Below are 50,810 nucleotides of genomic sequence, written 5' to 3'. Positions count from 1 at the left end.
AGGCACCGCCATGCCGTGCAGACCACCCGGGTCGCCCGGTACACGGGAAGGGATGCGACACCTGGAGTGCTCGGCGGCGGTGCACAAGTACCTGAGCGGGGCGCTGACACGGGACCGCGGCACGGAGGCCGGCTACTCCCGGCAGGGGCGGGCACCGGTACCGCCTGCCCGACCGGTGGCACCGGCCCCCACCGCTCGCCCTGACGGGCCAGCAGTCGCTGCACCCGGCGGCCGGCCACCCGGCACCAGCACGACCGCCAGGAACAGCAGCAGGCCCCGCCCGGCCCGGCCCCGGCCCCGGCCCCGGGCCCGGCAACGTCCCGGCAGCACACGGACACGGCCCGCCGGCCACCACCACCCCGCACGGCGCCGGACACGGCCCAGCACCAGGGGGCGACGGCCACCCTCACGACGGGCGAGCGGCCGGGACGCGCACCGCACCCCCGCGCCCCAATCCCCCGGTGAACCCGCCCCGCGAAATCACGGCCCGCCGAAACTGACCCGACCGGCGGCAATTACGACTGAATCGACAAGGAAAACCAAGACAGAAACCGGCGGCAATTCCGGCGGGCCGTCAATTCACAGGAACACCCCGGAGAAGACCCCGGCCCCGGACCGCCAGGCGAACCCCGGCCAGCCGGGCGGCCGACCACCAGCAGTAACCGAAACCCGAGCGCCCCGCAGTGACCCGGACAGCCGGACCGGGGCCCCGCGCCCAGGCCATGATTGGTCCACCAGAACGCGATTCAAGCGCTCGAAACAGTGTGAGGTCACAGAACCGAACCCGGGAACCCGGAACTCGACACCAGGGACAGCCGCCCAAGCAGCCCGCCATAGGACGGCCGCCGATCCGATCTACCTGCCAACGGCCAGCGTGTGCAGGGCGCAACGGCGCGCCAGGGCGCTCAGAGCGTCCGCGCGCAGGGCCATGAACAGGCGTTCCTGCGGCCCGGCGCCCTCCAGGCGCCGGTGATGCCCGGCGGCGAGCAGCGGTGCCCTGAGGCGTCCGGGAACGGGAAAGGTTTCGTACGCGCCGCCGGACCGGATACCGCCCGGGACGTCGCGGAGCGCCGGCGGAAGGGACAGGGTGGCGCCATCGTGTGCGAGGTCCTGCAGACGGATGCCGCGCAGGCGGGACACCTCGGTCCCGGTGATCCACTGCGCGGCCAACGCACCGGCGTAGACGGGGTGGACGCCATGGCGGCGGATCGTGTCCACCATCGCGCCCGACGGCGGGCCGGCGAGGGGAGCGCCGCCGCCACTCTGCGGTGGCGCGGGCACCCCGCCCATGGCACAACATGTCCGGGACGGGACCCCGCGCCCTGGGGAGGGCCGGCGCTCCAGCGGATGGCGGAACACCTCTCGGGCGGCGTCGAGGGTGTCGACGACGCGGTGGTCGAGGCTGTTCAGCAGGAGCTGCAGGTCGTCCCCCAAGGCAGGGGTGTGCCAGACGAGGGTGAGGGCGGCGCCGGTGGAGGTGTGCAGGTCCAGCAGGTAGTTCAGGTCGACGCGCAGGTGCGAGCGCAGCACGATCACGTGGCGGACGGCCTCGGTCCACATCCAGGCCCGTACCGCATGCTCCGCCTGCACCTCCCGTGTCAGGCCCTGCGCCCGCAGGCCGGCCACAGACCGGCCGAGGGCGGTGAGGTGGTCGTGCAGGAGGACGGCGGTGCGGGCCGTTCCCACGGTGGGGTGGACGGTGACGGTTCCGGCCCGGGGCCGGTGGGCGGCCAGCGCGGCGGCGGTGAAGCGGGCGTCGTCACCGCGGTCGAGGACCACCGTCACCGGCGGCAGGACGCGCCGCTGCGAAGCCGCCAGGACGGTTGCGGGGTCCAGCAGCAGGTCGACGGCCAGGTACCGCGCTGTCGACGCCACCTTCCCGGCAGGTGGCCGCCGGCACTGCGGACAGCCGGCATCGGCCGCGCCCGCCGACGTGCCGGCACCTGTCGGGTTCCCCGGGCGGGGCGCGCCGTCCGGAGACGGCTGGTGGTGGTTCACAGCCGGCTGAACGCCCAGCCGAGCACCTCGCGGTCCACCCGCTCGCGGCCGGTGCGTTCCAGGCCCAGGCGCACGTGCGCGGTCAGCTGGGCCCAGGCGCGGAAGTTGCCGTGGGCGGCGTGCTGGTCGGCGAAGGCGATGTCCCCCGGGGCGGCGCCGGCCCACACCGGGTGGAACAGCGGGACGACCGCGCCGACCTCCTCGGGTGCGAGGCGGGTGAAGTGCTGCCAGATGAAGATGCGCGAGGAGAGCATCGGTTCGCGGCGCAGCACCTGGTGGCAGCCTTCGCCGCCGACGAAGACGATGGCGAGCTGGGTGTAGGGGTCGTCCCAGAGGTAGCGGAAGTACTCGAAGGCCTCGCCGCTGAGCCACTGGGCCTCGTCGACGACGAGGGTGCGGGGTTGGAGGGCGAGGGCTTCGCGCAGCAGGGCGTCGAACTCGCTGGGGCCGCGGGGCGGGGTGCCGGGCAGGTCGAGGGCGGCGAAGAGCTCGTGGCGCACGGCGCGGGGGGTGGGGCGTACGCGGAAGGTGATGCGGCGGACGTCCTCGGCGGGGTCGAGGTCGCGCAGGCAGGTGTTGACGGCCAGTGTCTTGCCGAAGCCGGCGCCGCCGTGGACGCACATCATCGCGCGGGCGTTGATCGTGTCGGCGAGGTTGTCGCGGGCGGCGAGCAGGGCGCGGGTGGTGACGACCTGGGCGCCGGGCAGGCGCAGGTACTGGTCGCTGTCCTGGGGCGGGAGGAGTCCGGTCACGGGGTCGGCTTTCGGGTCGCTTCGGTGGCGGGTCGGGTGGTGCTGAGCAGGCCGGGCGGGGTCCTCCAGTGCCCGGGCGGGGCGGTGGGCGCGATGAGGTCGGGCCGGGCGAGGGCAGCCAGGTCGGTGTGGGCGGAGGCGGCCAGTTCGCGGCCGGCCTCGGCGGCGGTGAGGGCGCCCAGCGTTCGCGGGGCCTCGGGCCGGGTGGCGGCGGCGTAGCGCTCGTGGCGCTGGGCTCGGGCCTGTTCGAGGTCGCGTCCGAGGCGGCGGGTGCGGGCTGTGCGGGCGCGACGGACCGCGGCGATCTGCTCGGGGGAGGCCTCGTCGGCGAGATGGGCGGTGGCCAGGTGGCGGCCGGTGGCAGGGTCGAAGAGTTCGATCTCGTGCCGGTGGTGGGGCATGTGGCGCACCCGCACCCGGGTGCCGGTGCGGCCGGTCATCCACGGGGCGACGTAGTAGCGGTTCTTGAACCTCACGCCGCCGGTGGTCACCAGCCGGGGCTCGGCGCGGTCGTCCTCGAGGGTGAACGTCCACAGGTCCCCGGGCGGGATGTCCCTCACGGGCGCGGCATCGTCCTGCCACGCCTGCAGCGGAGTCCTGCCCTTGAGCGGGGCCGGGCGGTGCCCGGTGTTCCACCACACCACCCAGGCGATCAGGCCGGTGGTGAACTCCTCGAAGGACAGCAGGCCGTGGCGGTCCGCGGGGCGGGGACGGCGGCCCGGCCGGGGCTGGTGCACGTAACCGGGCAGTGCGGCCAGGTGCATCCGCTCCACCGAGCGGTTCAGCCCCTCCACCGTGCCCTTCAGGTGCGGGGTGTAGGCGGGCAGGTCCTCGACCTCGACCTCCAGCAGCTCGAAGGCGGCCATCACCGTGCGGGACAGGAAGTCACGGCCCCGGTCCATGCGGACGGTTGCGGGCAGGCCGCCGACGGGGCCGTAAGGGCCGGTGCGCAGCACGGCGGAACGCAGCGCGGCCAGGACGGATTCACGGGAAGGGTGACCAGGTGTCACGGCCAGGCCGGCAATCGCGTTGGTCGCGCAGTCGACGTACCAGGTGATCCACGGCCGGCGGGCCTGGCCGTCGACGTCCACCAGCACGGGGACCTGTTTGTGGTCGGTCTCCCACACGGCGTTGCGGTGCCCGCGCGGACGGGTGAGGAACACGTCGTGCTTGCGGGCCGCCCGCTCCCCCGCCGCCAGACCCGCCCGCTCCCCCGCGCTCAGGTCCCGCCGGATCGCCCGGTGCAGGGTGGGCAACGACGGCGGCCGGCCAGGCGGATCCCGGCGGGCGGCCAGGACAGCCAGCTCACGGTGCACCGCCGCGACATTGCCCTTCCACAGGACCAGCAGACGGCGGACCTCCGGCGTAACGGTGAAGCGGGTACTGGTCCCGGCGCGGGAACCGGGGTCACGGGCCGCGGCCGGGTCGCGTTCGGCCGCGGCGAGCCAGCGCCACACCGTCCGCTCGGTCACCGCCAGGTGCTGCGCGGCAAGCCGAACCTGCCGGACCGTCAGAGCGCCCTCCTGCCGCAGAGCCAGCAGACGGCGCACCGCCGGTCCCCGCAGCGCTGCCAGGGACGCCGCGGGAAGAGCGGCACCGGCCGCCCCGCCGGTACCAGCAGCACCACCGGCGGCTTCAAAACCGCCGGAGGCGCCCCCGCCGGGTGCGGGCTCGGGATTCGGGTGGTCGCTCACGCTCTCCTGCCTTCCTCGAAGCCGGGGTGAGGGGCTGCCCGGCCTTGTCTCATGTGGTGCGGCGGCTGTGCTGCCGGCCTCCCGGGGGTCCGGGTCCGGCAGGCCGGCGGGGCCGTCACAACGGGCCGCTGAGGCGGGCACAGACCCGCTCCAGCAGGCGACGGTCGACCACGGGGCGGGCCCGGCCGTAGACCTCCGCCGCCAGATACGAGGCCACCTTCGCCCAGGCCCGGAAACCGCCGAGCCCGACCAGCCCCCCCCCCCCCCCCGGAGCCACCTGCCCCCACAGCGGGTGCAACGGCCTCCATCACCCGCCCCGGCCCGGGACAGACGCGCCACCAACCCCCACGACAACACCCCCGACACCGGCGCCGGCACCCCGCGCAACGCCCGCCCGCCCCCGCACCAGCAAAGAGCAGCGCAACGTCCCTGCCCAGGTGCTCCCACAGCTGCCGCAGCAACTCCAGCGCAGCTACGGGCAGGCGCTGCGCCTCGTCCAGGACCAGGACCCCGGGGCCTGCGCAGCGCCTCGAGCAGCGTCAGGTCCGCCGCGCCGGTCGAGTGCGGCAGCCGCCTCAACTCCAGCACCCGGCGCAACTCCGGCACCGACGGGTTCACCCCGACATGGACCCGCCGTACCCTGACCGGCTCCGGCAACTGGGACAGCGCACACCGCAGCGCCACCGTCTTGCCAAGCCCCGCGTCCCCATACAGGCACGCCACCGCACCCACCGCCGCGACGTGCGCGACGCGCTGCACCACCGACGCGACCACGGGTGTGACGACGACCTGCGCGCCGGGCACCAGGACCGGCACCGCGGCCAGGCGGGTCTGCTCCCGCAGGAACACCTGCCTGCCGAACCCCGCGCCACTGACCGTCGCCAGGCCCAGCTCGGCGAGCGGGTCGGTGCGCGGCGGCTCGGCAAGACCCGGCTCCCGCGCGATGACCAGCACCCGACCCGCCAGGCGGTCACGGCGCACCACCCGGTGCAACGTCCCCAACGGCGGCACACCCTCCTCACCGCAGGCCAGCATCCAGCGGTGCAGCTCAGCGACGTTCCCACCCGCCGCGGCCAACAGCGCCCACGCCCGGCCCGACATTGCGCAGCCCCGGCGGGCGGATCTACCGCCCACCTCGCCCGTCGCGCTCACCTCCCCCAGCCAACGCCACACCGCCCGCACCGACACACCCACCATGCCAGCCACCACCCGCACATGCCGCGACATCAGCTCACCAACCGCCTGCCACCCCCGCAGACGCCGCACCACCAACCCTCGCGGCAACCCCCGCCCCACACCCCCACCGTTGTCGCCCATGAACCAGATCCAAGCGGCACCGCCCCGCAGAAGGCATCAGATCTCTCGAACCCAAGACAGCGGCAACCACGGTGAGATACAACCCCCACGACAGCACCCCACCCCCGGAACTCTCACCCCCACGACAGCCAAACCCGCCACCCCCAACTACCCACCCGGCCAGCCCAAACCCGGCCCTCAGACCAGCACCGCCATCAACCTCTCACCAGTACTGACACCAACCCAAGAAATCGCAGACCGCCCGGCCCACCAGCGATCGAGTGCACAACGTCACTGATTGCATACTTAGCGTCATGATGGTCTGGTGTGCTCGAACCCGGCACACCCCTCGACCTTGATGAAGGGCACCCCATGGCAACCGCTCGTTTCGCGTTCCAGACGCCGCCCGGCCGGGGCAAGGAGTTCATCTTCGAACTGACCAATGACACCCTCATCGCCCACGCCCGCAAAGTCCTGAGCGGCGAGGAGACCATCAAGACCCACGTCCAGGGCAGGATCGTGAAGAAGAAGGCGTCCTACAACCCGGACTTCAGCTTCCACCTCGACCCGGCCACCATCAGCTTCTTCGACAACGCGAGCGAGTTCTGCGACTCCAACGCGGAGTACGCCGAGGACCACTTCGACGAGATCGCCGGACCGTTCCTTCCCGGCGGTCACTGGTGCCCGTGGGCATCAGGGCTGACCCGCGAGATCAAAGCCTGACCCAAGGACGACGAAGCCCCCGGCTGCCGCAAACAGGAGCACCGGGGCTTCGTCGTACCCCAAGAGCCAGAAATCTGCGACCCTCGCACCAGTCAAACCCACCCGGCAAACGGTCAGGAACACCTGCCAGAGGGCAGGCGGTGTCCTCTGGCAGGTGACCCTGGCCGATTGACAGAAGATCTTGACCACCCATCTGCTCGGCCCTGCCGGTTCGGTGAGCCAACCGAACAGCTACGGCACGTAGGCGATCGCCAGTGCTCTGACCGCAGCGGGATGCCAAGCTCGACCGGATCGAGCACGTCCTGGACTGCTTCCCCGACCGCACGTTCGCGTTCGACGAGCCGGGTGAGCGGGTGAGCGGGTGAGCGAGCGGCCGGAGGGCTAGTGGCGCTCCAGCCATTCCAGGATCGCCCGGTTCGTTTCCTCCGGCTTCTCCTGCTGGATCCAGTGGCCGCAGTCCAGACTGACCACATCCACACCGGGCACGAACTCCGCCAGGTTCTCGGACCTGCGGACCGCGTCCCGGTCACCGTAGATCATGAGTGCGGGCTGCCGGACGATCGGGTCCACGTCCGCCAGCAAGCGCCAGTTGCGGTCGAGGTTCCGGTACCAGTTCACACTGCCCGTGAACCCTGTCGACTCGAAGGCGGAGACGAAGACGGCTAGTTCGCTGTCGCTCATCACCGGCTCGCCGAGCGGCTTCTCCGCCCTGGCGAGATCGATCAGCGCCATACCCGGCCGGGGCTGCGCGGGGGGCGCGTTCTTCCGGTAGATGTTGCGAAGGAACTGGAAGGTGTTCTCGTCGAACACGGCGTCCGCGACGCCCGGCTGCCGGTTGAAGTGGACGAAGTAGAAGTCGCCGCCGAGCACCTCGTCCATGGCCTCGATCCAGGGCTTCTCCCCGCGTTCCTGGTAGGGCAGGCTCAGGTTGACCAGCGTGTTCACCCGGTTCGGATGCAGCAGGGCCAGCCCCCAGACGACCATGGCACCCCAGTCGTGACCGACGAAGGTGGCGTCCTCGTACCCGTAGTGATCGAGAAGTGCGACGAGATCGCCCGTGAGGTGGGCGAGGTCGTAGTCCGTCACTTCGGCCGGACGGGAGGAGTTTCCGTACCCCCGCTGGTTCGGGACGATGACGTGGTAGCCCGCCGCGACGAGGGCGGGCACCTGGTGGCGCCAGGAGAAGGCGTGCTCCGGCCAGCCGTGGCAGAGCACGACGGGCCTTCCGGCGTTCTGTCGGCCTGCTTCGAAGACTTCGAGTTCCACGCCGTTGACCGGGACAAGGGTGGGCTCGGGGAAATCAGCTGGATCGAACATGGGATTTCTTCCTCATCTATTCGGGATTCGGGATTCGGGATTCAGACATCGGGCATCGGGCTGGTCAGGCGGCGAAGTTCCCGGCAACGGCGACGGCAACGGTGCAGCCCCGCCAGGCCGGGGGCCGGCACGGTCGCGGGTGGTTCGGCTCGCCGGTGCGGCCGTGTCGCCATCCTGCCCACCGAACCCGGTCACCCCATGACCGGTTTTGTGTGGAAGTGTTGCCGGCGTGCGAACCGACCGGCTGGTGGCCGTCCTCCTCCTGCTGCAACGGCGCGAGCGCGTGACGGCGGCGGAGGTCGCCCGCGAGTTGGAGGTCTCCGAGCGCACCGCCCGCCGCGACCTCGACGCCCTGGCCATGGCCGGGGTGCCCGTGTACTCCGTGCAGGGCCGGGGCGGCGGCTGGCGCCTCGTGGGCGGTGCCCGCACCGACCTGTCCGGGCTGACCGCGGGTGAGGCCCGCGCGCTGTTCCTGGTCGCCGGCCCGGCCTCGGCTGCGACGCCGACCGTGAAGGCGGCGCTGCGCAAGCTCGTCCACGCCCTGCCGGAGCCCTTCCGGGTCCAGGCCGAGGCGGCGGCGTCGTCGCTGGTCCTGGACCCGCAGCACTGGGGGACGAGCCGGATCGAGCACCGGCCGCCCCGCTTCCTCGACGAACTCCAGGACGCGGTGATCCGCGGCGTCCAGGTGCGACTCGGCTACGTCGACGGCAAGGGCGCCGGAACCGAGAGAACCGTCCACCCGCTGGGCATCGTCGCCAAAGGGCCGTCGTGGTACCTCCTCGCCGGTACCGAAGCCGGCCGGCGGACCTTCCGGATCGACCGCGTGTCCTGCGTCGAACCGACCGGCGATCCCGTGGAGCGGCCCGAGGACTTCGACCTCGCCGGGAGCTGGCGTGAGATCGCCGACCAGGTCGACCGCAGGCGCATGCCCCTGGAGATCCAGGCGGTGTGCACGCCCCACGGGATCGGCCTGCTCCGGATGGCCCTGGGCCCCCGGCTGGAGGTGGGAGGCCCCACCGCCGACGGCCGCATCGAGGTCGCGGTCCGCGGTTACGACGAGTACACGCTGGCCGGTGAACTCTCCGGGCTGGTCGAATGGTTGGAGGTGACCGGCCCTCCGGGTGTACGGGACCACCTGGCCTCGATCGGCAACGCGCTCGTCGAACGGTACAGCTGAGCGGTACGACCGAGGTGCCGCGGGCGGTCGACGCCCTGGAAGCCGCGTGGAAGCGCGATGACCGCGCGCCGGCCGCCCCGGAGGACAGCGGCGTCGGTGAACTGCCGTTGGCGCAGCCGATCGCCGAATTCGGCGCGACCGTCCTGGAGACGATGACGCTGACCTCGACCGGAGAACCGGACGAAGAGGACGAGGACCTGGTGCCGGCGTCCGTATCCGCCAACATGCGAGCCGAACCAACCCACCCCCGGCAGCGCAGACGACGGCCGGCGACGATGAACGATGAACGGTGAGCAGCCCGCCCGGGCCGTGACCGAACACCAGGCGGCCCTGTCCGGGGTGCTCCACGTCCCGCCCGACCGGGACCGGGCCCCCCGGCCCGGCGCAGACGCCAAGGCACCCACGCCCGAGCCACGCCCACCCCGCGACCGGCCGGACACGGACCCCGCACAGGTCCCGGCCAACAGCCCGGGGCCGGCCGGACCCGGCCAGCCTCCCCGACGGCGAAGGCAGGGGCGGTGGAACAAGAGCGCTCCAGCCGGCTCCGGAACGCACCAGACACCCCCGGGGAACACCCGCGCCCGGGGACCGGCCCGGCACCCAGGCAGCCGGCGGGCGGGTCAGGGGTTGGCGACCTCGACGGCGTACAGGCCGCGCAGTCGGCCGTCGCCGGCCTCGGACTGGGAGGGGTAGAGGAGCTGGACGTCGACGGGCAGCGGGGTGCCGGGGTCGATGGTGTGGGAGCCGTCGTTGGGGGATCCCAGGACGACGGTTCCCTCCAGGCCGTCCTTGATGACCCGGTACCACTGGGTCTGCTGAGGGTTGACGCGGGTGCGTGCGGGGACGTCGAAGACGATCTCCCAGGCCGTCACGCGGTGTTCGCTGGCGGCGAGGGTGAGGTTGTAGCTGACGAGCCAGCCCTTGGCGTCCTCGGGCCAGGTCTGGTCCCACTGCCCGGCGATCCTCTGGCCGACGGTGATCAGGGCCGGTTCGGCGGTGGTGGTGACCTGGCCGGACTGCTGGGGCGCGGTGTTGGCACGGGTGGCCGAGGTGATCTTGCTCGTGGTGGTGAAGTCACCTTCGTGGTGGGGGTCGACGGTTCCCCTCAGGGTGATCACCGCCTTGCTGCCCCTGGGCAGGCTGAGCGGCTGGTGGAGCTCGCCGTCGGTAGCGGTTCCCGGGCCGCACACCGCGCCGTTCTCGCCCCGGCACGTCACCTCCACGTCGACCAACTGGACGGGCACCTCGCCGCGCACGACGGCGTCGGGGGCGTCGTTGGGCCCGTGGTTCTGGACGCCGACGGTGTAGGAGATCCGGTGCCCGGCCTTGGCGGTCAGCGGGCCGTTCATCTCCAGCGGCATGGCGACGGGCAGGGCGACGCTGAGGTTGCGGATGCGGTGGGCCGCGGTGGCACCGCCGGTACCGGCGGCGAACCCGAGTTTGAAGGTCGCGGGCATCTGGACCTGGCCCGGGCCGGCGGCCAGGTCCAGGTTGTCGACCAGCACCGCCCCGATGGGGTCCGAGGCGCTGGAGCGCCGCACCGTCAGACGCCCGCCGATGACGGTCACCTGCAGGTGCTCCCCCGCCTCCCAGCCGCCCCGGAACCCGCCCGCCACCTCGGTGCCGGCCAGCCAGGCGAAGCCCGTGAGCAGGTCCCCGGAGCCGCGCACACCGAGCGTGTCGGGGCTGCGGCCGGGAGCGCCGGGACCGCTCGAGAGGGCGGCGAAGTTCCCGAAGTTGTCGAAGCCGACGCCGACATAGCCGGCGGTGACGCCGGGAAGGTTGAACGAGCCGTCCTTGATGTACGAGTAGCCCAGTGCCCCGCCGCGGGCCCCGGGCTCCGTGGTGCGGCTCCCGTCGATCAGGTAGAGGCTGAACCCGTCCCCGAGGCCCTGTGCGCCGCCGCCCTCACAGGAGTAGTCGAAGTCGATGCTCACCCCGAGCGAGGAGGAAAACGGCTGGTCCAGGAACGCCGTACCCGCCTTCGACGCGGTGTTCGGCGTCAGCTCCAGGGCCCCCGCGTTCAGCCGCGCGCTGCCCAGCAGCCGCCAGGCCGGATTCGCCGGGGCTGCGCCGGTGAACGACTCGGTGATGGGGAACTGCACCTGCTGCCGCGCGGCGTCGGACGTCTGACCCGTCATGGAGGCTCCTCTTCTCTTCGCTGGACCGGTACCTGCTCACGGCCCGCCGCGGACACGGGCCGCAGGGCCGTGACGGCCCCGGCGCCGACCGTGCCTGAACCCCAAGCATCGTACGCACAGAAACCTACACAAAGTGACCAAGTGATACCTTTGTGTATCGCATGGCATGCAACGGCCGATCCGTCGGGCGCCCGCGGCAGGACCCGGCGTCCTGGGCGTTCGTTGAGCTGGGCTCGGGCCTGCGGCTCACAGCCATCGGCGGCCCACCCGCGCACGGCTCCTTCTGGGCAGGCTGCTGGGGAGCCGGCCGGACAGGTCTCATCAGAAGCCGGTGCTGCTGCGGCCATGGCGTTCTCCCTGCCCCGACGGATGTCTCCCTGCGGCCCCGAGGAACGGGCCGAACGGGCTGAACGGCCGGATCGTGGGGACGGCACACCTGCAAGGCGTCTGATATCGAGTGGACCCCGGCGCCTGCCGTTGGCCACAGTGGCGTCATGGTCAAGCCTGCAACCGCGTTCGTTCCCGGCCTCGAACTCTCCAGGATCCTGTTCGACGAGGCGGTGCGGCCGCTTCTCGACGGTGCCTACCCGGGCCTGCGGTACGCGGCCGCGCGGGTCGGACCGGGTTCGGAGGTGCTCGGCTTCGACACCCCGCGGTCGGCCGACCACGACTGGGGTCCGCGCCTGGAGTTGTTCCTCGCCCCCGAGGACGCCGCCCGGCACGCCGCAGACCTCCACGAGCTGCTGGCACGACGGCTGCCCAAGCAGGTACGCGGCTGGCCCACCCACTTCCGGCCCAGCGGTGATCCGAGTGATCCGGTCGCCCACCTGGAGGTGACCGACGGACCGGTCGCCCACCGGGTGGTGGTACAGGAGGTGGACGCCTGGCTGGCCACACAGCTGGGAGCCGCCACGGCGGCCCGCGCCGATGCGGAGCTGACGGTGCGTGACTGGCTGGCCATGCCGCAGCAGAAGCTGGCCGAGGTGACCGGCGGGGCGGTCTTCCACGACGGCCTGGGCACCCTCACCACAGCCCGGCGCCGGCTTGCGTGGTACCCGGCGCAGGTCTGGCGGTATCTGCTGGCCTGCCAGTGGCAGCGCATCTCCCAGGAGGAGGCGTTCGTCGGCCGCTGCGCGGAGGTCGGCGACGATCTCGGCTCCGCCGTCGCGGCCGGGCGCCTGGTGCGCGACCTGATGCGGCTGTGCCTGCTGCTGGAGCGCCGCTACGCGCCCTACACGAAGTGGCTCGGCAGCGCCTTCGCGCAGTCGGAGGCCGCTGAGCAGCTGACACCGCTCTTGCGCGGGTCACTGGCCGCCACCGACTACGCGGACCGGGAGCGGCAGCTGTGCGACGCGTACGAGAGCGTCGCCCGGATGCACAATGCCGCCGGGCTCACCGCCCCGGTGGGGCCGGCCCGCCGCCGCTACCACAACCGCCCCTACCTGGTCCTGCACGCCGAACGCTTCGCCCACGCCCTGGCAGAGACACTCACCGACCCGCTCCTGCGCGGCCTGCCCCTGACCGGGAGCATCGACCAGTGGGCCGACAGCACCGACCTCCTCGGCCGGCCCGACGTCATCCGGGCGGCCGTACACGCGCTCACCTGACGGCACCGCAGCTCCAAACGGGAACCACCCGTACACACACCGCTGCACGTCGAGGACTCGGCCCCCAGGCCCGGAGGGTGATGACGACCTGTGCCCGCGCGCGCCGGACCCGGCCGCCCTGGTCGCCGGCCGCGATCGAGGCCGGGCTGACCACCGTCACCGCCGCCTGTGAGCGCACCGCCGCCGCGTGGCGGAGGTCTTCGACGGCCGGGACCGCCCACCGGCGCTGTCCCGGAGCCGGGCGGTGGGCGCGGGGAAGGCGTCCTTGGCCCAGGCGTCCTGTTCCTCGGCCCTCCCCACGCTGGCCTCCAGCATGATCCGCTCGATCATGTACTCGGGGCACTGCGGGCTGTGCCAGATCTCGGTGACGGGCAGATCCTGGTTGACCCGGGTGATGCGGATGTTCTCGCGGTCGGGTCCTGCGTGGCAGTCCTCTGTGTCCGGTGCCGGCGACGTGCCCGGCGGAGTCGCCACGGAGGGCACCGCTCCAGTCAGGATCACTTCCAGCGGAGCCGTGATCGCCCGTTCGAGGCAGCGGATCCTGTCGACGGTGTCCTCCACCTCGTAGTCGCCGAACCCCGCGCGGTGCCCCCGCCAGTGCTGTTGGCGTAAGACCGGACCACTCGCGCATTGCGGATCAGGAACAGGAATGCGCGAGTGCAGACCAAACGGCCCCATCTGCCCCCACAGCTCCAGGAGGGCGGCCCACGCCGGCTCAGTCGGGCCTCGAACTCGACGGCCAGGTACAAACCCGCGGTGGCGCCCCACACTCAACGTGCCACCGGCACCGCGCGACACCACGAGCCGCTCACCTCGGTCTCCCCCGAAACGTGCGCCGAGGTGGTGGGCGAGGTCGAGGACGGCCTGGCGGTCGGCCTCGCTGAGGAAGTGGAGGCCTGCGCGGCCGAGGGGGATGCAGAGGGGCTGGGTGGCGGGGCCGGCGGGGCGGCGGGAATCGGCCGGCACGTCAGACCGGCGCCAGCGTCACTGTCAGTGGCCCTCGCGGGTGGTTGTCAGTGCGTGAGGAAGGATCCCTCGCGGCAAGTGCGGCAGACGAAGACGTAGCCGAGCTGGCCGCCGAGGTTCATCGCCGTCGCTGTGGACAGTCCCTCCTCCAGGTGTGCCGCGAACTCCATCGTGCCGGTGCAGGAGGGGCACACGGGCAGTCGGTCGTCCTCCAGGTAGGAGGGGCTGCCTCCGAGCGACCCGAGCACTTCGCGCTGCTTCCCGAATCGCTCCTCGGGTTCCCGCTTCCATCCTGAGCGTGCGAGGTCGTACGCGTCGGGCTCGGTCCCCTCGTCGTCGTCGGCCTCCTCGGGGCCGATCGTCACGGGGTCGATCGTCACGACGTGGGTGCGGATGGCCGAGGTGGCGGGCAGCAGCGTCACGCCCGCCCCGGGCACGGCCACCGGTAGCAGTTCCTCCCGGGGAAACAGGTGGACCTGGCTCGCGCTGTCGGTCGCCTCCCAGAATTCGCACGCGCCCGGGTGGTTCTGGCACACGAACACCGACATGACGGTGCCCTCGACGGGGAGATGGGCGAAGAACTGCAGTGGTCCTCCGCAGCCGCAGACGGGCCAGGCGAATCCGGCCGGTGCCAGCGGCACGCCCCCGGTACGCGGGACGTCGGAATCGGCCGGCGCGGGGCCGTCGTAGATCATCAGGACTGTCTGCATGGCGAGAGGCTACTGGCCGCCTGCGACAGGTCGGTGCACGAGCGCGCCCTCGTGCGGGACATCGCGACTGAGGTTTCGCCCCCGGCCGGACGGCTTGGGACCGAGACGGACGGAGCGCCGCACCCACGCCGGGCGGAGGTGACGACCCGGCCGAGCGGCAGGCGCCGCCGGGCTGACACGGGCGGTGTGCGCTGCGGGTCGGCGCGGTGACGCCCCGCACGTTCAGGTGCGGGGCGTCACCGCATCGCTCAGCCGGTCAGACGACCTGGATGTTCTCCGCCTGCGGGCCCTTCTGGCCCTGGGTGACGTCGAACTGGACCTTCTGGCCCTCGACGAGCTCGCGGAAGCCCTGGGCGTTGATGTTGGAGTAGTGGGCGAACACGTCGGCGCCGCCGCCGTCCTGCTCGATGAAGCCGAAGCCCTTCTCCGCGTTGAACCACTTCACAGTTCCGCTGGCCATGTGCTGCTCCCTGTCGGGGACGAGGACCCTCGCTGATGAGGGTCCCTGGGTGTGGGTTGCCTGCCCTGGTCCTCCGACGCCTCATGGAGCGGTACTTCGGACGCACGACTGCCGATCACGAGGCAGACCTACCCAGCCGTGGCGATAAGGCAAACCGATGATCGGGCCACTTCTGGCCGTCAAGGCCGGCTCTGCCACGAGAGGGCGACCGCTGCCGGACAGTGACGACGACCGGGCGCAGCCGGCAGGAGTCGGCACCGGCACCGGACACCGCCTGCCGGGGTACGCGGCCGGGATCGCGAACACTCCGGGCGCCGGACGGTGTTCGGGGAAACGCCCACGACGTGACGATTGAGGGCGGCGCCCGCCGAGCCGGCGGCTGGTGTTCGTGGTGCGGCGCGGCACCCGGGCGCTGGAGAGCGTGTACGCCAACGAGCACGCCGACGTGTATCCCGGTCGCCGGGCGTAGACGCCTGCGGCGGCCGGGTCTGAACCACGGGCTGGCCCCGGACGGCTGTGTGGGGGCGCCGTCCGGGGCCCGGGACGCTGCCCACCGATCCGCCTGACCCCGCATCAAGCGGGTAAACCTGGCATTCCGTCATCCACTCCCCCGGCCAGGCAGACCAGCCAGGGCCTTGGCTTCCTCAAGATCCGTCCCAGCTCCCCAGGCGCCTGAGCCGGCTCTGCCGGAGCCGTTCTGATGCCACGGCGAGAAAGAAGACGAACCCTACAGCCAGTCCGGTGAGCACTGCGAACAGAAGACTGCTGAGGCCCCCGTTGGGCTCCAAGCACCAGAAGAGGGTGAAGAGGAGTGTGGGAACGGCGGCCGAGCAGAGGCCGGCTTTGATCGGGTGGCGACCCAGCCGCTTCTGGAACGGGGTCGGAGGCCGCTGCCCGCTCAGGGGCCCTGTCCAGGGCCCGGAACGCGTCGCCGAGAAACCGCCACAACCTCGTCACGCCTGCAGGACAGGGGTGCAGGTCGTTCTCCCGCTGCGGCTTCGCCTGACCGGCCCGGCGTCGCGGCCGCCAGGTCTGTCAGCAGGCGTTCGTGGCTGGCGGCGGCTCGGTGGAGGGGGCTTCGCGGGTGCGCTCCGGCCCAGCTGGTGTGCTGCCTCGTCGAGGACGGCCGCGAGCTGGTGGACGGCCGTGTTCGCTGCGCAGGGGCAGCTCGGTGTCGGCGGGCACGTGGCGGTCGGAGCGCTCTGGGTAGGCTCCGGATCAGCTCGGAGCAGCCGGGGTGATGTCGTTGTCCCTGGTTGTGTCTGTGCCCGGCGATGAGGAGGACGGTATGGAGCCACCGGAGCTGCGTCGCGCGATTGAGGCCGGGCGGGCCACTGCTTCGGGGCTGGGCCTGCCGGTCGACGATGTGGTGGTCATCCACAATTCGGACCGTGTCGCGCTGCGTCTGGTCCCTTCCGGGACTCTTGCCCGGGTCGCGCCCGTCGGGGACCTGGCGGGTTCCGAGTTCGAGGTGGAGGTCGCCCGGCGTCTCGCCGAGGTCGACGGCGCTCCGGTGGCCGGACTCGACCCTCGGGTCGGGCCCCGGGTCCACGTGCGCGACGGCTTCGTCGTCTCGCTGTGGACCTACTACGAACCGCTGGAGTCGAAGATCGGGCCCGCCGGCTACGCGGATGCGCTTCAGCGGTACCACGCCGCGCTGCGGCAGGTCGGGGATCTGAACGCTCCGCACTTCACCGACCGGGTCGCCGTGGCGCTGGAAGAGGTGAACGACCGGGAGCGGTCGCCCGAGTTGGCCGACGCCGACCGCCGGCTCCTCCTCGACACCCTCGGTGGCCTGGGCGCCGAGATCGGCGCCGACAAGGACGGCGACCAGCTGCTGCACGGTGAGCCGCACGAGGGCAACCTCCTCAACACGAAGCGGGGGCCGCTGTTCATCGACCTCGTCACCTGCTGCCGCGGACCGGTCGAATTCGACCTCGCCCATGCGCCCGAGGAGGTCGCAGAGCACTACGCGGGGGCCGACGAGGACCTGGTCCACCGCTGCCGCGCGCTGGACTGGGCCATGTTCTCGGCCTGGCGCTGGCGACGGAACGACCAGATGCCCGACCGCGGCCACTGGCGAGCGGAGGGGCTCAACCTGGTCCGAGCCGCCCTCGCCCGCTGCGGATGAGGTTCCGGACGAAGTCGGGATGCCGTCGACGAGCGTGGCACCGGCCGCCGTGGCGGCCTCTGAGGATCGGCCGGGGCGTCAGCCCGGCGGGCCGGCCGCCGGTCCCGCCGACACGCCCGGTTGGCCGCTCTGCGGTCTCGGTCTCCTCGACCAGGCGCAGGGCGTTCCGGGTGGAGGCGATCAGGTCGGCGTCGCCCAGGGCCCGTCGTTGGCGCAGTGCCTCGCGCAGCAGGGTGCGCGCGGCCGGTGTCCGTCCCTGGTCGAGCCGTTGCTTGCCCAGGTGCTGGAGGCAGAAGTGCACCAGTTCGGCGTGCAGTCTTTCAGCCCCGGGCGGGCTGTCGGCGGGGCGGTGTCCCGCCGGGGCGCCTGGTCCGGCTCCGGCCTTCTCCCCCGCGCGGGGCGGGTGAGGGGCCGGAGCCGTCAGGCCGGGGTGCCTCCGGCGGAGGTGTCCCGGGTGGGTTCAGTGCCGGGTGGGTTCAGCGCCGGGTGTAGGGGCGGGTGATGATCTCCATGGTGTGGCCGTCCGGGTCGGTGAAGTACGCGCCGCGGCCGCCGAAGAGGTGGTTGATGCGGCCGGCGTCGGTGAGGCGGGGGTCGGCGTAGTGGGTGACCCTCATCGTGTCCAGACGGGCGATCATGGCGTCGAACTGATCGTCGGGGACGAGGAAGGCGTAGTGCTGCGACTGGATCGCCTCGTCGCGCTTCTCGTAGTAGTCGAGCGTCACGCCGTTGCCCAGGTCGACGGGGAGGAAGGGCCCGGCCGGGGCGCTCACCTCCAGGCCCAGGACCTCGGCGATGAACCCGGCCGAGAGCCGCTGGTCCGTGGCGTAGACGTTGGTGTGGTTGAGCTGGACGGTGGTGACGGGTGACTGGTCCTGGTCGTGGGGCATCTCTGCTGGTCTCTCCGGGTCCTGGGTTCCGCTGGGATGGCGCACCGCTTCGGGGCGCCGCAAGGGAAGACGAGGAGCGGAGGGGCGGGCCTCTTGCCCGCGGGGCGCTCAGGGCGCGGCCGGGGACCCGACTCGTGCATGGCTCAAGGCCGACCCGGCAGTCACCCGGCCGACCCTAGTGCCCGGTCGGCGGCGGGGGCAAGGCCCTTCGTGCACGCCCGCCCCGTCGAATGCCCTTCGGGCTGCGGGTGCGGGCACGCTCGCGGCGTCGGGCTGCGAGGACGTCGGCGGGGGCGGCCGGGGTTGCCGGTCAGGCGATCCAGGGGGGTGTGACCTTGTTGCCGGCGTCGGGGGTCCAGGCGTGGGCGTCGGCGGGAGCCGTGACGATGGCGGTGTAGCCCTGGGGACCGGCGGTGAGCCGGCGGGTGGTGTGGGCGGGCAGGACGGCCGTGTCACCGGGGCCCGCCGTGAAGGTCTCGCCGTCGAGTTCGATGGCTGCCTCCCCTGCGAGGAAGGTCCAGATCTGTTCGACGTCGAAGAGGTGGACGGGGCCCTGCACGCCGGGCCTGACCTCGGTGCGCCAGAGGGAGGATCGCGCACTGCCCAGGGTCGGCGAGGCGAGGGTGGTCATGACGGCGTTCGGGGTCTCGGATCGGCGGCTTTCGGCATGACGGACGAGCGTCACGGTGTCACATCCCTAATATGGACAAAGTCATTGTCTATATGGTTAACGAGGTTGTCCATCGTGTCAAGCGATCTGCAGGGCTTCGAACTGCCGCTGCGACTGCTGCTGGGGTTCCGGGTGCTCATCGACGAACTGCACGAGGAGCTCGCCCGGCAGGGCCATCCGCAGATGCGGCCCATGCACGGGTTCGTCTTCCAGGCCGTCCTGCGGGCCGGCGGCCGGCACGGGGCCACGGCGGCCGACCTGGGCCGGGCACTGGGCGTCTCCAAGCAGGCCGCGGGCAAGACCATCGACACACTGGAGGCACTCGGCTACCTGCAGCCCGGGCACGACCCCGCCGACGCGCGCCGCAAGACCTACACGCTGACCCCGCACGCCCACGACGCGCTGGAGCGCTCCGAGCGGATCTTCGAGGACCTGCGCGACCAGTGGGCCGGGACCATCGGCGAGGACCGGCTGCGGGCCATGGTGGAGGACCTGCGCAAGGTCACGCCACCCGACGCGTTCCACCTCGACACCCCGCAGTGGTTCAACGCGCCGTGACGAGCCCTCCGCACGGCACCGGCCCCGCCACCGGCCGCGGCCGCGACCGCGACCGCGACCGGGACCGGGACCGGGACCGCGAAACGGCGCCGCCGCGCGGCCGGTTACGGGCACCGGGGCGGGCGTACATCGGGTACGCGCCGGAGCACCGGGGCACGGTCGAGCCGGTCGGTACGGCGGTCGCCGTCCGTACCGGCGCGATCGGGGTGGCCACGGGAGCCGGGGCGCCGCTCGGGGGACGGACCTGACGGGGTGTGACGTCAACGCCGGGGACCGGCCCTCGCCGCGCCCCGGAACCCCGATGCCCCGCACTCCTGTCCCTGGGCGCCGATTGGGTAACCGGGGCCGGCGACGGGAAGATGGTCGACATGCAGACGGAGCAGCAGACGTGGGTGTGCCGGTTACAGGACTGTCCGGACGTCGAGGACGCCGAGATCGTGGCCACGGAGACCGGCCGGCCCCGGCAGGTCGTGGCCCGGGAACGTGAGGGCGCCCTGGTGGACGGGTACATCCTGCAGAGCATCGACGCGGCGCAGCACACGGCCGTCTACACCTGGGTCCGGGCCGGCACCGCCGGTGAGGTGACGGCCTACCTGCTCGAACTGCTCGCCGAGGTCTGCCCGGCGGAGCGGGCCGGGTGAGCGGGCCGGGTGAGCGGGCCGGCCGGGCCTCGGAGGGGCGGGCGAGGCCGGCCGGGAGCCGGGGGGCGCTGCTCCGGTGCGGGTCAGCGGGAGGGACGCGTGTGCGGCGGGGCTTCGCGCAGGCGGAACCAGGCGCGGGCGAGCAGGCGTGAGCGTTCGGTCAGCACGGTGTAGGCGGTGGGGCGGTGGCCGGCCTCCCGCGCGGCCTGTTCGAGGTAGTCGCGCAGCTGCCACACGTCGACGGGATCGGCCGCGTCGACGTCGAGGGCGGCCCGCAGCCGCGGCGCGGTGAAGCGCAGAGCGGCCGCGGCCTGCTGCGGTGTCAGCCCGGACAGGGCGAGGTTGCTGCGGAGTTCGTCGCTCGTGCGGCGGCGTTCGGCGGCGTCGAGTGTCATGGCTGCCTCGTCGGTGGTCGCGGTGCGGGAGAGCGTCGGCGAGAGCCGCCGCCGGTGCCTGATCAGCCGGTACGGGATCAGCCGGTGCGGGATCAGTCGGTACGGGATCAGCCGCGGGGGATGGCCGCCGGGCGGGACGGGACCGCGTCGAGGGCGGCGAGCGTCGCGTCGTCGAGGGTGACCGTGCCGGCGGCGGTGTTCGCCTCCAGGTGGTCGGGGGTGGCGGTGCCGGGGATGAGGAGGATGTTCGGGGCGTGGTGGAGCAGCCAGGCCAGGCCGATCTGGGCGGGGGTGCGGGCGAGGGCGTGGGCGGCGGTGCGGACGGCGGGCTCGTCGGTCACCTTCGGCAGGCTGGGGACGGCGCTGCCGAGGGGGAAGTAGGGGACGTAGGCGATGTTCTCGGCGGTGCACAGCGCGAGTGTGTCCTCGTCCTCGCGGGCGAGGAGGCTGTAGGCGTTCTGCACGCAGGCGATGCCGGCTGGCAGGGCCCGGCGCAGTCCGTCGAGGGTGACGCTGCTGAGGCCGATCGCGCCGATCTTGCCCTCGTCGCGCATCGCGGTCATGACCGCGAGCTGGTCGTCGAGGTCCACGGCCTGGTCGCCTGCGACCCGCAGTCCCGGTCCGTTGTCCATGCGGCGCAGGTTGACGACGGGGACCTGGTCGACGCCCAGGCCCTTGAGGTTGGCCTCGACGCCCGCGCGCAGCTGCTCGGGGCGTTGGGCGGGGCGGAAGGGGTGGGGGCCGGCGGGGTCGGGTTCGGCGCCGACCTTGCTCACGACCAGGACGTCGTCCTCGGGGCGCAGGGCCTCGCGGATGAGGTCGTTGACGAGGCCCGCGCCGTAGAACTGGGCGGTGTCGATGTGGTCGACGCCGAGCTCGACGGCGCGGCGCAGGATCGCGACGGCGGCGGCGCGGTCGCCGTGCAGGCGGGCGAGCTGCATCGCGCCGTAGCCGACGCGGGAGACGGTGTGCGTGCCGAGGTTGGCGGGTGCCGTGCGGCGGGGGGCGCCGGCGGCCGGGGCCGGGGAGGAGGGGGTGTCGGCGGGCATCACGGGACTCCTGGCATGTGGGATAGTGATGAAAGCGGAGGACCCTCCGCCAAGTGGACTGTAGCACTACCGGAGGTGCCTCCGCTTTGGAGTCGTCGACCCCCCCGCCCGCCGGAACCGCCCGCCCCCTGCGCGCGCATGCCCAGCGCAACCGCGAGACCCTCATCGCCGTCGCCCGGGCCGCCTTCGCCGCGGCCGGCGACACCGCCCCGCTGGAGGGCATCGCCCGCGAGGCCGGCGTCGGCATCGGCACCCTCTACCGCCACTTCCCCACCCGCGAGGCCCTCGTCGAGGCCGCCTACGCCGCCGAACTCGACGACGTCACCACGAACGCGGCGACCCTCCTGGCCGAACTGCCGCCCGAGGAGGCGCTCCGCACCTGGATGGAGCGCTACGCACGGTTCGCCGCGACGAAGCACGGGATGATCGGCACCCTGCGCACCGGCTGGGCAGCGGGACGCATCACGCCGCCCACGCGCCGGCGCATCACCGCCGAGATCGCCGTGATCCTCACCGCCGGGGCACGGTCAGGCACCCTGCGCGCCGACGTCGACCCCGACGACGTGACAGCGATGCTCCTCGGAGTGTTCCTGTCGGCGGACGCCCACGGCACCCCCGAACGGACCGGACGCCTGCTCGACCTCGTCCTGGACGCGCTGCGCCCCCGGTCCTCCACGCCGGAGCGTCCGTGAGCGGAAGCACTCACGGACGGCTGGCCGCCTGGCGGGCCGTGAGCGGATGCTCCTGCGGCAGGCCGACGGCCGTACGGGCCGCCGGCCTCAGACGTGAAGCTCCTGCGGGAAGCCGGTCCAGCGGAGCTCGACGGGGAGGTGACCGGTGTCGTTGAGGACGAGGACCGCCGGGGGCCGGTCGGGTGCGTAGCGGATGACCGTCAGGGCCGCGTTCGCGTGGTTGATGCCCAGCCACCGCCACTTCGGCGCGTCGAGGGCGGCTCGCACGAGCCAGCCGGCGAGGAAGTTGTGGGTGACGACGAGCTCGTGGCGCGGCTCGTCGCCGGCCACCGGCCCGGTGAAATCCGCGAGCGCCGCCGCCGCGAGCCCGGGGCCCCGCTCGCGTTCCCCGGCCGTGAACCGGTCCAGGAAATCGAGCCAGGCGTCTGCCGCCTCCGGCGGCAGCTCCTCACGCGCCGGCAGGTAGGGGACGTAGTCGCCGGCCGCTTCGGAGCGACGGCGGGGGACGCCGCGGAGCCGTTCACCGGCCAGCCGGGCGGTCTGTTCGGCACGGGCGAGGGGCCCGTGGTGGATCGCCGCCAGCGGGACCTTGCGCAGCCGCTCCCCCAGCAGCGCCGCCTGCCGGCGGCCCGCATCCGTCAGCTCGCTCTCGTCCGCCGACGCCTCGCCGTGGCGGGCGAGATAGAGGTAGCGGGCGGCCCTCGCGGTCATGGGCGCCTCCTTCGGCGAAGTCGGTCCTGCGGACTCGTGGAGGGACGCCCGCACCCGCGGCCCGGTTCCGCGGGGAGGAGCCGGCACCCCGCCGCCGGGACGGGCCGGGGACGGCGGCGCCGTGAAGTGCCGCGCCCCGGTGTCCTCACCCCGTGGGCCGACCGCCGGTGCCCGCGCCGCCGGTCGGGCCGACGGTCGGGCCGGTCACCCGCGTGGGGTGGGGAGCAGCGGGAGGCTGCTGAGGTGCGGGAGGGAGCTGTTGGTCTCGCGGATGCGGGTGCCGGGGGCGATCCGCAGGTTCCACCTGGCGGCGAGGGTGGCCAGGGCCGTGGTCATGGTGGTCAGGGCGAGGTGTTCGCCGATGCAGCGGTGCGGGCCGGTGCCGAAGGGGAAGTAGGCGCCCTGGGGGCGGTCGGTTCCGCTGTCGGGGGCGGTGCGGCCGGGGTCGAAGGCGGCCGGGTCGGGGTAGAGGTCGGGGTTGCGGTGCACGGCTCGTGGGCTGTAGCCGACCTCGGAACCGGCGGGGACGGTGATTCCGGCGAGGGTGACGTCGTGGCGGGCGCGGCGGGTGAAGAGCATGGGGGCGTGCAGGCGCAGGGTCTCGTCGATGACCTGGCGGGTGTAGGTGAGGTCCTTGAGGCTGTCGTAGCCGAGGGGGCCGCCGGCCAGCACGGTGTCGGCCTCGCTCTGCAGGCGCTGCTGCACGTCGGGGCGTACGACGGCTTCGAACACCGCCCAGCTGAGGGAGGTGCTGGTGGTTTCGAGGGCGGCGAACAGCAGCATCAGGAACTCGCTGCGGATCTCGGTGTCGCTGAACGGGGCGCCGGTGGCGGGGTGGCGGGAGGTGAGCAGGGTCTGCAGGATGTCGTGGTGCGGCTGGGGGTCGGCGCGGCGCTCGCGGATCAGTTCGTCGACGGTGGTGTGGAAGCGGGCGACGGAGGCTGCGAAGCGGCGGTTGCCGGGGGTGGGTACGGAGCTCACGAAGTCGGGGAAGACGGTGCGTACGAGGAGCCGGCGGGCGATCAGGAACAGCGTCTCGCGGATGCTGCGGACGGTGGCGGGGCTCAGTTGCGTGCTGAAGAGGCTGCGCAGGACGACGGCGGCGACCAGGTCGGACATCTCCTCGTCGGCGGCGACGACCGTGCCCGGGCGCCAGGCGCCGATCCGCCGTTCGCTCTCCTCGGCGATGGCCGAGGTGTAGTCGCGGACGCTTCGGCGGCTGAAGGCGGGCTTGAGGGCGCGTCGCTGGTGCTGGTGCTCGGCGCCGTTGGAGGCGATGAGCGGGTTGCCGAAGTTGCTGGCGAGCCGTTCGAAGAAGCGGCCGCGTTCGAAGGAGTCGGTGTCGACCTGGATCCGGTGCACCAGGGCGGGGTCGTTCGCCAGGTAGAGGCCGATCGGGCCGAAGCCCACCCGGACGAGCGGTTCGGCGGTCCGGGTGGCCTCGAAGAACGACAGCGGGCGGCGCAGCAGGGCCGGGGCGTGGCCGAGCAGGGGTACCTGGCCGGGCGCGGGCGGGCACAGGGCGGGGGCGGGCATCGGCTGGGTTCTCCTCGTCGGGCCTGCGGGGCGGGAGTCAGGGGGTGCGGGCTGCGCGGGTCAGCGGGTGCGGGTGCGGGTGCGGGTGCGGGCTGCGCGGGTCAGGGGGCGGGCGGCACGGTGGCGAGCGCCAGGACGTTGCCCTCGCTGATGTAGCCGTCGGGGTGGTTGAGGGGGTGGTCGGGGCTGTCCTTGTCGTGGCGGAAGCGCTGCCACTCCTCGCTGAGGCCGAGTTCCGCCGCCTGCCGGGCGAGCCGGTCGCAGGCCTCGGTGTAGAAGTCCCGGGCGTCGGGTGACAGCGGGGCGTGGTGTTCGATCAGGACGGTCCGCTGGCGGACGTCGGTGAGCCCGGCGCGCCTCATCCGCCGGTAGAGGTCGCGTGAGCGGAGCAGTTGGCGGGCGTAGCCCGGGGTGCGGGCGGCGGCCCGGAAGAAGTCCTGGAAGAGGTAGGGGTCGCCGGGGCGGACGGTGATGAGGTGGGCGTCGAGGTCCTTGACGGCGATGAGGCCGCCGGGGCGGGTGACGCGGACCGCCTCCGCCAGGAAGCGGTCGAGCTGGGTGTCGTCGAGGTACTGGACGGTGTTGGAGCACCAGACGGCGTCGAAGGTGTCGTCGGGGTGGGGCAGGTCCAGTACGGAGCCCTGGCGGACGTCCACGGGGCAGCCGGGCGGTGCGGCGCCGACGCGTTCGGCGGCGAGGGCGGCGTTCTCCGGGGCGAGGTCGAGGGCGGTGATCCGGCCCCGGGGGCCGAGGTGGCCGGCGATGGCCGCGAGGAAGTCTCCGGGGCCGCAGCCGGCGTCCAGGACGTGCCAGCCGGGCTGGAGTCCCGCCTGGCGGAGCAGGTCGAGGTAGGGGTCGCGGCAGGCGCGGAAGTGCGTGTCGACGATGGCGTGGTGGGTGAAGCCCAGGCCTGTCGAGGCGGTGTGGCCCCAGGCCCGGTGGTCCTCGGTCAGCACGGTGTGTCTCCGATCCGGTCGAGGAGGCCGTGCAGCGCGTCGGCCACGGCGGCCGGGGCCTCCAGCGGTTGCAGGTGTCCGGCGCCCGGGATGCTGACCAGGCGGCCCTGGGGCAGTGCCTCGGCGGTCTGCCGGGACTCCTCGAAGCCGACCAGGACGTCCTGGTCGCCGGCGATGACCACGGCGGGCACGTCGGTGGCGCGCAGCGTGGCGGTGGCGTCGGGGCGGGCGGCGATGGCCCGCTGTGCCCAGGCGAGCGCCTTCGGGTCCGCGGCGCGGGCGTCGGCGAGCAGCCGGGCGACGATCTCGGGGTGGCGGGCGCGGGTGGTCGCGCCGACCAGCAGCGGGGTGGTCCGGTCGATGATCGTCGCGCGGGCGGGCGCGTCCTCGACGAGGGCGGCGAACTGCAGGCGCTGGGCGCGGGCTTCGGGGGTGTCCGCGGTGGCCCGGGCGGAGAGCAGGGCGAGGGCGGCGGTGCGGCCGGGGTGGCGGGCGAGGAAGGCCATGGCGGCGTAGCCGCCCATGGAGGAGCCCGCGAGGACGGCGCGGTCGATGCCGCGGTCGTCGAGGAGCTGTGCGAGGTCGTCCGCCACGACGTCGAGGGAGGGCTGCGCGGTGCCGAGGGGTGCGGTGCCGAATCCGCGCTGGTCGAAGGGGATGACCTGGTGTCCGCGGGCCCGCAGGGCCTGGGTGTGGTGGTCCCACATCGAGGCGTGCAGGGAGAGGGCGTGCAGCAGGACGACGGGGGTTCTGGTCGGTGCGGTCACCGGGAGGCCGCCTGTTCGGCCGCCGTGACGTAGCGGGCGACGTGGGCGGGCAGTCCGGTCGCGCGGTGCCAGGCGAGGGCGACGGGGGCGGGCGGCAGGTCGTGGACGGGGACGATCCGCACGGCGGGCGGTGCGACGTCGGCGAGGGAGACCAGGGAGAGGTGCACGGCGCCGTCCTCGGCCACCAGGGCCATCATGCGGGCGATGTCGGTGACGCGGTGGCGGCGCCGGATCGGCCGGCCGGCGGGGGTGCGGGGCGGGACGACCTCGTCCCAGACGTAGGCGGGGAGGTTGCCGGGGCGGTGGAACGCGTCGTGGTCGGCGAGTTCCTCGACGGAGACGGAGGTGCGGTCGGCCAGCGGGTGGCGGGCGCCGACGACGACCGCGCGGGCGTCGTGGGTGAGGACCCGGCTGACGGCGAGGTCGGGCTCGCGGAGGGAGAACTTGACGATGATGAGGTCGAGGTCCCCCTCGCGCAGGCCGCGGAAGGGGTCGGTGATGTCGTACTGGTGGAGTGTGACGGTGGCCTCGGGGAGGCCGGCGAGGGCGGTGATGCGGTGGGCGACCTCGGGCGAGCCGTGGTAGCCGAGCCGGATGGTCCCGGCGGCGGGCCCGGCGGCGGTTCCGGCGGCGGGCTCCGGGAGGGCGGCGGGCTCGGCGGTGGCGGCCGGTGCGCTCATTGCGGGCAAGGGGGGATCTCCTCGGTGAGGGCGGCGGCGGCCTTGAGCCGGCCGCGGCGGTGGGGTTCCGCGACGACGCGCAGGGCGGCGAACGGCGCTTCGATGCCGGTGAGCCGGGGGATCTGGCGCAGGGTCAGCCGCTCCCCCGGGGCGATCAGCCCGTCCAGGACCGCCTCGACCAGGATGTGGTTGAGGTGCACCAGGGCTTCGGAGAGGGTGCACCCCGCGGTGGCGAGGTAGAGGTCGCGGTGGCGGGAGGCCCTGACGCCGGTGTCGGGTCCGGCGGTGGCGGGGCCGGCGGACCCGACACCGGCGGGACCGGGTCCGGCGGTGGCGGGGCCGGCGGTGGCGGGGCCGGCGGGGATGAGGATGTCGGTGGCGGGCCGGGCGGGCGGCCCGGCCGGCCCGTCGAAGGTCTTCAGGAGCCTGCGCAGGGCGGCGGTGTCCTTGTCCGGTCCCGGCGGTGTCCAGGCGGCGCCGGCGCCGGTGTGGGCGAACGGGAAGCGCTCGCGCAGGTTGTCCGGGTTGCCCGCGAGGAACACCGTGCGGGTGAAGGAGCGGCGCCAGGGCCGTGCCAGGGCCGGGTCCAGGGCGAGGGCGAACTCGCAGGTGGAGCGGGCCCAGGCGGCGAGGTCGACGTGGCGCACCACAACAGCGGCCAGGGTGCCCTCCTCCCCCGCCCCGGCGGCGACGGCCTGCTGGGCCTCGAACAGGCCCTCGGTGGTGTCCAGGTCGTAGCGGCCGGCGAGGTCCGGGCGGGCGCGGCGGACCCGGCTCGCCGCGGCGTGGCGCAGCCGGTCCTGGGCGGGGCTCAGGCTCAGGCTCGGGCTCGGGCTCGGGCTCGGGCTCATACGAACACCTCCGTGAGGAGGTCGCGGGCGGGTGCGGCGCGGCGCTTGCCGAGCAGGGCGGAGGTGAGCCGGTACGGGTCGACGTAGGTGTGGTCGCGGCGGTGCCCGCCGAGGAGGCCGGCCAGGTGCGCGGGATCGGCGGGGGCCGCGGCGGCCAGCAGCCGCTGGGCGCGGCCCAGGCACTGGCGCAGCAGGTCGGGGCGGAAGGACTGCTGCTGCCCGGGGCCCAGGACGGCGATGAAGTAGAGGCGCATGCCCAGGCGTACGGCGTCGGCGTCGTGGTCGGCGTGGGCGGCGGTGAGCAGCGCGGCGGCGTGGTGCCCGGGGTCGCCGCCGTGGCGGGCGGAGCGGATGCGGCCGTCGATGGGCACGCGGCCGACGGGGATGCGGCGGACGGTGGGGCCGAGGGCGGTCAGGACGCGTTCCAGCAGTTGGTAGTCGGGGTCCAGTTCGGGGTCGTAGAGCAGGACTATCTCGTCGAAGTCGCGGGCGAGGGGTATGAGTTCGCGCAGTGCGCAGGCGAGGTAGTTGGGCCGTCCGTCGCGGGTGACGATCTGGCGCAGGGGCAGGCCGTGGCGGGTGAGGTCGAGGTGGACGGGGCCGCCGAAGGGGCGCTGGTCCAGGCACATGCCGTGGGCGCGCAGGGTGGCGAACGCCTCGTCGAGGGCGAGGCCGGGGGGCTGGTGGGCCTGGAGGCCGGGGTCGTGCAGGCCGAGGCTGCGGTAGTGCCCGGCCCACAGGCGCAGGATCCGGGCCGAGGCCGGGTGGACCCAGCCCTGCTCCACGGCGTCGTGGTAGGGCTGCAGGTGGTGGGCCGGGGGGCGGTCGGTCTCGGCGCGGAAGGCGACGTAGTGGGCGCCGATCTGTTCCTCGCTGAGGTCGGCGTAGTCGGTGTCGCCCTGGGTGCGGTCGAGGTACTCCCAGAATCCCAGGGTCTGCTCGGTGGGGTGGTAGGTGGTGTGGCTGTAGCGGTAGGTGACGTGGGCCAGCGGCTGGGTGGCCCGGTACATGACGTCGGTCCACAGCAGCCCTTTGAGGTGGCTGGGCGTGAGTGGTTTGGACGGGGTGACGGTGATGGGGGCGAGCAGGACGCGGCGGGTGCGGGGGGCGGCGGTGTCCGGGCGGGCCGGCGCGGGCGGGCGGGCGCTCACGGGCGGGCTCCGGCTGCCTCGGTGACGAGGCGGACGAGTTCGGCGCGCGGCGGGGCCTGCGGGCGGGGGGGGGGGGGGGGTGCCTGGCGGATCCTGGCGAGGATCTTGTCGTCCCCCAGGGCCTGTGCGGGGGTGGCCAGGGTCATCAGCGTGCGGGTCAGGGCGCGCCAGACGACTCCGTCGGTGGCGGCGGCCGCGGCCACGGCGGCGGGGCCGGGCGGGCCGGCCGGGGGCGGCCCGGGCGGGGGTGCGGCGCCGTCGGCGGCGGCCCGCCAGCGGGCGATGCGGGCCCGGTCGGCGGCGGCCGAGTGTTCGTACCAGGGCAGGAAGAGTGTCGCGGTGAGCCGGGCCGCGTCGTGGGCGGCGTCCTCGCCGGGCCGGGGGTGTGCGGCCAGCAGGTCGGCGAGGCGGAAGGCGTGTTCCAGGGCGAGGGACATGCCGCGTCCGAAGAGGGGGTTGGTGGTGCAGGCCGCGTCGCCCAGCGGGTACAGCCCGGTGACGGGGGGCCGGGGTGCCAGGGCGGCGCCGCGCAGGGTGTTGGGCGGTGCGGTGATGGCGCGGACCGGGGAGAGGGGTTCGCTGACGCCGTCCGCCAGCCAGGGGTCCAGGCCCGGGGTGGCGCGGGCCGCGGCGGTGAAGCCGGCCGCGGTGCGCAGTGCGGTCAGGTCGTGGTCGCCGGGCAGGGTGGCCAGGGCGATGGAGAAGGTGTCGCCGTCGCCCGGGTGCAGGACGCCCGCGTAGTGGTCCCAGATGTCGCCGGCGGCGTTGCCGCGGTTGAGGGGGCCGGGGGCGGTGGCGGACAGGAGCCGGTAGACGCGGGTGTGGCCGCGCAGGCCGGACGGCTCGCTGCGGTCCCCGGGCGGGGGTGTTCCCGCGTCGCGCAGCCAGGCGCGGTGTGCGGCGGTGCGGCCGGTGGCGTCCACGACGATGTCGGCCGGCAGCCGCTCGCCGGCGGTGGTGCGCACGGCGCGCACCGCCCGTCGCGGGCCGTCGAGTTCCAGGGCGGCGACGGTCGTGCGGTGGTGGAGGGTGACGCCGGGCAGGTTGCGTACGGTGTCGTGGAGGGCGCGTTCGAGGGTGGGGCGGCGGCAGCCGAGGGCGGCCAGTTCGTCGTCGCCGGGTTCGCGGGCCGCGTCGGTGGCGCCGGGGGGCATGGCCAGGGTGAGGTCGAGCAGGTGGGCGCCGGCGTCCCGGGCCGCGGCCAGGACCCGGGGGGCGCGTTCGCGCAGGACGCGCAGGCCCAGCGAGGTGAGGGTGTGCGAGTGCAGGGCCTGCGGCGCGGTGGGGCGGGGGCGGTCCGGGGCGCCTTCGCCGGCCCGGCGCGGTGGCGGCTCGTCACCGCGTTCGACGACGTGGACGCGGTAGCCGATGCCGTTCAGGGCCAGGGCGGCGGCCAGGCCGGCGATGCTGCCTCCCGCGATGACGGCCACCGGCATGTCAGCGCCGCCTGCCGTGGACGAAGAACACCCGGCGCACGCCCTGGACGGAGCGCGGCGGCACGGGGTCGGGCCAGCGGCCGAAGTCGGCTCCGTCCTCGCCGGGCTGCAGGGCCTGCGCGGTGTAGCCGTAGCGCTCGAAGAGGGCTTCCGGTTCGTTGGTGCCGAACAGCCAGGGGCAGCCCCAGCTCTCGAACACGTCCAGCAGTCCGCGCATGTGGGCGAGGGTCAGGGCGTCGGCGTTGACGATGTCGGCGGCTATCCGGCTGCCGGGGGCGGAGATCGCGGCGACCCGCTGGAGGATGCGGTGGGTGTCGGCTTCGGGGATGTAGTAGAGCAGTCCTTCGAGCAGCCAGGTGGAGGGCACCGACGGGTCGTAGCCGGCGTCCTGGAGGTCCTGTTCCCAGTCGGGTGAGGTCAGGTCGACGGCGACCTTGCGGTGGTCGGTGCGGGCCGGGACGGCGCCCAGGCGTTCCTGCTTGTAGGCGAGGACGGCGGGGCGGTCGACCTCGAACCAGCGTACGCGCGCGGGCCAGTCGGTGCGGTAGGCGCGCGAGTCCATGCCGGCGGGGGCGAGGACGATCTGGGTGGTGGCGGGGTCGGCGGCCGCGTCCTTCAGGTAGTCGTCGAAGAACCTGGTGCGGATGGCGTTGTAGTCGGGGGTGCTGGGCAGGGTGCGCTCGCCGTCGGCGGGGAAGGTGGCGGCCCGTACCTGGGCGAGGAGTTCGGGGCCGATGTCGCCGGCCAGTGCGTCGGCGTAGGGGTCCTCGTAGAGCCGGTCGGGGCGCCGGGTCTCGGCGGCCCGCAGGGCTGCGGTGAGCAGGGCGGTGCGTTCGACGGCGTCGAGTGAGGCGGTCATAGGGGTGTCCTTCCTGGGCCGTGCGGCCGGTGAGTGGTGCCCGTCGGTCGGTGGTGCCCGTCGGTCGGTGGTGCCGGTCGGTCGGTGGTGGCCGCCGGTCAGTGGTGCCCGTCGGTCAGTCGTGCCCACTGGCCGTCGTCCTGCCGGAACAGCCGGTCCTTGACCTGGGTGGGCCGGACACCGGAGGCGACGGTCCGCTGCCAGTCCTCGACGAAGGCCTCGGGGGCCAGGCGCAGGAGGGTGGGGGGTGCGAGCCGGCCGCCGGCGCGGGCGGTGCGGTAGCCGGCGGACTCGGTGCGCAGTTGCGCGTCGAGGAGGTGGAGGAAGCGGCGGCTCCCGTCCTCGTTCCAGGGGGTGCGGGGGGAGATGGCGAACTCGTAGCCGGGCACGGCGCCGGGCACGGCGGGCCGCACCCGGCAGGCGACGTTGCGCAGTTCGAGGCCGGTGCGGCCCAGGGCGACGGCCAGGGCGCGGGTCACCTGGGCGTCGCGCAGCCGCTCGCCGGCCGCGTCGGAGCGGGTGGCGCGGCCGGTGTACTCGACGCGGGGCGCGCCGCCGGCGTGGTCGACGACGCGGACCACGTCGCCGACGGCGTACCGGTAGAGGCCGCCGACGTGGCTGAAGACCACGTGGTAGTCGCGGCCGGTTTCGAGTTCCTCGGCCAGCAGGGTCTCGGTGTCGGGGGTGAGGTCGTCCTCGGCGTCGGCGAACTCGTGGACGGCGGCGGTGACGACCAGGCTCCCGGCGCTGGGGTGCCGGTCGAGTGCCACCCCGACCGGCCCTTCGGAGGCGGCGACCGGTGCGGGCAGGAGGGCCACGTCCGGGCCGAACTCCTCGCGCAGCCGGGGCAGGTAGAGGGAGGCGAGTCCGGTGGTCCAGCAGAACAGGGCGCGCATGTGCGGCCAGATGTGGGCGGGGCGCACGGTGGCGTGGCGGTCGGCGATCCGCTCCAGTTCGGCGGCGCGCCGCGGGTTGGGGGCGCCGTGCGGCAGGCCGCCGAGGGTGCCGTCGGCGATCTCCTTGAGGATCCGGGGCCACCACAGGTTCAGCTGGTGCGGCAGCGCGGCGATCATGGCGGGGTTGATGCCGATCACGCAGCGCACGTCGCTCTCCACCGCCAGGCGCAGCCGCAGGTACATCTTCTCCAGGTGCGCGCCGGCGTCGACGTGGACGGGCAGGGCCGCCCAGGGGGCGCCGGTGCCGGGCTCCGCGGAGAGCGGTTCGCCGAACCTCGTCCCGAAGTCGACCTGGCTGGCGCCGACGTGGGGGCGGCCGGAGGCGGTGGTGGGCGGGGCCGTCAGGGGGTCGTGCTTGAGGTTGAGGACGGCGTCCGGGCGGTCGAGGACGTCCGGGAAGTGCTCGATCAGGGGGGCCCACGCCGCGTAGTAGAAGGGGAAGAACGTGGTGTGCATGAAGCGCGGGGTGACGGGGATCTTCTTGTGGGTGCCGGTGGTGCCGCTGCTGGTGAAGTACACGGCGGGCTGGTCGGCGGTCAGGACGTTGTGCTCGCCGGCGGCGGCCCGTTCGATCCACGGCCCCAGGGCGGTGTAGTCCTGGATCGGTACGGCCTTGCGGAAGTCGTCCAGGGTGCGGACGGCGGCGAAGCCGTGCTCGCGGCCGTAGTGGGTGCCGGCGTTGAACTCCAGCAGGTCCGTCAGGACGCGTTGGCGGTGCCCCCGGACGTCGGCCAGGGCGGCGCGCAGGCGGGCGCGTTCGTGGAAGACCCTTTCGCGGTAGCGGTGCAGGCGCTCGGGGTCCGTCCAGGCTTCAGCCGAGTTCATGCGCGAGTACCTTTCGTATGGCCTCCGCGGTCTGCGCGGGGTCGCCGTGTTCGCCGATCACCGTCACCGGGAGGTGGGCGATCTCGTCGTGCATCGTCTTCGCGAGATCGCTCTGGTAGCGGGTGAAGCCGTCCGCGGTCGGCTGGGGGCCGTAGTACTCCAGGCGGTTGAGGTCGCGGCCGTCGTGGCTGCGGCGCCAGGCGGTGGCGGGGCGCACGTCGAGGTAGATGACCCGGCGCGGCTGGGGGAAGGTGCGCCACCAGGCGAAGCCGGCGTGGTCGTCGGCGCCGGCCAGCCGGCCCTTGGCGAGGAGCTTGTAGTAGTACGAGTCGACGACGGCGGGGGTGTGCGGGTCGGCGCAGAGCCGGTCGCGCAGGTGCACGGCGGCGGTCTGCAGCATCGTGGCGAGGAAGTCGGGTGACCACGCGCCGGGCCGTTCGGCGACCTCGCGGACCACGTCCCGGCGCAGGCGGGTGAGCAGCGTGTGCTCCGGTGCGAGGTGGGTGTCGTCGACGGAGAGGGTCCGCCACGGCACGGTGTCGCGCAGCAGGGAGATCGCCGAGGACTTGCCCGCGTAGTCGGGCCCGAGGAGGACGCAGAAGGCAGGGTGGTGTTCCGGCATGGATCATCGCTCCTTGTGAGGGACGGTTCCCCTGGGGCGCGTCGCGCCTCGCGCGGCTGCGGCCCTGCGCCGACGTTAGGGGAGCGGGCGGGGGTTTTCCGTCTGCGGGGCGGTCACCCGCTGCGACCGTGGCAACTTGGCAGAGGTGTATCCGGTCTGCCGGAAAGGGGCGCTTTCTCGCGGCGGGCCGCCGGCTCGGACACGGCGGGGGTGCGGCGGGGCGCCAGGGGATGCGGCGGGGGTGCGGCGGGGGCGGGACAGCAGGAACGGGACGGGCGGCCGAGGGCCGTCCGTCCCGTTCCCGGGGGTCTGCGGGTGGTGCGGGGTCTAGTTGTCGCGCGGCTTCTCGCCGGCGAGGTGTCCGCGGGCGGCGGCGGGCCGGGCGGCGTGCGGCGGGTGGTTCAGCAGGGCTCCGGCCAGGAGCTGGAGTCCGGCCTCGGAGGCCGATCCGGCCGGCGCGCTGTAGGCGAGCATCCGCTGCCCGGAGTCGTCCGCCAGCTGCATGCTCTCGAAGGACAGCTCCAGTGGTCCCACGAAGGGGTGGTGCAGCAGCTTGGTGCCGAAGGTGCAGCTGCGGACCGGGTGGCGTGACCACATCCCGGCGAACTCGTCGCTCTTCATCGCGAGCTGGCCGATCAGCTCGGCGAGGCGGCGGTCGTCGGGGTGGCGGCCGGCGGTGAGGCGCAGCGCCGCGACGGACGTCTTGGCCTCGTCCTCCCAGGCGGTGTGGAGTTCGCGGGTGTGCTCGTCGAGGAAGAGCATGCGGGTGAGGTTGGGGCGCTCCGACGGCGACTGGGGGGCGGTGAAGTCGATGTGGCCGGCGAGGAGTGCGTGGCCCAGCGGGTTCCAGGCCAGGACGTCGTTGCGGCGGTCGAGGATGACGGCGGGCACGTCGGTCATGGCGGCGATGAGCTGGGCGGCGGCGGGGCGGGCGTAGTCCGGTCGCAGCGGGGCGGGGCGGGCGGGGGCCGCGGGGCGGGCCAGGTCGCGCAGGTGCGCGGTCTCGTCGGTGTTCAGGCGCAGTGCGCGGGCGATCGCGTCGAGGACGGCGTCGGAGGCGTTGGTGCTCTGGCCCTGTTCGAGGCGGGTGTAGTGGGTGACGCTGACGCCGGCCAGTTGTGCGAGTTCCTCCCGTCGTAGTCCCGGGACGCGTCTGCGGGCCCCGTAGGCCTGCAGGCCCACGTCCTCCGGTTGGAGTCGGGCTCGTCGGCTGCGCAGGAAGTCTCCCAGCACGGATGGTGTGTCCATGGTTCTCAGTGTGCCCCGCGCCGCGCGCGGGCGGGGTGTTCAAAGGTATCCCTGTGATGACTAGTCTCCGGGCGACCAGTCGTGGGCTGGGTACTCACACCAGAGGTCTGGGTAGGCCGCGCCGGCGGCGGCAGGCTCTTCTCCGTAAGCACCGCGATGGATGAGGAGTGTGTGATGTCGGTAGTTGATGAGGCGGCGGTTTCGGGCGGGGTGCGGGAGGCGGGGTCGCCACCGGTACGGATGACGGGCCGTCTGCGGCTGCTGCTGGTGGTCCTGCTGGTCGCGCAGTTCATGCTGGCGGTGGACTTCTCGATCCTGAACGTCGCCCTGCCGGTGATCGGCAAGGGCCTCGGGTTCTCCCTGTCCAACCTGCAGTGGATCGCGACGTCGTTCGCCCTGTGCGCCGCCGGGTTCACCCTGTTCTTCGGCCGCGTCGCCGACCTCTTCGGACGCCGGCGCCTGTTCCTCGTCGGCCTTGCCCTGCTCGGCATCTCCTCCCTCGTCGGAGGCCTCGCCACCTCCCCGGGCATGCTGATCGCCGCCCGCATCGCCCAGGGCCTGGCCACCGCCGCCGTCACCCCCGCCGGCCTGTCCCTGCTCACCACCTCCTTCCCCGAAGGACCCCTGCGCGACAAGGCCCTCGGCCTCAACGGCGCCCTCATGTCCGCCGGCTTCACCACCGGCGCCATCCTCGGCGGCGTCCTCACCGACCTCCTCTCCTGGCGCTGGTCCTTCTTCATCAACGTCCCCGTCGCCCTCGCCGTCCTGGTCATCGCCCCCGGCGTCATCAAGGAATCCCGCCCCGACCAGCGCCCCAAGCTCGACATCCCCGGCGCCCTCACCGTCACCCTCGGCCTGCTCGCCCTCGTCTTCGGCCTCACCCGCGCCGGCGAGAACGGCTGGAGCGACACCACCGCCCTCATCTCCCTCGCCGCCGGCCTCCTGCTCCTCATCGCCTTCTACCTCGTCGAGAGCAAGGCCCCCTCCCCCCTCGTCCCCGTCACCATCCTCAAGCGCCCCACCGTCATCTGGGGCAACCTCGCCGGCCTCATCGCCTTCCTCACCGAAACATCCCTCGTCTTCCTGATGACCCTCTACCTCCAGGAAGTCCTCGACTTCTCCCCCCTCGCCGCCGGCCTCTCCTTCGGAGTCCTCGGCATCGGCACCGTCATCGGCGGCTCCCTCGCCGCCAAGGTCATCGCCCGCATCGGCACCAAAGCCACCCTCATCACCGGCGGCCTCCTCCAAGCCGCCGCCACCGGCGCACTCTTCACCCTCGGCGACACCCGCACCTCCATGTGGCTCCTGCTCACCGCCACCTTCCTCGGCGGCATCGGCAACATGCTCGTCATCGTCGGCTTCATGGTCACCGCCACCTCCGGCCTGCCCGACCACGAACAGGGCATGGCCACCGGACTCGCCACCATGACCCAGCAGATCGGCATCACCATGGGCACCCCCATCATGAGCGCCATCGCCACCACCCAGATCGGCACCCACACCACCCACACCACCGTCCTCGACGGCGTCGGCCTCGCCGTCCTCGTCAACACCGCCCTCGTCCTCGCCGGCACCCTCACCACCGCCCTCTTCCTCCACACCCGCAAAACCCCCACCCCCTGACCCACCCGGTACCAGACGGCTCCCACCTGGCCAGGTCGGTGTTGCTGCCCCTGCGGGGCGCCGGGAGGGTGGAGCTCCCGGCTTCCCCGGGCCGGGCCCCGGGCGCGGTACCCGCCACCTGGCGGGTACCGCGCGGCGGGCCGCTGCCAGGGGCCGCGGTGCGGGAGTGCGCACCGGGGCCGGCCGCCGTCGTACGAGCACGGACTCTCTTCCCGACAGGTCTGCGAAACGGAGAAGGATCATGGCGGGTTCGGCCATTGGCACCCCCGGACAGATCGTGTGGAAATCGGCCTTCGTGCCGGGCGCGGAGCAGCCGGTGCCGGTGCGGATCCTGCGCCCCGCCGCCGGGCACCGCGGCTGGCTGGTCTGGGCGCACGGCGGGAGCTGGCGCAGCGGTTCGGCGGAGGGCTGGCACCGGGCGTGCGCGGACCTCGCCGTGCAGGCGGCGTGCACCGTGGTCAGCGTCGACTACCGGCTGTCGCCGGAGCACCGGCACCCCGCCGCGCTCCAGGACGTCCTGGCGGTGCTGGACTGGGCCCAGGAGCGGGCCGAGGAGGAGGGCCTGCCGCCGGTGGCGGTGGGCGGCGACAGTGCCGGGGGGACGCTCGCGGCGCTGGCGGCCCTGGTGCGGCGTGACCGGGGGCAGGCGCTCAGTGCGCAGGTGCTGGCGTATCCGCCGCTGGATCCCGAGTGCCGTGCCCCGTCGTACACGCGGTACCTGAACAACTTCCCGACGCAGGAGTCGCTGGTCGCGGCGTGGGAGGACTTCCGCGGGACGGACGGCGCCGGCGGCTACCCCAGTACGCCGTTCGAGGTCGAGGACCTCGGTGCGCTGGCGCCCGCGATCCTGGGCGTCGGGGCGCTGGATCCGGTGGCGGACGACGTCCGTGACTTCGCGCGGCGGCTGCGGGCGGCGGGGAACGAGGTGGTGTTCCAGGAGTTCCCGCAGATGCTCCACGCGGCTTTCCTGATGCCCCAGGGGCAGTTGCGGCAGTGGCTGGGGGCGGCTCTGCGGCTGCGGCTGCTCGCGCCGGGCCCGAGCCGCAGCAACAACCGCAGTAGCAGTAGCAGTAGCGCCAGTTGACCTTGTCCGTGCCGCCATACCGGCAGCCGTCCCAGAAGGAGAAACCCATGAACAGCGGCCCCGAGAGCGCCACCACGACCGCCAGCGCCGGCACTGCCGCCCTCCCCCATGTCACCGCGCTGCTGCGGCATTTCGGTGACCTGCGGGACGGTTCGCACGGTGAGGTGACGAGCCGCCGGGGGAAGGAGAACCTGTTCCTCTCGGCGGTGGTCCTGCTCGCCCCCTACGCGCTGCAGGCGCTGGAGGAGGTGAACACCCACCTGTTGAACGGGACGGGGAAGGCCGAGGGGACGGGGGTGCAGCGCACGCCGGACGGCGGGGTGGCCGCGCTGTGGACGCTGTCCTGGCCGGAGCAGCGCTCCGAGGGCATCGAGCCGATCACCCTGGCGGCGCACTACGGGCGCAACTTCCACCACCCCCACCTGCGGGGGGCCACGGTCGGCGAGTGGCCGCTGAACGTCTTCAGTCCGGCGCAGGCGAAGGCCGAACTCCCCACCCTGCGCGCGATCATCACCGCCGACCTGCACAATCTCGTCTTCCAGCGGGATTTCCGGATCGTTCCCGCCACGATGGCCGCGGCCGGCTCCGACCAGAGGAACTGAGGGATCTGCCATGTCGATTCGCCTGTCCGTCCTCGACCAGACACCGGTCGGCGAGGACTTCTCCCCCGCGGAGGCCCTGCGTGCCTCCGTCGGCCTGGCCGAGGCCGCCGACCGCCTGGGCTTCACCCGCTACTGGGTGGCCGAGCACCACAACTCGCCGGGCTTCGCGGGAACCGCGCCGGAGATCCTGGCGGGGGCTCTGCTCGCCCGTACCCGCCATCTGCGGGTGGGGACCGGCGGGGTGCTGCTGCCCCGCTACGAGCCGCTGAAGGTGGCCGAGGTGTTCACCGTGCTGGCGTCGGTGTATCCGGGCCGGGTCGATCTCGGTATCGGGCGGGCGGGCGGCCCGGCGCACCGCTTCCCCCAGCAGCTCGACGAACTGCGGCGGCTGCTGGGGCTGTTCGCGCCGGGCGCCGGCGCCGAGGGTGCGCGGCCGGCCGGGCCGAAGATGTGGCTGCTCGGGGCGGGGGGCAGTTCGGCGGCGCTGGCCGGGCGGCTGGGGACGTCGTTCGCCTTCGCGCACTTCCTCGCCCCCGCTCCCGGGCGGGCGGCGCTGGAGGACTACCGGCGGGAGTACGCCGCCTCGGGGGCGCGGGCGGCGGCCGAGGGGGTGCTCGCCGTGCGCGTGGTGACCGCCGACACCGATGCCAAGGCCGAGGAGCTGGCGCAGGGGCTGTTGCTGTGGCGCAGCCGCAAGGACCTGGGGCAGGATCTGCCGCTGCCTTCGCCGGCCACGGCGCGCCGTCACCGGTGGACGGGGGCGGAGGCGGAGCGGGCGGCGGTCAACCGCCGGGCCCTGGTGGTGGGGACGCCGGAGCGGGTGCGTGACGCGCTGACCCGTCTGGCCGTGGAGCACGGGGTCGGGGAGATCGTCGTGAACACCCTGACGCACGATCCCGAGGACCGGCTGCGTTCGCACGAGTTGCTGGCGCAGGCTTTCGGCCTGGCCGAGCGCAGTGATGCTCTCGCGACGGCGGTGGTGTGACCTTCCGGTCCGCTCCCCGGTCGCCCCGAGCACGTGTGGCCCCTCCCCCGTTCTTCCGGGGAGGGGCCACTTGTGGTCGGGGCGGTTGCGTCAGCGCAGGAAGTCGGTGATGAGCGCGGTGAGTTCGGCGGGCCGCTCGTAGGGGATGTTGTGGCCGCTGTCGATCTCCGCGTAGCGGCTGCCGTGGATGGCGCGGTGGAGTTCGCGGGAGTGCCCGGCGGGGATGACCTGGTCCTGGGTGGCGCCGACGACCAGGGTCGGGGTGTGGATGGCGGGCAGGAGGTCCCGGATGTCGACGGTGAGGTCGAGGTCGATCTGGCGGCGGGCTCCCTCGGAGGGCACGGCGGCGGAGGCGGCCTGGGCGAGGGCGGCGCGGTCCAGGCCGGCGAGGCCGGCCGGGGAGACGGCGAGCAGGGTGATGAACTGCTGGTAGGCCTCGGTGTCGAGGTCGGCGAGGCGGCGCCAGAGCCCCAGGAGTGCTTCCTGGCGGGGGTCGTCGTTGCGGGCCCAGCCGCCGACCAGGACGAGGCGGCGCACGAGGTGCGGGTGGCGGGCGGCCAGGGCGGCGGCGACGACGGCGCCGAGGGACACGCCGACCACGTCGACGGGAGCGGAGCGGTCTGCTCCCGCGGCGCGGGCGGCGGCGGCGACCTGGGTCACCAGGTGGTCGAGGGTCAGTGGTCCCTCGGGCAGTGCGGTGAGGCCGCTGCCGGCGTAGTCGGGGGTGATGACGGTGTGCCGCGGGGTGAAGCGGGGGCGCAGGGCGGCGAAGTTGGCCTCGGAGTCGGCGGTGGAGCCGTGGACGAGGAGCAGGCCGGGGCCGGTGCCTTCGGTCCGGTAGTGGACGTCTGTTCCTGCTGCGTGGACGGTCGGCATGGTCGGCGTCTTCCTGGGCGGGGGGCGGGTACGGGGCGGGGGGCGGGTCGTCAGGTGCGGTCGGTGGCAGGTCAGGTGCGGCTTGCGGCGGCGACGGGGCGGGCGGCCTCGTCGGTGCCCTGGGCGGGCAGTGCGGCGGTGGTGGCGGCCGCGGCGGGCCTGCGGCTGCGGCTCCAGCGGCGCATGGCCGGCATCTCGACGAAGCGGAACAGGAGCCAGCCGCCCAGCAGGGACGCGGTGAGGAAGCCGATGACGACGAGGACGGCGACCGGGACGCTGTAGGTGTGCGCGCCGAGCAGGGAGCGCAGGTAGAAGATCGTGACGCCCTGGACGAGGTAGAAGCCGAAGGAGATCTCGCCGAGCAGCTGCATGACGGGCCCGCGCAGCCGGGTGCGGCGGCCGTCGACGTCGGCGGCGGCGACGGAGCAGATCAGGGCGCTGACGGGGATGATCATGGCGACGACGAAGCTGTACTGGAAGGGGACCAGGAGGGCGACGCCGTAGCCGACGGCGGTCAGCGCGAAGGAGACGCCGATGCCTATCCGGCGCGGCCAGTTGCCGCTCATCACGATGCGGGCGAGCAGGATGCCGAGGGCGAACTCGAAGACGCGGCCGGGCGGGAAGAGGTAGCCGAACCAGAACTGCAGGTCGGAGACGGGGGTGATGGCGGACTTCGGGGTGGCGGGGACCAGGTAGGTGGAGACGAGCTGGACGGCGACCATGCCGGCGACCATGACGGCGGACCAGGCCCACAGTGCCTTACCGGCGATCTTGCGGATCGGGATGATGAGCAGCGGGAAGAGGATGTAGAAGAGCAGTTCGCTGCCGAGGGACCAGCTCGGGGGGTTGGCGCTGAGGTTGACGTCCGGCTGCGGGAAGAAGGTGTGGATGAGCAGCATGTTCGGCAGCCACTGGGCGGCGCCGGTGACGGCGGCGCCGGCGAACAGGATCATCGAGGCGGCGAAGACGACCAGGTGGTTGGGGAAGATCTTGAGCATCCGGCGGCGCCAGAAGGCGGTGACCCGCTCGCCGGGGCGTGAGGCCCAGGCGAGGACGAATCCGCTGAGGACGAAGAAGAAGGACACTCCGAGGTAGCCGGACTTGCTGAAGGCGGTCTCCAGGAAGCTCGCCAGGCCCTTGTCGGCGAAGGGGTTGATGGGGGCGTTGGGCGGGATCGGGGAGTTCATCAGGGTCGAGTGGAAGAAGAAGACCGCCAGGGCCGCGAAGAACCGCAGTCCGGTCAGTGAGGGCAGTTTGGGCAGGGCGGCGGACGTGGCGCCGGCGGCGGCGCGGGGGGTGGCGGAGGGCGTCGAGGACATGGCGGGGCTGCTTTCCGGGATCGTCGCGGGCGCGGGCGCGGGGGCTGGGGCGGGGCGGGGGCTGGGGCAGTGCGGGGCGGGGTGGGGCGGGGTGGGGCGGGGTGGGGCGGCCGTCCTGGACGGCCGCCCCGGGGGGCCGGCTACTGCTGCTCGATCTCGTTGCGGTAGAGCATGAGCTTGGCGTCCTTGGCCACGTAGTAGTTCTGGACGGAGTAGGCGATGGTGGCGAAGTCGAGCCGGCCGTCGCCGTTGAAGTCGGCGGTGGCGATGCGTGCGACGGACTCGTCGGAGACGCGCCACTTGGCCCAGACGCCGTTCTCCAGGTCGATCGCCTTGTAGTACATGACGCCCTGCCACGGCCACGGTCCGCGCAGTGCGACCAGGAACTCGTCCTCGCCGTCGCCGTCGAAGTCGGCGCAGACGATCTGGTGTCCGGGGCCCTCGCCGTTCTCGTTGGGGTCGCCGTAGACGTCGAGCAGGGTGCGCTTCCACTCGACCTCGCCGGCGGGGCCGTCGGCGGCCTTGGTGTAGACGGCGACGGTGTTGCCGTGGAAGGGCTCGATCGCGGCGACGTAGGCCATCGGGTCGTCGCCGATGCGGCCGGCGTTGAGGTCGCCGCTGCCGCGGAAGCCGGTCTGCTCGAACTGGGTGAGCTCGCCGGTGCCGATGAGCTTGCGGACCCATTCCTTGGCGGAGTCGTCCCAGTAGAGCCAGGTGACGCCCTCGTCGGAGGCCAGGAGCATGGAGTCGCGGTCGGAGCCGGGGATGAGGCCCGGCTTCTTCTCGGCGCCGTGGATCATGCGGAAGTGGCTGTCGTCGATGACCGTCATCGGCCATTCCTCGGCGCTCTGGACGTCGTCGGGCTGGGTGAAGAGCACCACGGGGAGCACCGCGTGGACGTCCTCCTTGGCGACGATCGGCAGGCCGATGATCTCCAGGCGCTCGGTCTGGGTGAAGTGGCCGACCCGCAGGCGGTGCATGCCGGTGGCACGGCCGACGTAGTGCCGCTTCCAGCGGGACTCGTCCTTGTCCGGGCTGCCGGGGTTCTCCAGCCAGTCGATCTTCCCGCCGGCGGTGTTGGCGTCCTGGATGGTGCCGATCGGGCCGTAGAGGTCGTAGCAGACGATGATGTCGGGGTGGCCGTTGCCGCTGATGTCGGCGAAGTCCGCGCCGACCGGCATCTTGATCTTGTCGGCGACGAGGCGGCGGGTCCACTTCTCGCCGTTCTGGTACCAGTAGATCTCGCCGAGCCGCAGCCCGTAGCCGAACAGGTCCGGCTTGTTGTCGTTGTCGATGTCGGGGGCCTCCAGCCAGTAGCCGTCGCGCAGCTGGTCGGCCACGATCTCGGCGGCGAACTTGGGGGCGCGCAGGTTGGATGCGTCGTTGGCGGTCATGGTCCTTCTCCTACGGGTGTCGGTGGGGCAGGGCGTGGTACTCGACGGCGAGCCAGACGCAGTCGGTGTCGGCGCGGTACTGGTGCCAGGGGTAGAGGTAGGTGCCGTCGGGGCCGGTGGAGCAGAACGGCTGGGGGGTGGTGTAGCCGGGGCTCATCAGCAGGTCTTCGTAGAGGGTGCTGTGGTCCTGTTCGGTGAACTTCTGCATCCGGCCGAGGCCGTGGAGCTGGGTGTGCACCTCGATGAAGTCGTGCTGGTTGTGGATGAAGCAGTCGGTGCCGGCCGGGGCGAACCAGAGGTTGGCCCTGATCTCGAAGGGCTGGGGGCGGCGGGGTTCGGTGCGCTCCCCGAGGAGGTGGGCGGGGTCGAGTTCGATGAAGCCGGCGTGGTCCTGGGGGCTCTTCCAGAGCGGGGTGTCGCGCGGGAAGGGCAGGGTGCCGTCCCCGGCGGGGGTGGTGGTGTCGCCGAGGAGGTCTCCCAGGAGGTCCCAGCCGGGTTCGTGGGCGATGGCGGCGATGTCCGTGCCGTCCTTGACGCGCAGGAGGAGGAGGGAGGCGGCCTCCTCGATCCGGACGCCGGTGAGGATGGTGGAGGAGAGCGGGGGGATGGCCTTGCGCGGGGTGCGGGCGACGAAGACGTCGGTGGTGGAGGTGTTGACGACGACGGCCGGTCCGCTGACGTGGTAGTCCTTCACGTCCTGGACGAGGAGCGCTTCGATGCGCGGGCCGGCGAAGTTGAGCGGGGTCTCGGCGTTACGGGGCATCAGGCCCTCGCGAACGGTGCGCGGCGGGCGAGCTCCACGGCGAACTCGTCGACCTCGACGCCGGGGACGAAGGGGTCCACGGCGGGGCCGTCGCCGAAGAAGTGGGCGATGGCGCCGACGGTGCGCTCGGTGGCGCAGCCGTCGCCGTAGGGGTTGGCGGCGGTGGCCATGCGCAGGTACTCGCTGGGGTTGCGGAGCAGTTCGGTGGTGGCGGCGACGATGCCCTCGGTGGTGGTGCCGACCAGCCGGGCGGTGCCGGCGACGACGGCCTCCGAGCGTTCGGTGACGTTGCCCAGGACCAGGGTGGGCTTGCCGAGGGCGGGGCCCTCCTCCTGGGAGCCGCTGCTGTCGGAGACGATGATGTCGGCGCGTCGCATGAGCTTGCTGAAGCTGAGGTAGGGCAGCGGGTCGACGACGGTGATGTTCGGGTGTCCGCTGATCCGGGCGAGCATCGCCTCGCGGACGACGGGGTTGCGGTGCAGCGGGACGACGACGCGGACGTCGGGTTCGTCCGCGATGTCGACCAGGGCCTGGGCGATCTGGGGCAGGTGCGGCCAGGCCTCGCGGCGGTGGGCGGAGGCGAGGATGACCCGCCTGGGGTCGGCGTCCAGGTCGGCGAGGGCCGGGTCGCCGTAGGAGTCGGAGCGTCCGCTGGCCCATTGGAGGGCGTCGATGACGGTGTTGCCGGTGACCACGATGGTCTCCTCGGCGATGCCCTCGCGCAGCAGGTTGGCGTGGTTGCCGGGGGTGGGTGCGAGGTGGAGGGCCGCGATCTGGGCGACGAGGCGGCGGTTGCCCTCCTCGGGAAAGGGGGATCCCAGGAATCCGCTGCGCAGGCCGGCTTCGACGTGGATGACGGGGATCTGGTGGTGGAAGCCGGAGAGGGCGGCGGCGAGGGTGGTGGCGGTGTCGCCGTGCACCAGGACCGCTTCGGTGGAGAGCTTGGTGAACTGCTCGCCCAGGCCGCGCAGGCAGCGGTAGGTGACCTGGGAGAGGGTCTGCTTGGGGGCCATGATCTCGAGGTCGATGTCCGGCTTGAGGCCGAATGCCTCCAGGGTCTCGTCGAGCATCTGGCGGTGCTGGCCGGTGGAGATGACGACGGGGTCGAAGCGGGGGTCGGCCTGGAGGGCCCGGATGACCGGCGCGAACTTGATGGCCTCCGGCCGGGTCCCGAGAACTACTGCTACGGACCGCATGATGTCTCAATTCCTTTGCTGTGTGGGCTGGTCAGGGCATGCGGAACCAGGGGCGGTTGCCGCGTCGGCGCGATTTTCTTCGGGGGCTCCTCGGCCGGCCCGGTGCCGGGCGGTGTGGGAGGAGGGCCTTCGGTGGCTCACGTCTTCGTGGAAGCCGGGGTCTGTCGCCGGTGGGCCCTGGCGGGCTCCCTTCGGCTGATAGATATCTTTCCCGTGAGCTATCTGTCCGTCAATGAAGACATTCCGGGACTTGAACAGTGCCGGGCACGACGAAGCCCCCGTGCTCGCACAGGGCGAACACGGGGGCTTGGACGATCAGTTGACGCTCAGACAGGCGTTCTCGCAGGTGAGGGCGGCCGGGCGGGCGGCGGCGGGCCGGCGCTCACGCCCGCAGGTGGCGCAGGACCTCCTCGCGGACCCCGGCCACCGTCTCCGCGTCCCGGGCCTCGACGTTGAGGCGCAGCAGTGGCAGCGTGGCGGACGGGCGCAGGTTGAACCACCAGTCGTGCGCGGTCACCGTCAGGCCGTCGAGGTCGTCGAGCATGACGTCCTCGTGGTGGGCGTAGGCGGCGCGTACCGCCGCGGTGCGGGCCTGCGGGTCGTCGGTGGCGAAGTCGCCCTCGCCGCTGGAGCGGTAGCGGTCCCAGGGGGCGAGCAGGGCCGAGAGGGGGCCCGGCCGGGCGTCCAGGGCGGCCAGGAGGTGGAGGGCGGCGAGCAGGCCGCTGTCGGCGTTCCAGAAGTCGCGGAAGTAGTAGTGCCCCGCGTGTCCGGTGCCGAGGACCGCTCCCGTGGCGGCCATCTCCTCCCGGACGAAGGAGTGCCCCACCCGGGTGCGGACCGCCTTGCCGCCGTGTTCGGCGGCCGCTTCGGGCACCGACCAGGAGGTGGCCAGGTCGTGGACCACGGTGGCGCCGGGGTGGCGGTCCAGTTCCCGGGCGGTGAGCAGGGCCGCGACGGCCGACGCGGGGACGCTCTCGCCGCGTTCGTCGACGACGGCGCAGCGCCCGCCGTCCACGGCCAGGCCGAGGTCGGCGCCCTCGGCGACCACGCGGGCCCGCAGGGCCGCGAGGGCGGCCGGGCCGAGCGGGTCGGCCCTCCCGTGGGCGCCGGCGCTGTCCGCTCCGGCGGGCAGCGGGACCACGTGCAGGGGAAGGGCGGCGAGGACGGCGGGGACGCTGTGCCCGCCCGGGCCGTCGCCGGCGTCCACGACGACCTTCAGCGGGCGGACCACCGGCAGGCCGGCCAGGGTGTAGAGGCGGGCCCCGTAGTCGGCGAGGACGTCGCGGCGCCTGATCGTGCCGACGGGGACGAAGGAGGGCGGGGCCCCGTGCACGGCCCACTGCTCGACCAGGGCCCGGATCCCGGCGAGTGCGCCGCCCGGCCCCAGGGGCGCGGCGCCGGCCCGGTACAGGGTGAGGCCGTTGTACTGCGCGGGGCCGTGCGGGGCGGTGAACATCGCCCCGGGCAGGGCGAGTTCTCCCGAGGCGAAGGACAGCTGGTCGCTGGTGCAGGGGCCGATGTCGGTGACCGCCGTGCCGTACAGGGCCGCGCCCTGGGCGAAGGCGAGTGCCAGGGTGGGGGCGCTGGAGCGCGTGTCGTGGCCGACGACGAGGGCCTGTGCCTTCGTGACGCGGGCGAAGGCGGCGCCGAACAGTTCGGCGATCCGTTCGTCCCACTGGTCGGGGACGGTTCCGCGCACGTCGTGCGTGTTCACGATCGGGGAGAGGTCGAGGCTGTGCGGCCGGCTGAGCGGCATGGGTGTTCCTCCGGGTGCGTGCTCGGGGGCCGCTGTCGGGCCCGGTGGTTCTCGGCGGGACGGGGCCGGACGGGGCGGGCCCGGCACGGCCGCGGGCGCGCCGCCGCGTGGTACGCGGGGGCGCGCCCGGGGCCGGGGGCCTAGCTGCGGGGCAGTTCGACGGAGAGCGAGTGGCGGAAGAAGTTCGTCGGGTCCCAGCGCTTCTTGACCTGCTGCAGGCGCGGGTAGTTGCCCTTGTAGTAGAGGGTCTGCCAGGGCACCCCGGAGGTGTTGTGGCGGGGGTCGGAGACGTCGCGGTCGGGGTAGTTGATGTAGCACCCGTCGGTGGCGTCGTCGATCAGGGGCACGCCGCCGGTCTTGGCGAAGAAGTCCTCGTAGATGCCGCGGGCCCAGCCGAGGTAGAAGTCGTCCTCGCTCGCGTCGGCCCAGAAGGTCTGGAAGCACATCTTGAAGATCGAGCTGCGCTGGGCGTTGGCGGTGGCGTCGGGGGCCATCGCGTTGACCTGTCCGCCGAAGGAGAAGAGCACCAGCATGGTGTCCGGGTTGTTGAAGTCCGCCCGGGACATGTGCCGGTAGACGGCCGCGACCTGGTGGTCGGTGAAGTTCCTGCGCATGTAGCCGGACTTGTGGGCGCCGCGGGAGGTGGGGTTGGTGATGGTCGGGTTGTTGGTGCCCACCTGCCGGGTGGCCTGCAGCCACGGCAGTTCCCGGGGGGCGAGCAGTTCGGGCATCGCGGGCAGCTCGCCGTTGGCGCGGGCCAGTGCCCGGGGGGTGACGCCGGTGCCGGCGAGGACGGCTGTCAGGTAGTCGTCCAGGAGCCGGCGGGCGCCGGGGACGGTCGCGTCGACCTGGGTGAACATGCCGAGGCTGCCGTGCGCGCGGGAGCTGACGTTGAAGAGGCTGCTGAGGTGGCGGTACTCGGAGTCCGGGGCGCTGTTCGCCTCGTGCCAGGCGCCGAAGTTCTTCAGCAGGCGGGTGAACTTCGCCTCGGTCAGCTGCTCCCAGGGCAGTTCGATGGCGCTCACCAGGACCGTCGAGGGCGGGGAGACCAGCTGGTCGGCGGGGTTGCTGCCGGTGGCGCCCGGGGAGCGGAACAGGTAGCGGGTGACGAGGCCGAAGTTCCCGCCGCCGCCGCCGGTGTGGGCCCACCACAGTTCGCGGTTCGGGTCGTTCTTCTCCCGGGTCGCCAGCACGGTGCGGGCCCTGCCCCGCTCGTCGATCACGACGACCTCGACGGCGTAGAGGTGGTCGGAGACCAGGCCGTGGGCCCTGGACAGCAGGCCGTACCCGCCGCCGGCGATGTGGCCGCCGGCGCCGACGCTGTAGCAGATGCCGCCGGGTATGGTGACGCCCCAGCCCTTGTACAGCGCCTCGTAGACGTTGATCAGGCGGGCGCCGGGCTCGACGACGAAGGCGCGGTGCCCGGGGTCGTAGGTGACCTCGGTCATCTCGGAGAAGTCGAGGATGACCTCGACGCCGGGGCCGGCGGTGAAGTCGGCGAAGCAGTGGCCGCCGCTGCGGACCGAGACGCGCTTGCCGGCCCGGAAGGCGCTCTCCAGGGCCCGCTCGGCGTCGGCGGAGGACCGGATCATCTTGACGTAGTCGGGCCGGGCGACGAACCGCTGGTTGTTGCCGCTGGTCAGCAGCGGGTACCGCGGGTCGTCGGGGCGGATGGTCGCGCCGGTGGCGGCTCCCGGGGCTGCCCCGGCGGGGGCCGCGACCGCGGTCCCGCCCAGTGCTCCGGCGGCCACTGCTGCGCCGGCCACGGCCGCGCCGCGTCCCAGTACCGTCCGGCGATCCACACCACTCATCGTCAGCTACCTCGAATTCCTTGGTTGTTGTGTCCTGGCGGGCGGGCACGCCGCGCGGCGTGCCCGGTGGGGCGGTCGGTCAGGCCGCCGCGGGCGACGTGCCGGCGCCCGCGGGCAGGTCGTGCGGGGGCAGGTCGTGCGGGGGCGGGTCGTGCGGGGGCGCGGGGCGGGCCGCGGCGGTGCGGCGGTCGAGCAGTCCGGCGAAGGCGGCGACGGCGAGGCCGGCGGCGGCCAGCAGGGCGCCGACCCAGTTGGGGGCGGTGTAGCCGAGCCCGTGGCTGATGGTGAGGCCCCCGAGCCACGCCCCGATGGCGTTGCCCAGGTTGAACGCCGCGATGTTGGCCGCCGAGGCGAGGGCCGGAGCCCCTTCGGCCTTCTGCATGACCCTCATCTGCAGCGGCGGTACGGTGGCGAAGCCGACGGCTCCGAGGACGGCGAGGGTGATCGCCGCCGAGAGGGGTGTGCGGGCGGTGGCGACGAAGAGGAGCAGGACGGCCGCGAGGGCGGCGAGGATGACGTAGAGGCTGGGCATCAGCCTGCGGTCCGCCGCGCGCCCGCCCACGACGTTGCCGGCGCACAGGCCCGCTCCGAAGAGCACCAGCAGCCAGGTCACGGCGCCGGGCGGGAATCCGGCGACCTCGGTCATCATCGGTGCGACGTAGGTGAAGGAGGCGAAGACCCCGGCGAAGCCGAGGGTGGTCGTCAGCAGCGCCAGCCATACCTGGGGGCGGCGGAAGACCGCGAGTTCGCTGCGCAGGCCGGGCCCGCTCTCGCGTTCCTGGCGCGGGACGAGGGCGAGGATGCCGCACAGGCCGACGACGCCGAAGGCGGTGACCGCCCAGAACGTCGAGCGCCAGCCGAAGTGCTGTCCGAGGAAGGTGCCCAGGGGCACGCCGAGGACGTTGGCGACGGTGAGGCCGGTGAACATCAGGGCGATCGCGCTGGCCCTGCGGGCCGGGGCGACCAGGCCCGCGGCGACGACCGACCCGATGCCGAAGAACGCTCCGTGGGTGAGCGCGGCGACCAGCCGGCCGGCCATCAGCTGGGTGTAGCTGCCGGCGAAGGCGCAGAGCAGGTTGCCGGCGATGAAGACGGCCATCAGGACGGCGAGCATGGTCTTGCGCGGCAGGCGGGCGCCGGCCGCGGTCATCAGCGGGGCGCCGACGACCACGCCCAGGGCGTAGCCGGTGACGAGCATCCCGGCGGAGGGGATGGAGACCGAGAAGTCCCCCGCGATCTCCGGGAGCAGGCCGACGATGACGAATTCCGTCGTGCCGATGCCGAAGGCGCCCAGTGCCAGGGCTATCAGGGCCAGCGGCATCACCGCACCTCCTTGCGGTGCGCCCGGGTGTCGCGGCCGTGGTGGTCCGCCAGGAGGGCCCGTAGTCGCCGGCGCCCGCGGTGCAGGCGGGTGTTGACCGTCGAGTAGGGGACGCCGACCAGGGCGGCGATCTCCTCGTGGGAGAGCCCCTCCATGTCGGCGAGGTAGACCACGGTGCGGAAGATGCCGGGTATCTCCAGCATCGCGCGGGCGACCGCCGGGTCGGGCAGCTGGTCCAGGACCTGTGACTCGGCGGACGGCACGGGCCCGGGGCCGGCCCGGTCGGGCCGGCGGTCCTCGGCGTAGGGGGCGCCGCAGAGCTGGGGGCCGGCCTGCTTCTTGCGGTAGGTGTCGAGGTAGGCGTTCAGCAGGATCCGGGCCAGCCACGCGCCGGCGTTGGTGCCGGGGCGGAAGCGGTGGTAGCCGCGGTAGGCGCTGGTGTAGGTCTCCTGCACCAGGTCCTCCGCGTCGGCGGGGTTGCGGGTCAGGCGCAGGGCCTGCGCGTAGAGCCGGCCCCGGTGGCCGAGTGCGTCGCGCTCGAAGCGCTCCGAGCGCTGGGCGCGTGTCTCCGGTGCGGCGGCGGTGATCGTGTCCGTCATCAGGCGTCCTTCTACGGTGCCGGCGAGCGCCGCGGCGCGGGCGGCTCGGGTCAGATCTGGCGCAGTGCTCCGCCGTCGACGGCCCATTCGGCTCCGGTGACCTGGCCGGCGAGCGGGGAGAGGAGGTAGGCGATGACGCGGGCGACGTCGTCGGGGGTGCCGATGCGCCCGGCCGGCAGCGCGCGCACCTCGCGGACGAAGTGCTCGACGGCCGCGTCGGCGGGCAGCGCGAAGCGTTCCGCGAGCTGGTCGGCGAAGCCTCCGGGGGCGTCGAACAGGGCGGTCCTGGTGGGGCCGGGCGAGACGATGTTGGAGCGGACGCCCCGGCGGGCGAACTCGGCGGTGAGGGACTTGGAGAGCGAGAGCAGGGCCGTCTTGGAGGCGGCGTAGTCGACCAGCGGGTAGTCGGGGAACCTCGCGGCCTCGCTGGCCAGGTGGACCAGGGAGCCGCCGCCCTGCTCCAGGAGGGCGGGCAGCGCGGCGCGGGTCATCCGCACGAGGGAGTGGAAGTTGGTGTCGAAGGTCGCCTGCCACTGCTCGTCGCTCACGTCCAGGAAGCCCGTGCGGGACTGGAGGGCGCCGACGTTGTTGACCAGCCCGTCCAGGCGCCCGTGGCGCTCCAGGACGGTGTCGACGATGCGGCGGGCGGCGTCCGGGGCGGTCACGTCGGCGGCGATCGTGCTGACCCCGGCGCCGGGGCCGGCGGGGCCGGGCCTGCGGGACACCCCGACGACGCTCGCCCCTTCCGCGGCGAGCACCCGCACGGTGGCCTGCCCGATTCCGGCCGAGGCCCCGGTGACGAGGAAGACCTTGCCGGCGAGTTGCAGGTCCATCAGTTCGGCGTCCTTTGCACGTCGGAGGGGGTGGGTGGTGCGCGGTGCGGGCCGCGGCCGCCGGGGGGGGGCGGGCGGCCCCGGCGCGGGGGGGGGGGGGTGAGGGGGGGGGGGGGTTTGGGGGGGGGGTGTACGAGGCGGGGGTGGGGGTGGCGGCCGGGGCGACGGCGGGGTTTTCGATGG

Annotated in this window: 47 protein-coding genes; 13 read left to right on the top strand and 34 right to left on the bottom strand. The window is 73.4% G+C overall.

What is annotated here, in order from left to right; genetic code table 11:
• Window positions 1–855 precede the first annotated feature (855 nt).
• From ACFUK0_RS21140 to ACFUK0_RS21130, 3 genes are all read right to left on the bottom strand, one after another.
• Window positions 856–1,875: a hypothetical protein gene (locus ACFUK0_RS21140; protein ID WP_380252396.1), complete on the bottom strand. Its 1,020-nt coding sequence runs from the start codon at window positions 1,873–1,875 to the stop codon at window positions 856–858.
• A 119-nt stretch (window positions 1,876–1,994) separates the two neighbouring features.
• The gene (locus tag ACFUK0_RS21135) at window positions 1,995–2,750 is read right to left on the bottom strand and encodes an AAA family ATPase (protein ID WP_380252394.1); all 756 of its coding nucleotides are present in this window, start codon (window positions 2,748–2,750) and stop codon (window positions 1,995–1,997) included.
• A complete protein-coding gene (locus tag ACFUK0_RS21130; RefSeq protein ID WP_380252392.1) occupies window positions 2,747–4,300 on the bottom strand; it encodes a Mu transposase C-terminal domain-containing protein in 1,554 nt (517 codons plus the stop codon). The genes ACFUK0_RS21135 and ACFUK0_RS21130 overlap by 4 nt, the downstream gene beginning before the upstream one ends.
• Before the next feature lie 1,812 nt (window positions 4,301–6,112).
• Here ACFUK0_RS21130 and ACFUK0_RS21125 point away from each other — a divergent pair.
• Entirely contained in the window at window positions 6,113–6,463 is a 351-nt protein-coding gene (locus tag ACFUK0_RS21125; protein WP_380252390.1) for a calmodulin, read from the top strand.
• Window positions 6,464–6,844: 381 nt separating this feature from the next.
• Here ACFUK0_RS21125 and ACFUK0_RS21120 read toward each other — a convergent pair whose 3' ends face one another.
• Window positions 6,845–7,780 carry an alpha/beta fold hydrolase gene (locus tag ACFUK0_RS21120; protein WP_380252388.1) on the bottom strand — a complete coding sequence of 312 codons (936 nt, stop codon included), beginning with the start codon at window positions 7,778–7,780 and terminating at the stop codon, window positions 6,845–6,847.
• 229 nt (window positions 7,781–8,009) lie between these two features.
• On the opposite strand from ACFUK0_RS21120, the gene ACFUK0_RS21115 reads away from it, so the two are divergent.
• Both ACFUK0_RS21115 and ACFUK0_RS21110 read left to right on the top strand, forming a co-directional pair.
• Window positions 8,010–8,957: a helix-turn-helix transcriptional regulator gene (locus ACFUK0_RS21115; RefSeq protein WP_380252386.1), complete on the top strand. Its 948-nt coding sequence runs from the start codon at window positions 8,010–8,012 to the stop codon at window positions 8,955–8,957.
• Between the two features lie 14 nt (window positions 8,958–8,971).
• Entirely contained in the window at window positions 8,972–9,250 is a 279-nt protein-coding gene (locus ACFUK0_RS21110; RefSeq protein ID WP_380252384.1) for a hypothetical protein, read from the top strand.
• A gap of 327 nt (window positions 9,251–9,577) precedes the next feature.
• On the opposite strand, the gene ACFUK0_RS21105 is transcribed toward ACFUK0_RS21110, so the two are convergent.
• Complete coding sequence (locus ACFUK0_RS21105; protein WP_380252382.1) at window positions 9,578–11,098, bottom strand: hypothetical protein; 1,521 nt, start codon at window positions 11,096–11,098, stop codon at window positions 9,578–9,580.
• Between the two features lie 494 nt (window positions 11,099–11,592).
• Here ACFUK0_RS21105 and ACFUK0_RS21100 point away from each other — a divergent pair, with 494 nt between their 5' ends.
• Window positions 11,593–12,705 carry a DUF4037 domain-containing protein gene (locus tag ACFUK0_RS21100; protein WP_380252380.1) on the top strand — a complete coding sequence of 371 codons (1,113 nt, stop codon included), beginning with the start codon at window positions 11,593–11,595 and terminating at the stop codon, window positions 12,703–12,705.
• A 156-nt stretch (window positions 12,706–12,861) separates the two neighbouring features.
• Here ACFUK0_RS21100 and ACFUK0_RS21095 read toward each other — a convergent pair whose 3' ends face one another.
• The 3 genes from ACFUK0_RS21095 to ACFUK0_RS21085 form a co-directional block, all read right to left on the bottom strand.
• On the bottom strand, window positions 12,862–13,383 hold the full coding sequence (locus tag ACFUK0_RS21095) for a hypothetical protein (protein WP_380252378.1): 522 nt from the start codon (window positions 13,381–13,383) through the stop codon (window positions 12,862–12,864).
• 335 nt (window positions 13,384–13,718) lie between these two features.
• A complete protein-coding gene (locus ACFUK0_RS21090; RefSeq protein ID WP_380252376.1) occupies window positions 13,719–14,381 on the bottom strand; it encodes a hypothetical protein in 663 nt (220 codons plus the stop codon).
• A gap of 256 nt (window positions 14,382–14,637) precedes the next feature.
• Window positions 14,638–14,841, bottom strand: coding sequence for a cold-shock protein (locus ACFUK0_RS21085; RefSeq protein ID WP_380252374.1), 204 nt, complete (start codon window positions 14,839–14,841; stop codon window positions 14,638–14,640).
• A 1,288-nt stretch (window positions 14,842–16,129) separates the two neighbouring features.
• Between ACFUK0_RS21085 and ACFUK0_RS21080 the strand changes: the two genes are divergently transcribed.
• The gene (locus ACFUK0_RS21080) at window positions 16,130–16,972 is read left to right on the top strand and encodes a phosphotransferase (RefSeq protein WP_380252372.1); all 843 of its coding nucleotides are present in this window, start codon (window positions 16,130–16,132) and stop codon (window positions 16,970–16,972) included.
• Between the two features lie 476 nt (window positions 16,973–17,448).
• Here the strand turns inward: ACFUK0_RS21080 and ACFUK0_RS21075 are convergent, their stop codons facing one another.
• Both ACFUK0_RS21075 and ACFUK0_RS21070 read right to left on the bottom strand, forming a co-directional pair.
• Entirely contained in the window at window positions 17,449–17,862 is a 414-nt protein-coding gene (locus ACFUK0_RS21075) for a VOC family protein (RefSeq protein ID WP_380252370.1), read from the bottom strand.
• Window positions 17,863–18,172: 310 nt separating this feature from the next.
• Window positions 18,173–18,547 carry a cupin domain-containing protein gene (locus ACFUK0_RS21070; RefSeq protein ID WP_380252368.1) on the bottom strand — a complete coding sequence of 125 codons (375 nt, stop codon included), beginning with the start codon at window positions 18,545–18,547 and terminating at the stop codon, window positions 18,173–18,175.
• A 60-nt stretch (window positions 18,548–18,607) separates the two neighbouring features.
• On the opposite strand from ACFUK0_RS21070, the gene ACFUK0_RS21065 reads away from it, so the two are divergent.
• From ACFUK0_RS21065 to ACFUK0_RS21055, 3 genes are all read left to right on the top strand, one after another.
• A complete protein-coding gene (locus ACFUK0_RS21065; protein ID WP_380252366.1) occupies window positions 18,608–19,090 on the top strand; it encodes a MarR family winged helix-turn-helix transcriptional regulator in 483 nt (160 codons plus the stop codon).
• The gene (locus tag ACFUK0_RS21060; protein WP_380252364.1) at window positions 19,087–19,338 is read left to right on the top strand and encodes a hypothetical protein; all 252 of its coding nucleotides are present in this window, start codon (window positions 19,087–19,089) and stop codon (window positions 19,336–19,338) included. The genes ACFUK0_RS21065 and ACFUK0_RS21060 overlap by 4 nt, the downstream gene beginning before the upstream one ends.
• A gap of 120 nt (window positions 19,339–19,458) precedes the next feature.
• Entirely contained in the window at window positions 19,459–19,731 is a 273-nt protein-coding gene (locus ACFUK0_RS21055; protein ID WP_380252362.1) for a hypothetical protein, read from the top strand.
• An 83-nt stretch (window positions 19,732–19,814) separates the two neighbouring features.
• Here the strand turns inward: ACFUK0_RS21055 and ACFUK0_RS21050 are convergent, their stop codons facing one another.
• Together ACFUK0_RS21050 and ACFUK0_RS21045 are read right to left on the bottom strand one after the other, a co-directional pair.
• Entirely contained in the window at window positions 19,815–20,126 is a 312-nt protein-coding gene (locus tag ACFUK0_RS21050; protein ID WP_380252360.1) for a DUF2316 family protein, read from the bottom strand.
• A 107-nt stretch (window positions 20,127–20,233) separates the two neighbouring features.
• Window positions 20,234–21,175 (bottom strand): aldo/keto reductase, encoded by a 942-nt coding sequence (locus tag ACFUK0_RS21045; RefSeq protein WP_380252358.1) that lies wholly within the window; start codon window positions 21,173–21,175, stop codon window positions 20,234–20,236.
• Window positions 21,176–21,261: 86 nt separating this feature from the next.
• Here ACFUK0_RS21045 and ACFUK0_RS21040 point away from each other — a divergent pair, with 86 nt between their 5' ends.
• On the top strand, window positions 21,262–21,867 hold the full coding sequence (locus tag ACFUK0_RS21040) for a TetR/AcrR family transcriptional regulator (RefSeq protein WP_380252356.1): 606 nt from the start codon (window positions 21,262–21,264) through the stop codon (window positions 21,865–21,867).
• Between the two features lie 87 nt (window positions 21,868–21,954).
• On the opposite strand, the gene ACFUK0_RS21035 is transcribed toward ACFUK0_RS21040, so the two are convergent.
• From ACFUK0_RS21035 to ACFUK0_RS20980, 12 genes are all read right to left on the bottom strand, one after another.
• Complete coding sequence (locus tag ACFUK0_RS21035; RefSeq protein WP_380252354.1) at window positions 21,955–22,578, bottom strand: histidine phosphatase family protein; 624 nt, start codon at window positions 22,576–22,578, stop codon at window positions 21,955–21,957.
• A 204-nt stretch (window positions 22,579–22,782) separates the two neighbouring features.
• Complete coding sequence (locus ACFUK0_RS21030) at window positions 22,783–24,114, bottom strand: cytochrome P450 (RefSeq protein ID WP_380252352.1); 1,332 nt, start codon at window positions 24,112–24,114, stop codon at window positions 22,783–22,785.
• Between the two features lie 101 nt (window positions 24,115–24,215).
• Window positions 24,216–25,070, bottom strand: a complete 855-nt coding sequence (locus ACFUK0_RS21025; protein ID WP_380252350.1) for a class I SAM-dependent methyltransferase — start codon at window positions 25,068–25,070, stop codon at window positions 24,216–24,218.
• On the bottom strand, window positions 25,064–25,837 hold the full coding sequence (locus tag ACFUK0_RS21020) for an alpha/beta fold hydrolase (protein ID WP_380252348.1): 774 nt from the start codon (window positions 25,835–25,837) through the stop codon (window positions 25,064–25,066). Before ACFUK0_RS21020 ends, ACFUK0_RS21025 begins: the two co-directional genes overlap by 7 nt.
• Window positions 25,834–26,517 (bottom strand): LysR substrate-binding domain-containing protein, encoded by a 684-nt coding sequence (locus ACFUK0_RS21015; protein WP_380252398.1) that lies wholly within the window; start codon window positions 26,515–26,517, stop codon window positions 25,834–25,836. The genes ACFUK0_RS21020 and ACFUK0_RS21015 overlap by 4 nt, the downstream gene beginning before the upstream one ends.
• Window positions 26,514–27,368: a DUF6182 family protein gene (locus ACFUK0_RS21010; RefSeq protein ID WP_380252346.1), complete on the bottom strand. Its 855-nt coding sequence runs from the start codon at window positions 27,366–27,368 to the stop codon at window positions 26,514–26,516. Before ACFUK0_RS21010 ends, ACFUK0_RS21015 begins: the two co-directional genes overlap by 4 nt.
• A complete protein-coding gene (locus ACFUK0_RS21005) occupies window positions 27,365–28,519 on the bottom strand; it encodes a hypothetical protein (protein ID WP_380252344.1) in 1,155 nt (384 codons plus the stop codon). The genes ACFUK0_RS21010 and ACFUK0_RS21005 overlap by 4 nt, the downstream gene beginning before the upstream one ends.
• Complete coding sequence (locus tag ACFUK0_RS21000) at window positions 28,516–29,955, bottom strand: NAD(P)/FAD-dependent oxidoreductase (protein ID WP_380252342.1); 1,440 nt, start codon at window positions 29,953–29,955, stop codon at window positions 28,516–28,518. Before ACFUK0_RS21000 ends, ACFUK0_RS21005 begins: the two co-directional genes overlap by 4 nt.
• Before the next feature lies 1 nt (window position 29,956).
• Window positions 29,957–30,814, bottom strand: a complete 858-nt coding sequence (locus ACFUK0_RS20995) for a class I SAM-dependent methyltransferase (RefSeq protein ID WP_380252340.1) — start codon at window positions 30,812–30,814, stop codon at window positions 29,957–29,959.
• 98 nt (window positions 30,815–30,912) lie between these two features.
• Window positions 30,913–32,595: a GH3 auxin-responsive promoter family protein gene (locus ACFUK0_RS20990; RefSeq protein WP_380252338.1), complete on the bottom strand. Its 1,683-nt coding sequence runs from the start codon at window positions 32,593–32,595 to the stop codon at window positions 30,913–30,915.
• Window positions 32,582–33,217, bottom strand: coding sequence for a dTMP kinase (locus tag ACFUK0_RS20985; RefSeq protein ID WP_380252336.1), 636 nt, complete (start codon window positions 33,215–33,217; stop codon window positions 32,582–32,584). Before ACFUK0_RS20985 ends, ACFUK0_RS20990 begins: the two co-directional genes overlap by 14 nt.
• 327 nt (window positions 33,218–33,544) lie before the next feature.
• Window positions 33,545–34,465, bottom strand: a complete 921-nt coding sequence (locus ACFUK0_RS20980) for a helix-turn-helix domain-containing protein (RefSeq protein ID WP_380252334.1) — start codon at window positions 34,463–34,465, stop codon at window positions 33,545–33,547.
• 174 nt (window positions 34,466–34,639) lie between these two features.
• Between ACFUK0_RS20980 and ACFUK0_RS20975 the strand changes: the two genes are divergently transcribed.
• The 4 genes from ACFUK0_RS20975 to ACFUK0_RS20960 all read left to right on the top strand — a co-directional run bounded on the left by ACFUK0_RS20975 (window position 34,640) and on the right by ACFUK0_RS20960 (window position 38,759).
• Window positions 34,640–36,088, top strand: coding sequence for an MFS transporter (locus tag ACFUK0_RS20975; RefSeq protein WP_380252332.1), 1,449 nt, complete (start codon window positions 34,640–34,642; stop codon window positions 36,086–36,088).
• A gap of 241 nt (window positions 36,089–36,329) precedes the next feature.
• Window positions 36,330–37,172, top strand: coding sequence for an alpha/beta hydrolase (locus ACFUK0_RS20970; protein ID WP_380252330.1), 843 nt, complete (start codon window positions 36,330–36,332; stop codon window positions 37,170–37,172).
• 47 nt (window positions 37,173–37,219) lie between these two features.
• On the top strand, window positions 37,220–37,774 hold the full coding sequence (locus tag ACFUK0_RS20965; RefSeq protein ID WP_380252328.1) for a hypothetical protein: 555 nt from the start codon (window positions 37,220–37,222) through the stop codon (window positions 37,772–37,774).
• A 10-nt stretch (window positions 37,775–37,784) separates the two neighbouring features.
• Window positions 37,785–38,759, top strand: coding sequence for an LLM class flavin-dependent oxidoreductase (locus ACFUK0_RS20960; protein WP_380252326.1), 975 nt, complete (start codon window positions 37,785–37,787; stop codon window positions 38,757–38,759).
• A gap of 90 nt (window positions 38,760–38,849) precedes the next feature.
• On the opposite strand, the gene ACFUK0_RS20955 is transcribed toward ACFUK0_RS20960, so the two are convergent.
• The 10 genes from ACFUK0_RS20955 to ACFUK0_RS20910 all read right to left on the bottom strand — a co-directional run bounded on the left by ACFUK0_RS20955 (window position 38,850) and on the right by ACFUK0_RS20910 (window position 50,627).
• Entirely contained in the window at window positions 38,850–39,635 is a 786-nt protein-coding gene (locus ACFUK0_RS20955; protein ID WP_380252324.1) for an alpha/beta fold hydrolase, read from the bottom strand.
• A 71-nt stretch (window positions 39,636–39,706) separates the two neighbouring features.
• On the bottom strand, window positions 39,707–40,954 hold the full coding sequence (locus ACFUK0_RS20950; RefSeq protein ID WP_380252322.1) for an acyltransferase family protein: 1,248 nt from the start codon (window positions 40,952–40,954) through the stop codon (window positions 39,707–39,709).
• A gap of 140 nt (window positions 40,955–41,094) precedes the next feature.
• The gene (locus ACFUK0_RS20945) at window positions 41,095–42,348 is read right to left on the bottom strand and encodes an FG-GAP repeat domain-containing protein (protein WP_380252320.1); all 1,254 of its coding nucleotides are present in this window, start codon (window positions 42,346–42,348) and stop codon (window positions 41,095–41,097) included.
• A 10-nt stretch (window positions 42,349–42,358) separates the two neighbouring features.
• A complete protein-coding gene (locus tag ACFUK0_RS20940) occupies window positions 42,359–43,111 on the bottom strand; it encodes a hypothetical protein (protein WP_380252318.1) in 753 nt (250 codons plus the stop codon).
• Window positions 43,111–44,307, bottom strand: coding sequence for a non-hydrolyzing UDP-N-acetylglucosamine 2-epimerase (wecB, locus tag ACFUK0_RS20935; RefSeq protein ID WP_380252316.1), 1,197 nt, complete (start codon window positions 44,305–44,307; stop codon window positions 43,111–43,113). Before wecB ends, ACFUK0_RS20940 begins: the two co-directional genes overlap by 1 nt.
• Window positions 44,308–44,689: 382 nt before the next feature.
• Entirely contained in the window at window positions 44,690–46,063 is a 1,374-nt protein-coding gene (gene manB, locus ACFUK0_RS20930) for a phosphomannomutase/phosphoglucomutase (RefSeq protein WP_380252314.1), read from the bottom strand.
• 140 nt (window positions 46,064–46,203) lie between these two features.
• Window positions 46,204–47,874 (bottom strand): FAD-dependent oxidoreductase, encoded by a 1,671-nt coding sequence (locus ACFUK0_RS20925; RefSeq protein ID WP_380252312.1) that lies wholly within the window; start codon window positions 47,872–47,874, stop codon window positions 46,204–46,206.
• Window positions 47,875–47,953: 79 nt separating this feature from the next.
• Window positions 47,954–49,195, bottom strand: coding sequence for an MFS transporter (locus ACFUK0_RS20920; protein WP_380252310.1), 1,242 nt, complete (start codon window positions 49,193–49,195; stop codon window positions 47,954–47,956).
• On the bottom strand, window positions 49,195–49,794 hold the full coding sequence (locus tag ACFUK0_RS20915) for a sigma-70 family RNA polymerase sigma factor (RefSeq protein ID WP_380252308.1): 600 nt from the start codon (window positions 49,792–49,794) through the stop codon (window positions 49,195–49,197). The genes ACFUK0_RS20920 and ACFUK0_RS20915 overlap by 1 nt, the downstream gene beginning before the upstream one ends.
• A gap of 50 nt (window positions 49,795–49,844) precedes the next feature.
• Complete coding sequence (locus ACFUK0_RS20910) at window positions 49,845–50,627, bottom strand: SDR family NAD(P)-dependent oxidoreductase (protein ID WP_380252306.1); 783 nt, start codon at window positions 50,625–50,627, stop codon at window positions 49,845–49,847.
• Window positions 50,628–50,810 lie beyond the last annotated feature (183 nt).

The sequence above is a fragment of the Kitasatospora sp. NPDC057223 genome (assembly GCF_042669755.1).
Classification (GTDB): Bacteria; Actinomycetota; Actinomycetes; order Streptomycetales; family Streptomycetaceae; genus Kitasatospora.
The sequence above is the reverse complement of the archived record's forward strand: the minus strand, read 5'-3'. Positions and strand labels throughout refer to the sequence as shown.

Coding starts and splice junctions, on each gene's coding strand:
- ACFUK0_RS21125 (WP_380252390.1), top strand. CDS start 6,113: ATGGCAACCGCTCGTTTCGCGTTCCAGACGCCGCCCGGCCGGGGCAAG.
- ACFUK0_RS21120 (WP_380252388.1), bottom strand. CDS start 7,780: ATGTTCGATCCAGCTGATTTCCCCGAGCCCACCCTTGTCCCGGTCAAC.
- ACFUK0_RS21105 (WP_380252382.1), bottom strand. CDS start 11,098: ATGACGGGTCAGACGTCCGACGCCGCGCGGCAGCAGGTGCAGTTCCCC.
- ACFUK0_RS21100 (WP_380252380.1), top strand. CDS start 11,593: ATGGTCAAGCCTGCAACCGCGTTCGTTCCCGGCCTCGAACTCTCCAGG.
- ACFUK0_RS21095 (WP_380252378.1), bottom strand. CDS start 13,383: ATGGGGCCGTTTGGTCTGCACTCGCGCATTCCTGTTCCTGATCCGCAA.
- ACFUK0_RS21090 (WP_380252376.1), bottom strand. CDS start 14,381: ATGCAGACAGTCCTGATGATCTACGACGGCCCCGCGCCGGCCGATTCC.
- ACFUK0_RS21085 (WP_380252374.1), bottom strand. CDS start 14,841: ATGGCCAGCGGAACTGTGAAGTGGTTCAACGCGGAGAAGGGCTTCGGC.
- ACFUK0_RS21080 (WP_380252372.1), top strand. CDS start 16,130: ATGGAGCCACCGGAGCTGCGTCGCGCGATTGAGGCCGGGCGGGCCACT.
- ACFUK0_RS21075 (WP_380252370.1), bottom strand. CDS start 17,862: ATGCCCCACGACCAGGACCAGTCACCCGTCACCACCGTCCAGCTCAAC.
- ACFUK0_RS21055 (WP_380252362.1), top strand. CDS start 19,459: ATGCAGACGGAGCAGCAGACGTGGGTGTGCCGGTTACAGGACTGTCCG.
- ACFUK0_RS21050 (WP_380252360.1), bottom strand. CDS start 20,126: ATGACACTCGACGCCGCCGAACGCCGCCGCACGAGCGACGAACTCCGC.
- ACFUK0_RS21045 (WP_380252358.1), bottom strand. CDS start 21,175: ATGCCCGCCGACACCCCCTCCTCCCCGGCCCCGGCCGCCGGCGCCCCC.
- ACFUK0_RS21035 (WP_380252354.1), bottom strand. CDS start 22,578: ATGACCGCGAGGGCCGCCCGCTACCTCTATCTCGCCCGCCACGGCGAG.
- ACFUK0_RS21030 (WP_380252352.1), bottom strand. CDS start 24,114: ATGCCCGCCCCCGCCCTGTGCCCGCCCGCGCCCGGCCAGGTACCCCTG.
- ACFUK0_RS21015 (WP_380252398.1), bottom strand. CDS start 26,517: ATGAGCGCACCGGCCGCCACCGCCGAGCCCGCCGCCCTCCCGGAGCCC.
- ACFUK0_RS21010 (WP_380252346.1), bottom strand. CDS start 27,368: ATGAGCCCGAGCCCGAGCCCGAGCCCGAGCCTGAGCCTGAGCCCCGCC.
- ACFUK0_RS21000 (WP_380252342.1), bottom strand. CDS start 29,955: ATGCCGGTGGCCGTCATCGCGGGAGGCAGCATCGCCGGCCTGGCCGCC.
- ACFUK0_RS20995 (WP_380252340.1), bottom strand. CDS start 30,814: ATGACCGCCTCACTCGACGCCGTCGAACGCACCGCCCTGCTCACCGCA.
- ACFUK0_RS20990 (WP_380252338.1), bottom strand. CDS start 32,595: ATGAACTCGGCTGAAGCCTGGACGGACCCCGAGCGCCTGCACCGCTAC.
- ACFUK0_RS20985 (WP_380252336.1), bottom strand. CDS start 33,217: ATGCCGGAACACCACCCTGCCTTCTGCGTCCTCCTCGGGCCCGACTAC.
- ACFUK0_RS20980 (WP_380252334.1), bottom strand. CDS start 34,465: ATGGACACACCATCCGTGCTGGGAGACTTCCTGCGCAGCCGACGAGCC.
- ACFUK0_RS20975 (WP_380252332.1), top strand. CDS start 34,640: ATGTCGGTAGTTGATGAGGCGGCGGTTTCGGGCGGGGTGCGGGAGGCG.
- ACFUK0_RS20970 (WP_380252330.1), top strand. CDS start 36,330: ATGGCGGGTTCGGCCATTGGCACCCCCGGACAGATCGTGTGGAAATCG.
- ACFUK0_RS20965 (WP_380252328.1), top strand. CDS start 37,220: ATGAACAGCGGCCCCGAGAGCGCCACCACGACCGCCAGCGCCGGCACT.
- ACFUK0_RS20960 (WP_380252326.1), top strand. CDS start 37,785: ATGTCGATTCGCCTGTCCGTCCTCGACCAGACACCGGTCGGCGAGGAC.
- ACFUK0_RS20955 (WP_380252324.1), bottom strand. CDS start 39,635: ATGCCGACCGTCCACGCAGCAGGAACAGACGTCCACTACCGGACCGAA.
- ACFUK0_RS20950 (WP_380252322.1), bottom strand. CDS start 40,954: ATGTCCTCGACGCCCTCCGCCACCCCCCGCGCCGCCGCCGGCGCCACG.
- ACFUK0_RS20945 (WP_380252320.1), bottom strand. CDS start 42,348: ATGACCGCCAACGACGCATCCAACCTGCGCGCCCCCAAGTTCGCCGCC.
- ACFUK0_RS20940 (WP_380252318.1), bottom strand. CDS start 43,111: ATGCCCCGTAACGCCGAGACCCCGCTCAACTTCGCCGGCCCGCGCATC.
- wecB (WP_380252316.1), bottom strand. CDS start 44,307: ATGCGGTCCGTAGCAGTAGTTCTCGGGACCCGGCCGGAGGCCATCAAG.
- manB (WP_380252314.1), bottom strand. CDS start 46,063: ATGCCGCTCAGCCGGCCGCACAGCCTCGACCTCTCCCCGATCGTGAAC.
- ACFUK0_RS20925 (WP_380252312.1), bottom strand. CDS start 47,874: ATGAGTGGTGTGGATCGCCGGACGGTACTGGGACGCGGCGCGGCCGTG.
- ACFUK0_RS20920 (WP_380252310.1), bottom strand. CDS start 49,195: ATGCCGCTGGCCCTGATAGCCCTGGCACTGGGCGCCTTCGGCATCGGC.
- ACFUK0_RS20915 (WP_380252308.1), bottom strand. CDS start 49,794: ATGACGGACACGATCACCGCCGCCGCACCGGAGACACGCGCCCAGCGC.
- ACFUK0_RS20910 (WP_380252306.1), bottom strand. CDS start 50,627: ATGGACCTGCAACTCGCCGGCAAGGTCTTCCTCGTCACCGGGGCCTCG.